Below are 46726 nucleotides of genomic sequence, written 5' to 3'. Positions count from 1 at the left end.
GAGATCGCAGCATGAGCGCTCCCGACGTTGTCACGGTCCGAGTGCCGTTCCGGACTGTGCGCCGCGGCGGACGTAAGATCATTGTCCTGCCCGAGTGTGCGATGGGGCCGCAAACGCGTCCGACCGAGCCGGAAGTAGATGCCGTGCTCCTGAGGGCGATCGTTCGCGCGTGGCGTTGGCGACGTGATATCGAGGAGGGCCGAGCGCACTCGATCATCGAGATCGCGGAGCGAGAGAGGTTGACCGACAGCTTCGTAGTTCGGGTGCTCGCTCTGACCACTCTGGCCCCAGATATCTTGCAGGCGGTGCTCGACGGTCGGCTGCCGCAAGGGCTCACGCTGGAGAAGGTGATCGGATCGGTTTCGCTATCGTGGAGCGAACAGCGGGGAGTCATCAGCTTTGAAATTGGATAAAGTCAACAACGTTTCGCGACGGCATCTCCTGGTATATGAAGGCTCCCACAACGGTCGCACCCGTTCTGGGAGCCGAGCGCATAGATCCGCTCCTTGAGCGAACTCGCCGAGTAGCCGCATCGAGGGCGGTCTCGGTCATGAAGGCGTTAGCCAAGCTGTGCAGGAGCACGTAAGGCGTCGTCGGATACTATGGCGCCCCGCTACGCCCTCATTCCGTCGCATGGTCGACGCAACGCGAGCGCCTCTCAGGTTAGTGACAACCCATCTTCAGCGCTTCCTCTGGCATACTCTGGCAACTTCTGGCACTCTTTGCCATCCTTTCCAGGAGGGACCGGTGTCATGCCGGACGAAATTCTAACGCTGCCGGAGGTGGCCCAATTGCTGAAGGTCGCCGACAAGACCGTTTACACCATGGCTCAAAAGAGCCAGCTACCGGCCTTCAAGGTGCGAGGGCAGTGGCGGTTCAAGCGCGTCGATATCGACCGCTGGATCGAGCAGCAGAAGGAAGCCTCCCATGATGAAGGGAGGATCTGACGTGGCCACTTCGCTTTCGACTCAGATCCAGGACGTCCTGCCCAAGACGCAGGACGCGTATTACAAGTTGATCTTGGCAGTAGGGCCGGCACGCGCCGGCAAGACCGCCGCCCTCACAGAGCTGGCAGCGCAGCACAAGTGGCCAAGGGTTAATGTCAATCTCTGTTTGTCGGAGAAGCTCCTCGAGCTGACGCATCGGCAGCGTGCTGTCCGAGTCGCGGGCATTGTTGACGACACCGTGAGGGATGAGAATTCCAAGGTCGTTTTGCTGGACAATATCGAGCTGCTCTTCGCCACAGAGCTAGCGCAGGATCCTCTCAAGCTGCTTCAATCAATCTCCCGGAACCGGACGATCGTTGCGGCATGGCCGGGAAACTTTGATGGTGTCGCTCTGACATACGCGGAGCCCGGCCATCCAGAAGCTCGCCGATATCCGGCGCCCCAAGCGGTGATTGTCAGGGCCGGCGAAGCCGATCAGCCCGCTATTGGATCGCCTGGGGAGGAGACGAAATGAAATATTCAGACCTCATTCAGTTCGAGCCAATTGAAACGGTCGTCCAGCTCCGGGAAGCCGACACTGCGGCAGACGCCCGTCGTCTGGTCGAAACATTTGTCATCTCCGACCGAATGGCCGATCTGCTCGGCGAGCTCGTGTTTCCGCAGCTGCAGTTCAGCAAGCCAGCCGACAACAAGGGCATTCTCGTCGTCGGCAATTACGGTACGGGAAAGTCGCACCTTATGGCCGTCATCTCGGCAATCGCCGAGCATGCCGATCTCGTTTCGCGGATGACGAATCCAAAGGTCGCGGAAAAGGCCGCAGAGGTCGCCGGCTGTTTCCGCGTGATCCGTGCCGAGATCGGTTCCACCACAATGTCCCTGCGGGACATTGTGTGTTCGGTGCTGGAGGATGGACTGGCGCGGCTCGGAGTCACCTACGATTTCCCGTCCACCGACGATCGCCACGAGAACAAGTCTGCTTTCCAGGAGATGATGGCCGCGTTTCAGGCTAAGCACCCCGATCGCGGTCTAATCCTCGTTCTCGACGAACTTCTCGACTATCTGCGCTCTCGCGCGGACCAAGCCCTAAGCCTCGATCTTTCCTTCCTCCGGGAGCTTGGTGAGGTCTGCAAAGGCTCTCGCTTCCGGTTCATCGCAGGCGTGCAAGAAAGTCTGTTCGACAATCCGCGCTTTCAGTTCGTCGCCGACACGCTCCGGCGCGTGAAGGATCGGTTCGAGCAGGTCCGCATTGCTCGTGACGATGTCGCCTTTGTCGTGGCCGAACGAATTCTGAAGAAGGACGCCAAGCAGCAGGGGTTTATCCGTGAACACCTAAAGCAGTTCGCGCCGCTCTACGGCTCGATGAACGAAAGAATGGAGGAATTCGTCCGTCTCTTCCCCGTTCACCCAGCCTATCTCGACACGTTCGAACGCGTATACGTGGCCGAAAAGCGCGAGGTGCTTAAGACGCTCAGCGCCGCAATTCGCCGCATCATCGATCTCGAAGTCCCGGCAAACGATACCGGACTCATTGGCTACGATTCTTACTGGAGTGTGTTGCGGGACAATCCGTCATTTCGATCCGATCCGGCCATCAAGGAGGTCATCGATCGCAGTGGCGTCCTCGATGCGCGCGTCCAGCAAGCCTTTACCCGCCCGCAGTACAAACCTGCGGCGATCCGGATCGTGCACGCGCTGTCTGTGCACCGGCTGACAACGTCCGACATCTACGCGCCGATTGGAGCAACGGCGGAGGAGCTGAGAGATGATCTCTGCCTGATGCTGCCCGTTCCCGAAAAGGACGCCGGCTTCCTCCGCACGCTCGTCGAGACAGTGCTGAAGGAGCTGCTGCGGACGGTGAGCGGTCAATTCCTCAGCTTCAACAAGGAAAACGGCCAGTACTTCCTCGACCTAAAGAAGGATATCGATTTCGAGTCTCTCATCGAGAAGCGAGCCGAGACTCTCAGCGATGCCCAGCTGGATCGCTACTACTTCGATGCGCTGCGGCGCGTGGTCCTCGAAGACCCGGATGCTGCGCCTTATGTCACCGGCTATCGCATTTGGGAACACGAGATCGAGTGGCGGGAACGGCGCGCCGGCCGAAGCGGGTACCTGTTCTTCGGCGCCCCGAACGAGCGATCGACCGCGCAGCCCGCGCGCGATTTCTATCTCTATTTCCTGCAGCCGTTCGACACGCCCTATTTCAAAGACGAGAAGAAGGCCGACGAGGTCTTCTTTAAGCTAAAGGATCGCGACGACACGTTTGATCGGGCGTTACGCCTCTATGCCGGCGCGCGTGAACAGGCCGCCGCCGCTTCTGGCAGCAACAAGAAGATCTACGAGGACAAGGCCGGGGACCATCTCCGCACCCTGACATCTTGGCTCCGCGAACATATGCCGACGGCGGCTGAGGTCGTGCATCAGGGGCGTTCGAAGACGCTGCAGGAAGTGGTGCGCGGCAAGCTCCCGCCCAACGCCACGGTGAAAGATTACGTCAACACGGCGGGCTCGGCGCTCTTGGCGCCCCACTTCGCCGATCGAAGCCCGGAATATCCGATCTTCAGCGTTCTGGTCACACGGCAGAATCGCGACCAGGCCGCGCAGGAAGCATTGCGGTGGATCGCTGGCGGCGTGAAGAGCAAGCAAGGCACAGCAATTCTCGATGCTCTGGAATTGTTGGACGGCGAGACACTCAAGCCGCGCAACTCTCGCTACGCCAAGCACGTGCTCGATGCCTTGAGCCAGAAGGGCCAGGGACAGGTCCTCAATCGATCCGAGCTGCTCGCGTCCGAAGCCGGCGTTGACTACTGGACGATGTTTCGCATCGAGCCTGAGTTTTTGAGCGTGGTGCTGGCCGCGCTGGTTCACAGCGGCGACATCGTACTCAGCCTCGCCGGCAAGAAAGTGGATGCGGCCGGCATCGATCAATTCGTAAAAATTGGAATCGCTGAGGTCACGGAGTTCAAGCACATCGATCGCCCGCGCGATCTGCCGCTCGGGCCGCTCCAGGATCTGTGCGATCTTCTCGACGTGCCAAAGGGGCTTATCGTCAATCCTGCGAACCGTGATGAGGGCGTGGTCAAGGTTCAGCAGCGCGCCGGCGAGCTTCTCGGCAAGGTCGTCGCCGCTCAAGCGCGCATTCCCGACCTGATCTTCTGGGGCCGCCCCATTCTCTCCGACCAGGAGCAGAAGGACTGGAAAGACCGACTCGGCAGTCTGAAGGGGTTCCTGGAATCGCTCCAGCCGTTCAACACCTCCGGCAAGCTCAAGAACTTCCCACACGACTCCGCGGCGGTGCTCGGCCAGAAACCGGTGATCGACCTCTCCCGCGAAGTCGATAAGCTCGGCACAGTGCTCCAGCAGACCAACCCGCTGACGTCATATCTCGGCAAGGCGGAGGCGCTGCTCGACGTCAGCCATTCGTGGCAGGACGCCGTCCGAACCGCACGTGCCGATCTTATGGCCAGGATCGCAAGCCCCAAGCAACGCTCGGAAGCCGATTTCAAGCGGCTTCTGACCCAGACGCTGGGCGATCTGAAGACCAAGTATCAAGACGCCTATCTGGCCGCGCACGAGCGCGCCCGCCTTGGCGCGAACGACGACAAGCGCAAGGCGACCCTTGCCAAGGATTCACGTCTCGCCCAGATCCAGAAGATCGCCAACGTCGAAATGATGCCGACGTCTCAGCTGCGCGATTTCGAGAACAAGCTGTTTGCGCTGAAACCCTGTTTCCAGCTTGGGCGCCCAGACCTGGAGAGCGACCCTCTCTGTCCGCATTGCGGTTTTCGACCGGCAGAGGAGCCGGCTGGTAGCGCAGCCGCAAAGAAGACCCTCGCTGACCTCGACGAGACGCTGGACGCTATCGTGCGCGGATGGACAGACACACTGCGCACCAATCTCGAAGATCCGACCGTGTCGGGCAACATTGAGCTTGTCAGCGATCCTGTCGGCAAGCGGGAGCTGCACGGCTTCCTGAAGAACAAACAGCTTCCGGATCCGGTGAGTCCCGCCTTCGTCAAGGCCCTGCAGGACGTGTTGAGCGGATTGCAAAAGGTGACGCTGGGTAGGGCCGCGTTGCAGGCCGCGATCTCCGATGGTGGGCTACCATGCACTATTGGCGATTTGAGAGAGCGCTTCGACGGTTATGTCGCAAGCCTTGTTAAAGGTAAGGATGTTTCCAAGATCCGAATTGTAATCGAGTAAGAACGTATCATGCCTGCAGGGAGCACAGTTCCAGTTTCTTCAGCCCTGAAAAGGGCTTCTCTGATTTATCCACAACCAGTTGCAATCGCATGCGGCCGGGTACTGCGAGCGCGCTCTCCAGCGGAACGGTTGGATGCATGCTTGCGAGCTGCAGAAGTGTTGGCCCGATACATCTGTGCGGTAGCATTGTCCTCGTTTGCTGCCAGAGACGGAGGGGCTGAACTGACTATCTCGGCCCTCGATGGAAACCTATCGTTCGGGCACTTTCTCTCATCGGCCCAGCAAGTGGCCAACGTCGAGGTTGCGCATCCCGGGGCTACGTACTTGCAGTCAGGCTTCCGGCCAAAGAAAGGGCAAGTATCCGGAGTCACCTACGCTGCCTTGGAGACGTTGCTGGGCCGGAGGAACGATCTCGGTCATCAGCTCCAAGCGATGACCGGCCCTCAGGCTCAGGCCATATTTGATGATCGCAAGCCGGACGTTCAGCTCGTCAATGCCGTTGATGGCGTAAAAGGCCTTTTATCGTTGCCGCTATTCATCGTTGAAGAGCAGCAGTTGATTCAGCGCATCATCCGGGGCCGTAGGCTCCTTCTAATGGGCGAGTCCGCAGATCCAACACCTGATGAGATAGAGCTGGCTGGAGCCCTGGACGATCCCGGAGTTCCATACGTCGCGGTTGGCGCTACAGTCCTGAAGCTGCCACCTATCCTAGTTTGGGAGCTTGTTCAGCAGCGGGCTAACACGCGTTTGCTCTTCCTCGACAAGGTAGCGGCTCGAGGGTGCTGGTATAAGACCGTGGAAGGAGACGAAGCGCCGGGGCCACCTGAGCGTGCCGGGGAAATCGCTGCCCTCTGTGGTGGCACGCAGCGTTCGAGCGAGCAGGTCAAGCTTCGCGATGGCCGCCACCTTGCACAGGAGTGGGGGGAGCGGCGGCGCCTCATTGAAGAAACAGGTGCCAGGGGTGAGGGCCTGATCCCCTGGGATCTCTTGAATTCGGACACGATAAGCTGGTTCGTAACTCGCCTCAAACCGGAAGCTGAGCCGCCACATACCGAGTTCGTCTGCGGGCAGCTTCTTGATGGCCGAACATCCATCGATGCTCATGAACGGCGCCAAATCTTGTTGCTCTTCGGGACCGAAGTGGCGACACGCGAAGAACTTCGACGCGACATAATGGATCTTCAGGTCATTTCGGACCCTACTAAACGCTGGGACGACAGACTCCTCATAGATCGGGGAAATATGTTCGGTGCACTTCGCCAAACTTTGGAGTTTCTTGCAAGGCATCTTCGCCACGGCGATTTGACGCTGGATGGCATGAGTCGGACCGACGGATCACCAGATTATTTGGCAATCCGCGAGGCCTTGATGAACATGTTCATTCATCAGGATTATGCGGACCAAAGGACGTGCTCGCGAATCATTCTCCGGCCGGACTACGCCGTCTTGTCAAACGCAGGCCACTCGTTGGTGGCCGTGGAAAGGCTTGAAGAAGGTGGAGCCCATCAAGCGCGAAATCCTCTGATTGCCAGGGCTCTCCGCCTCCTGGGATTTGCCGAAATTGCGGGTTCCGGGCTACGCACGCTCAGCGCTGCCTGGCGAGGAGCCCATCGTTCTTCGCCTGCGATATCCTCCGATCGAGGCACAAACACATTCGAGCTGCAATTGGACTGGCGGCCGATCGCAACCGACTACGACGAGAAGTGGCTTCGAAGAGGCATCAAGCTCACCCCAGTCGAGGTCGCGATCGTCGATCTGGCACGAAAAACCGGAGGGGTAAGTCTGCAGGACTTGTCCAACGTGATTGGTAAGGACTCCAAATCTCTCGAAACAATCACTCATCGTTTGGTAGTCCAGGCGCTCGTAGAGCGATCCGGTGACCGGTTTGTGATCGCGCAGCATTGGAGTGAAATCTCATGAACCGGCGATCCAAAAAATCTGGTGATCTCTTCATCGAGGGAGCGGGGCAACTCCGCTTGGTCGACAAGTCAGTTGAGCAGCAGGCTCTGGAGAAGAGCAGGGTCGAATGTCTCGGAATGACATTCGACAGCGAGGACGCGCGCCGGGCCTATTTCACGGATCGGCTGCGGGAGAAGCTGGCCGATTCCGAGTTCCGCAAGACCCCGGGATTCCCCAAAGGGACTGACGAGGACATCGTCCGGATGTCCGACGCTCCTTGGTACACCGCATGTCCCAATCCCTTCCTGGCCGACTTCGTGCGCGTGTACGGCAAGCCTTACGATCCGAAGGAGCGCTATGAGCGGGACCCCTTCGCAATCGACACGAGCGTCGGCAAGACTGATGCGCTCTACAAGGCGCATGGCTACCACACGAAGGTGCCGCATCTCGCGATCGTCCCCTCGATCCTCCACTACACGGAGCCGGGCGACATCGTGCTCGATGGGTTCGCAGGCTCGGGCATGACGGGCGTCGCCGCCCAGTGGTGCGGTTCGGCGCCTGCGGCGTATCGCAAACAGCTCGAGGCGGGGTGGTTGAAACAGGGGCTGCCGAAGCCGAAATGGGGCGCTCGTCGAGCGATCCTGAGCGACCTTGGGGCGGCGGCCACCTTCATCGCTGCGAACTACACGCTGCCCTTCGACGTCAGAGCGTTCTCAAAGGGGGCGGAGCACATTCTTGCCGAGGTTCAGAAAGAGGTCGGCTGGATGCACGAGACCCTTCACACCGACGGAAAATCGAAGGGAGCTATCAATTTCACCGTATGGAGTGAGATATTCAGCTGCCCACATTGCGGCGGCGAAGTAAGTTTCGTCAAAGAAGCTCTCGAACCCGTAACCAAGAAAGTCCGCGCAAACTTTCTTTGCCCCCTCTGTTCGGCGGAATTGACGAAAGACACGCTGGATCGCGTCTTCGAATCCGCTCTGGACCCAGCTACGAACCAGCACTGGCAAAAGATTCGTCTTCGTCCGGCATTCATAAACTACAGTGTTGGAAGAGTAGCCTACGAGAAGGCACCTACCTTAGGGGATCTAGAATTACTTGAGCAAATTGCTGCGCTTCCCGTGCCGGCAGATTTGCCCATCGTCCCGTTCCCAATCGAGGAGATGTACCACGGATCGCGAATCGCGCCCAAGGGGTTCACATATGTGCATCATCTCTTCTTGCCGCGCATCGCACACACTCTCGCGCTATTTTGGGGTAAGGCGCGAGACTTCGAGGATCCATCTCTTAGGTTAATTCTCCGATTTTGGGTCGATAGTCATATTCTAAATCTCTCGATTCAAAACAGGTATCGGCCCGAGGTAAGCTTTCCGTATAATCCGCTAAGTGGTGTCTACTACGTTTCTTCGATGATAAGTGAGGCATCACCATTCACCGCCTATCGGAACAAAGCCAAGAGGATCACCACCGCATTCGTTCAACAGGGCGCTACACGGGCAAACGCAATGACGAGCACTGGTACTGCCAGCACGCTTGCCATTCCGAGTGATTCGGTAGACTACATTTTTACGGACCCACCGTTTGGGTCCAACATATTTTACGCTGATCTAAATTTTCTGGTCGAGTCGTGGCATCGAGTTTTAACGAACGCGAGTGCTGAAGCAATCATCGACTCGTTCAAAGGAAAGAACATTGTAGAGTACCAAGCTCTAATGCGCGCTTGCTTTGAGGAATATACCCGCGTCCTTAAGCCTGGCCGCTGGATGACGGTCGTCTTCAGCAATTCGGCAAATGCCGTTTGGCGGGCGATACAGGAAGCGCTCGGGACTGCTGGATTCGTTGTCGCGGACGTCAGGACGCTCGACAAGCAGCAAGGCTCATACCGGCAAGTTACGAGCTCCGCGGTCAAGCAGGACCTCGTGATCTCAGCTTACAAGCCAACCGAGGCTTTGGCTGAGCGCTTTGCGCTACGGACGTCGTCGCCAGAGAACGGTTGGGCCTTCGTGACCGAGCATCTCGGCCACGTCCCCATTTTCTCCAGCGTTGACGGCGTCGCCGATGTGATTGCTGAACGCACGGCACAGGTGCTCCATGACCGGATGGTGGCCTTCCATGTGCAGCGCCAACTCTCGGTGCCGCTTTCGACCGCGGAGTTTCTGGGTGGCCTGAACCAGCGCTATCCCGAGCGTGACGGCATGTACTTCCTGCCGACGCAGGTCGTCGAGTACGACCGCAAACGTAACACGGCCGCCGAGCTACGCCAGCTGAGCCTCTTCGTCATCGATGAGGCGAGCGCCATTCAGTGGGTGCGACGAGAGCTTCAGGACAAGCCGCGCAGCTTCCAGGACCTCCAGCCCACGTTCATGCGCGAAATCCAGAACTGGGCGAAGCACGAGCAGACGGTTGAGCTCAAGGAAATCCTGCGGCAAAACTGCATTTTTTACGACGGCAATGGACCGGTCCCGAGCCAGATACACTCGTACCTGTCCACGAACTTCAAAGAACTTCGTAATATTGCCAAGGATGATCCGGTACTGACCGCCAAGGCGGCGGATCGCTGGTATGTGCCCGATCCAGGAAAGCAGGGTGATTTGGACAAGCTGCGCGAGAAGGCGCTGCTGACGGAGTTCGAAACCTACAAGCACGCCAAGGAACGCAAGCTGAAGCTGTTCCGCACCGAAGCGGTGCGCGCCGGCTTTAAGACCGCCTATGAGGGGCAGGACTACAAGACCATTGTCAGCGTCGCGGCGAAGCTGCCGGAGAACGTCCTCCAGGAGGACGAGAAGCTGTTGATGTACTACGACGTCGCGAGCATGCGTCTCGGTGATGCGTGAGGTGACGCATGCAGGCGGGCGAGTGGTGGCACAGCATCGATCATGATGAACCCTGCCGCGTCGTCGATACCGACACGCTGTGGGGACAAGCGACCTGCCTGGTCTTGCTGCCGCGCCGCGGGACTGCCGTCCGGGTGCTGCAGAAGCGTCTTGCCCCGCTGAAAGCGGGCGAGTCTCACCTCCTCGACCGCCTTTCCTATATCAGCGCCGCCGCGCGTATTGCCGACTCTCTGGAGCGGGACGCGTTGGTCGCCCCGCTGGAAGGCACGGTCATCCCGCTGCCCCACCAGCTGCTCGCCCTGCAGCGCGCCATCGCCGGAGACCGCATCCGTTATCTACTGGCGGACGAGGTCGGTCTCGGCAAGACGATCGAAGCTGGTCTGATCCTGCGCGAGCTGAAGATTCGCGGGCTCGTGCAGAGAATCCTTGTCGTCGCTCCTGCGGGACTGGTGCTGCAGTGGCAATCCGAAATGAAGACTCACTTCAATGAGGACTTCCGGCTCATCCTTCCCGGCAGCCTCAGCGCGCTCCGTCAGGCGGGCGCCATCGACGAGAACGAGAACCTGTGGCGCATGCACCAACAGGTCATCTGTCCGCTCGACTCGGTGAAACCGATCGACTCCCGCCGCGGCTGGAGCCAGGAACAGCTCGCCCGCTACAATCGCGAACGGTTCGAAGACTTGGTCTCGGCAGGATGGGACCTGATCATCATCGACGAGGCGCATCGCATTGGCGGCAGCACCGAGCAGGTCGCCCGCTTCAAGCTGGGTGATGCCCTTTCGCAGGCGGCGCCCTACCTACTGATGCTTTCGGCGACTCCGCACCAGGGGAAGTCGGACGCCTTTCGCAGGCTGATCGGGTTTCTCGACGCCGATGCTCTCCCTGGCGACGACGCGATTTCGCGCGAAGCGGTCGCCCCCTTCGTCATCCGTACCGAGAAGCGCCGTGCGATCGACGCCGAAGGGAACCCGCTCTTCAAGCCGCGCTTCACGCAGCTCGTGCCGATCGCATGGGGAGCGGCGCACGCTGAGCAGCGCGCACTCTATGACGCTGTGACCGAGTATGTCCGTGACGGCTACAATCGCGCCATCAAGGAAAAGCAGACCGCCGTTGGCTTCCTGATGATCCTCATGCAACGGCTGATCACATCCAGCATCGCTGCGATCCGTACATCCCTGGAACGAAGACTGGCGGTGCTCGATTTGCCCCAGGGCCAGCTTTCGCTATTCCCCGAGGATGTGGGGGAGGATTGGTCCGCGCTAGATGGTCAGCAGCAGCTCGACACCATCCTGAAGACGCGCCTGAAGGGTCTCAAGGACGAGCGCAAGGAGGTAGAGCTTCTCTTGTCGGCCGCGCGCCGGTGTGAAGCCAGCGGTCCGGACGTCAAGGCTGAAGCGCTGCTCGAACGCATTCAACACCAGCAACGCGAGGAAAACGACCCAAGCCTTAAGGTGCTGATCTTCACGGAGTTCGTACCCACCCAAGAAATGCTATCTGATTTTCTTGGGCGTCGCGGCTTTACCGTCGTATCGCTTAATGGAGCGATGGATTTGGAGGAACGGCGGCAAGCGCAGCGCCGCTTTGCGACCGACGCGCAGATCCTCATCTCCACCGATGCCGGCGGCGAGGGCCTGAACCTCCAATTTTGCCACGTGATCGTGAACTACGACCTTCCGTGGAACCCGATGAAGATCGAGCAGCGGATCGGCCGGGTCGATCGTATCGGGCAGAAGCACATCGTGCGGGCCATCAACTTCGCACTCGCGGATACGGTTGAGCTTCGCGTCCGCGAGGTGCTGGAAGAGAAGCTCGCAAGAATTCTTGAGGAGTTTGGCGTCGATAAGCTGGCCGATGTGCTCGATTCCGAGGACGGCGGCGTGCCTTTCGAGGCTCTGTTTGCGCAAGCGATGATCGCGCCCAAAGATGCAGAACAGCGAGCAGCCGGTGTCGCGGACGAGATACGCCGGCGAGCGGAGGAAGCCCGAGCCGGTTCTAGACTGCTCAGCGCAACCGAGCGGTTGGACCCTGCTGCGGCGCAGAAGATTGCCAACCATCAAATGCCATATTGGACCGAGCGGATGACCTTCGGCTATTTGCGCAGTCAGGAATCAACGGGCGCATCCATTAAGGCGGCCGCTGTCGGCTACGACCTTCGCTGGCCTAATGGCGAAACCTGCTTAGCGGCCGTGTTCAGCCGAGATGAAGCCGATCGGCCAGGCGCAAGGCTGATTTCGCTCGAAGACGAGAGAGTCCGGGGGCTCACGAACAGCTTGCCCGTCTTCGCGCCCGGCCAACCGATACCCACTATCCAGGTCCCCGACGTTTCGGACAAGACAAGCGGGTTCTGGTCATTGTGGCGGATCAGCTTGCACACGGCTGGTGGACGGGAGCAGCGATTTCTTGCTCTTTTCCTGGCGGAGGACGGCCGCGTATTTGGGCCGACAGCTCGCACAGTCTGGGAACGGTTGATCGACCTACCCAACGGTCTGAGCCAAGCGGGTGAGGAGATTTCAGGTTCTACCGCGGTGGATGCGTTCGATGCCAGCCGCGAGGCTGCCGAAGCGCAGGGTGCCACGGTGTTTGAGGAGCTGGCCGCCGCTCATCAGATGAGCATCATGCGTGAGCGCAAGAAGGGCACGCACGCCTTTTCATCGCGCCGACGTGCCATCGAGCGGCTCGGGCTGCCCCAGGTCCGGGCGCATCGTCTTCGGATTTTAGAAGACGAAGAGCAGGCATGGACCCGAGAGCTTGCGGCGCGGGAAGCCGCGCTCCCTGATCTCGCCGCCGTCCTCATGGTTCGCGTGGCGCCGATCGGAGCAAGCGGATGAGCACCTCGTTGCTCAGCGGCACATGGCGCGAGCCCATTCTGGCGCAGTTCAGCCGCGACATCGCCAGTGTCGCGCGTCTGACCGTCGTGGCGGACCCAGACGAGCTGCTGACGGAACAGGGCATCGTTGACGGTATCCGCCAGCGCGGATTCGAGATCGTCCCATTCGAGGACCACGTCGCATTTCGATACGCCTATGAGGGACGTTTCCGCGAAGTTTGGGACAACGGCAGCGACACAAATCTGGTCGTCGTGCTGCGAGCGGCGCGTTCGGATATCAGTGGCCTCCCCTTTGACCTGCTTCAGCAGGCGGAGCGTGACCGGCGGTTGCTTTCGTTCAGCCTCGCTGAGCTTTTCCCGTCGCTCGCCCCTCATGTCCTTTCCGGAATCGATCGGGGTGAGCTCGATGTCGTGTCTGCCGCCCAGCAGCTTTTCAAACCAGAGCCTATGGGCGAGAACGCGACACGGGACTTTCTTCTGCGAAACGTGTTTCGCCTCGATCCCGCACAAATCCAAAGCGATGCAGACCTGCTCCGCGCCCTTCTGCGGCGCCACTACAGCGGCCAGATAGTTCCCAAGTCACTGGATCAGCGGTTGATCCATCTGCTGCGATCCACCGGGCGATGGCACGATTGGCCGCTCGATCAGATTCTCCCTAGCCGTGCGAGCTTTCTGGAGTTTCTGCAAGAGAGATGGCCGATCTTCGTTCAGGGTCATTTGGGCTCGCAGGCAGATGGCCTGCGCGAGGAGCCCGAACCCTACGGTCTGCAGTTCTCAGGTCCAAAGCATCTTCCCTTCGACCACGACGATGTGCGGGTCTACGTCGATAATCTGTTCACGGACGGTTTGCTAACCCCGACGAGCAGCGTTTCTCGATCGCTTGTCGAAGGAACGTGGATGGCCGTCGGCGTGGCGGGATCCCAGTCCGCCGACCAAGCAACGCGCTTCCGAAGGCTCCTGGACCTATTGCACTCAAACAGCCCATCGCCGAGCAGCGATCATTATGAGTGGGTTCAGGCGGCGACTCGGTGGGCCGAGATTGTTGCGTTACGTTGGTCCCTGCAGGGAGACGTGGCGTCCGAGGATAAGGATCGCTTCAGCGCCGCACACCAAGGGATTGAGCAGAGCTTCTACGCGTGGATGGTCGCACACTACGCCTCTTTGCACAGCCTCTCGTACCTGCCTCGCCCGGTCATGGTTCATCAGATCCCAAAGTATATGGCCCATCGGCTTACAGCGGAGGGAAGCGCGGCGAAGTTGGCCGTTGTTATCATCGACGGTCTGGCCATGGACCAGTGGGCGGTTGTCCGTCAGGAAATGCCGCATCGGAAATGGGTGACCGAGGAATTCGGTGCCTTCGCCTGGGTGCCGACACTGACGTCGGTGTCGCGCCAATCGATCTTTGCGGGCGACCCTCCGTTCTTTTTTGGGCAGAGCCTCGACACGACGCGTAAGGAAGAGCAGCACTGGTCTCGCTTCTGGGAAGATCGCGGTCTCCGGAAAGGCGGCGCCGTCTATGCCTGTCAGGGCACCCTGGAAGACGACGACGCCTTCATCGCTAGGGTTAGCGGGAAGCTCGACGAGCCGCGCTGCAGGATCGCAGGCATCGTGGTCGGGACAATCGATCAGATGCTGCACGGCATTGTCACAGGCACCGATGGCATGCATGCCGGGGTCCGTCACTGGGCCAAGAGGGGTTCGCTTTGGCGCCTCATGGACGCCTTGCTTGATCGCGACTTTGAAGTTGTTGTCACCGCCGATCATGGAAACGTAGAGGGGATCGGCATAGGAAAGCCCAACGTTGGCGCGACAGCCGACGAGCGCGGAGAGAGGGTCCATGTGTTCCGAGACGCCCTGCTGCGATCCAATACCTCGGCGAAATATCCGGGAACTCTGGAGTGGCAGAGCATCGGGTTACCCGATGACTATCTCGCCTTGATAGCCCCACCGCTGCGCGCCTTCATTGGTGAAGGAAAAAGAACGGTGGCGCATGGCGGAATATGCATTGAGGAAGCCATCGTGCCCTTCGTGACGGTGGCGAGGTCGGCATGAGCACTGGAAGAAAGACCACGATCGGCTTCGATCGAACGATCCACATCGAGTGGCTCGATATTGCCGCCGCCCGGGTCTCCAGAGGCGAGCTTCCAACAGAGACACGGAAGGTCCTGTGGGACTTTCTCGAAGACCTCGTTCCGGGCAACACCAACAACAGTGGCCGTGGAAAAACACTTACGGTCCTGATCCGTATCTGGCTAATGGTGCCGGAGCAGGTCCAACCGTTGCGAGACCGTGCTCTCAAGTGCCTCTCTGCAGCAAATGGCGAGAACCGTGTGGCTGTTCATTGGGCCATGGTCGTGGCTACGCATCCTTTCTTTTTCGATGTTGCCACGCATGTCGGAAAGCTTCTCGCACTGCATGGTCAAGCCAACAGATCGCAAATCAAGCGCCGTATGACGGAATCATGGGGCGACCGCTCTACGTTGGAGCGCACAATCCAGCATGTGCTCAAATCCATGGCTCAGTGGGGTGTGCTGAAGCCTGGCTTGGAGAAGGGATCGCTGGTCGTCACTCGCAATCCGATCCGGGTCTCCGAAGAGATCGCGGAGCTATTGGTGCACGGTGTCATCCTGAGCCAAGGACGCGGCATGTCACTTTCGCAGCTAGTCAGACACCCAGCCATCTTTCCGTTCAAGCTGCAGCTGAACGCCGCAACACTCAGGAAGCACCCATGCCTTCGCGTTCAACGTCAGGGCGATCAAAGCGACTTCCTTGAGTTAGTTTAACTTATCAGTTTGGTCGGCATTGATTATCTGCCGGGACGGTGATGCTAAACCTACGGGAAAGCCAAGGCGGAAAGTCGCTAGAAACTGAGGCCCTATAGATTCGTACTCGCCCCGGTTCAGTGGTTCAGTTCAGAGGCCGGGTGAGAAACGGCGGGCCGTGCAGGGAGGCGGCATCGGCCGTCTCCAGGTCCACGTCCCTTCCGCCGCCCATCGAGATACCCACGTCCGCGGCCGCAAGTGCTGGGGCGTCGTTAACACGTCGCCGACCTTCTCGAGCGCCATGCGCTTACTCGGAGCGGGACGAGGCTTGTGAGTGGTGCTTCTCGGCAGAGTCAGGCGACCGGAATGCAAAACGCGACGTCGGCAACGACCAAGCTCTAGAGGGGCAGAGGGGCGTTCGCGCGACCGAACGGAATCAGCCAAGTTCGGTTGCACGGAGAATTGGGAGAAGGAGAGAGGGTGACGGCCCTACTTTTGGGGGAGTGCAGTTCGGACGCCAAGGCCACGTACACGGCGTCAGGTGGGTGTCTTCGCAAGACCAGAGGAAGCTTGCTAGCCAAGGCTGGCGGAGGGAGCGGGATTCGAACCCGCGATACCGTTTCCGGTATACACACTTTCCAGGCGTGCGCCTTCAACCACTCGGCCACCCCTCCGAACCCGACGCTATCCGGCGTCGCGCGGTGCGAGCGCCGGTCGCGTTCGATCGGGTGGCGTGCTGTACCCGTGGGGCCGACCGCGTGCAAGGGCGGCGGCATTGCGGCGGGCCAAGCATCGTTCCGCTCGGTGAGGCGTGGTTTGCGGAGGGGAAGGATGCGACGACAAGGCGATGTCGGCAGGCTTTCGTGGGCGAAGCCATGAAAGTCTGCTTGGTTCAGGGCCGCGTCCGGCGGGCGGCGATCGTGGTCAGCGTGACGGCGAGGAGGGCGCCGCAGGCCGCGGCACCCGCCTTGACCACGAAGTCGGCGAGGCGCCCGTGGCGGGTCTGCGTCAGCACCTGCCCGAGTTCGAGGGTGCCCGCGAGCGCGACGACGCCGACGAGGACCACGAGCCAGCGGCGCGGATAGGCGAGCGCGAACAGCAGGCCGAGGCCGCCATAGGCGCAGGCCCGTTCGACATTGGCCGGCGCCACGGACGGGCGCAGGCCGATCGGCGAAAGCGTGACGACGACGAGGATCGTCACGACGAGCCACGCCGCCACGCGGAGATAGGTCTGCATGCGCCCCTGTGGCCCCTGACGCCTGCTTCGGTCAATGCGGCGAAGGGCCGGCGCGGTCCACGACGCCTCGGAGGGCCCGCCGCCGCGCCGCGCGACGGCGCCCGGGGTCGTGGCCGGCCGGTCTTGCCTGCGCGCCGGTTTCGATCACAGATGGGCGTCGGGCCCGTGCGAACGGCCAGCCGGATGCCGACGTGGGAAGAGAGGGCTCGGGCGCGGTCATGCTTCTGAATTCGTGCTCGGAGGTTCCGGACGTTCCTTCGCGGAACCGTCCTCGGTACGTTGCGGGATGGGGGCGCCCGACGTCCCGTCGTGCCTGCCCGCCCACCGGGCACGGTCGCGGGCAGGTCGCCGAACCGCGTCGGCATCCGGCGGGATGAGGTTGTTCCGGAAGAGCCGTACGCGGCAAGTCCCCCCGGCCGCGATCGAGCTGCCGCAACGCGTCCTGGCGTCGAAGCTGTTCGATGCGGCGTGGTATCGGCAGACGTACCCGGACATCGCGGGTTTCCCCCTCGGCCCGCTGGCGCATTTCTGCGAGCACGGCGTCCACGAGCGCCGCGATCCGGGACCGAACTTCGACACGCGCCGCTACCTCGCCGCGGTTCCGGAGGCGGGCGACGGGCCGCTGCCGCCGTTCCTTCGGGCGCTCGCGGAGGGCGAGGCGGAGGAGGGACGGCCGCCCTGGCTGCGCGACGATCCGGGTCTGCTCGCCTATCTCCTGCGCGCCAGCGGCCTGTTCGACGAGGCTTGGTATCGCGCAGCCTATCCCGACGTCGCGCGGTCGGAACACGCGGCGCTGGCCCACTATCTCGATTACGGGGCGGTGGAGTTGCGCGATCCCGGCCCCGGCTTCGATTCCGAGCACTACGCCCTCCGGCACCCCGATTACCGGAAGACCTTTCCGAGCCCGATCGAGCATTATCTCAGGCTCGGCCTCCGCCGCGGACACAGCCCGACGGGCCTGTCGCGATACGGGCGGTGGCTGGCCGTCCACGACGACCTGACCGCGCCGGACCTGGAACGGATCGCCGCGGATGCCGGGCCGGCGCCGTCATCCATGCTCTGCATCCACGTCGTCGATGCGCGCACGGCGGCGCGGATCGACGCGCTCGTGGAGGCGCTGGCGCGGCAGGTCGGCGCGACGTGGCGCGCCCGCTTCCTGCGCGGCCCGGATGTCGGCGCCGCCGACTGGGCGGCGTGCGTCGCGCGCCTCGCGAACGAGCCGCGGATCGCCTGCACCGAGGACCCGGCCGGCATCCTCGCGGACTGCGCCGACGGCGGCATCGTGCTGCTCGGCGCGGAGGTCTGCCGGCTGCGGCCGCACGCGCTCCACGCCTTCGCGCTGGCCCTGTCGCACGTGCAGGCCCTGTCGCAGGCGAAGCCCGACGCGGCCTATTGCGACCACGATCGGATCGACGGGGCGGGCACGCGCCGCGCGCCCGTGTTCAAGCCGGCGATGTCGCCGCGCTTCATGCAGCGCGTGCCCTATGCCGGCCCGGTGATCGCGCTGCGGATCGGGCGGCGGACGCGCGAGAGTCTGGCGCTCGCCCTCGCGGCGTGCGCCGACCCGCGGCGGGCCTGGGCGGACCTGCTGCTCGGGCTCGACCCCGCGCGCGTGCTGCGCATCCCCCTGGTGCTCTATCACCTGCCCGACGACGGGCGGGCGCCGGCGCCGCGCACCAACCAGCCCGTGCCCGACCCGCGCCGGACCGTCCCGCCGCACCCGGACATCCCGTCCGGGCCGCCGCCCACCGTCCGGATCGTCATCCCGACGCGCGACCGCCACGCGATCCTGAAGGCCTGCATCGACAGCATCCTGACGCGGACCGACTACCCTTGCGACCGCTACGGCATCGTGATCGTCGACAACGGCTCGGTGGAGGCCGAGACCGCGGGCTACCTCGCGCAGGCGGTCCGCGACCCGCGGGTCGCCGTCCTCGCCGCGCCGGGCGCGTTCAACTTCGCCCGGATCTGCAACGACGGCGCCGCCGGCGCCGAGGCCGAGATCCTGGTGTTCCTCAACAACGACACGACGGTCCGGCAGGCGGACTGGCTCGGCACGCTCGTCGCCCATGCCCGGCAGCCGGAGGTCGGCGCGGTCGGGGCGCAACTGCTCTATCCGGACGACACGGTCCAGCACGGCGGCGTGGTGCTGGGCGTCGACGGCGTCGGCGCGCATGCCCTCGTCGAACTCCCCGTCGCGACCGCGGGCGCGCTCGACGCCACCCGCGAGATGAGCGCGGTGACGGGGGCCTGCCTCGCGATCCGCCGCACGCTGTTCGAGGAGTTGGGCGGGTTCGACCCGCTCCTGCGCATCGATTTCAACGACGTAGACCTCTGCTGCGCCGCGATCGAGGCCGGATATCGCAACCTCTACGTCGCCGAACCGCTGCTCCATCACCACGAGTCGCTGTCGCGCGGCGCGGAGGACGGGCGCGGCCGGCGCGCCCGCAACGCCCGCGAAGCGATCCTGGTCCGCCGCCGCCATGCCGGGCTGATCCGGGACGATCCGTCCTACAATCCGAACCTCTCCCTGGCGCGGATCGGCGCCCTCGCGGAGCCGCCGCGGACGATCCCGCCCTGGCGGCGTCCCACCGGGGGGAACCGGCGGATTCTTATCCTGAGCGGCGTCCACGAGGCGGGCGCCGGCATCGCCGGAACGGTCGCGGCGCAGGCCGCCGCGTTCCGGGCCCGCGGCTGGGAGGTCGTCGTCGGCGGACCCGAAGGCGCGCGCGACGCGACCTATCCGGGTTGCCGGCGGGCCGGTCTCGATGACGCGGAGGCCGCGGCGGTCTTCGCGACGCGCGAAGGCGTCGATGCCGTCGTCGCGCATACGGCGCCGTTCTTCTCGGTGTCGCGCCATTTCGGGCGCCGGCCGCTGGTGTACCTCGTCGATCACGGCGATCCGCCGCCGGGGCTGTTTCCCGATCGGGAGGCGCGCGAGGACGCGATCCTCGAGAAGCGGTTCTGCGCCGCCGCGGCCAAGCGCGTCTTCGCGACGTCGCCGACGGCACGCGACGCCCTGTTCGGGCAGGAGGCGATCCTCCTGCGCGAGCCGCAGGTTCCGCCGGAGGCGTGGTCCGAGGCCTGGGCGGCGCGCCGCCCGGCCCTGCGCCGGGACCTCGGCTTCACGGACCGGTTCGTCGTGCTGAACCTCTGCCGCATGGGCGCGGCGGAGCGGCCCTGCAACGGGTTCGACGACTATCTCGACCTCGCCGGCGAGTATCCCTTCACGAACCCGGCGCTTGCCGGCCGCGTCGTCTTCGTCGCCGCCGACCGCGGCCGTCCGGACTACCGCGCCGACATCGCCCCCCCCGACCTCACGATGCTCGGCGAGCTCGGCGGCGCCGACCTGGCGGCGTTGTGCGCGGCGAGCGATCTCTACGTGACGACGCAGCCCTGGCAGGGTCCCGGATGCGGGATCGCGCCAGCGCTCGCCATGGGCCTGCCGGTGGTCGCCTCGGACATCGCGGCGCATCGCGCCCTTCCCGTCGAGACGGCGGCGGACCTGCCGGGCCTGTGCGCGCTGGTGACGGGACACGCGGAACGCTGGCGCTCGGGCGACGTGCCCCGGCGCGCCGTGGCCGCGCAGGCCGAGGACGCCCCGCGGCTCGTGGACACGATCGCCCTGGACCTAGAGCGGGATTCGGCGGAGCACTGGCTCTGATGCGGCGGCGGCGGCGCGCCGCCTCGAATTCGACGCGCTCGGGACCCAAGGCTCGGGACCCAACGCGCGGGACCCAACGCGCGGGACCCAAGGGTCGCGGCCGATCGGGGTGTCCGCGTACGCGACGGGTGTTCGGAGGCGTCATGAAAACCGCGAACGCCACCCGCCGCGCGTCTCGCCGGTCCGGGTTCACGCTGATCGAGATGACCCTGGTGCTGGCCATCATCAGCCTCACGGCCGCCCTGGCGCTGCCGCGGGTGTCGTTCACGGGGGGCGCGACGAGCCTGCGCATCAAGGCGTTCGAGATCGCGGCGATCCTGCGCGCCGATCGCGACGCGGCGGTGCGGAGCGGGCGCCCGGTGACGAGCGTCGTCGACCTCGCCGGCGGCCGCGTTCTCTCCACCGCCGCCAACGGCGCGGTCGCCATCCCGGCGAGCCTGTTCCTGCGCGTCTCCGGCGCGGTGCTCGACGGCATCCGCTTCATGCCGGACGGCAGCGCGTCGGGCGGCGAGATTTTCCTGATGCGGGCAGATCGATCCGGCCTCCTGGCCGTCCGGGTGAATCCCCTCACCGCCGCGATCGAGATCGACCGGGGCGCCCGTCATGACGAGTGACGTGCCCGCCCGGCGCCGCCGCGATGCGTCCGCGCGCGGGCCGGCCGCCGGCTTCCTGCTCGTCGAGGCGCTGGCGACGATGGCGATCGGCGCGGTGATCCTGGTCGCCGTCGGGTCGCTGCTCGGGCTGATGTCGCGGCAGGCCGACCTGACCGCGCAGCGGACCGAGCGCATGGATGTCGCCGGCCACGGCCTCGCCGCCATCGCGCGCGAGCTCGGATCGGCCGCCCGCGCCCGCTGGGCCGGCCCCGGCCCCCGCGGCTTCGTCTTCGTCGGTCTGCCCGACCGGGTGCTGTTCTCCCTCGACCGGCCCGAGGGGGATCGCCTGTCCCGGCCGATGGCCATCCTGCTCCAGAGCACGGAGACGCAGGCGGGCGGCGTGGTGCTGCGGGCCGAGGCGGCCCTGTCGCCGCTCGATCCGGGCGAGGGCGCCCTCGATTTCGGGCCGCCGGACAGGCTCTACGCGGGGCCGGCGCTCGTGCGCTTCGCCTATGTCGGCGCCGTCGGCGCAGGGGGACCGGAGGTGCTGCTCGACGCGTGGCCCGCGGGCGAGGCCCTGCCCGTCGCGGTCCGCGTCGCCTTCACCGATCCGGCGAGCGGCGACATCCTGTCGAGCCTGCGCGTGCCGCTCCGGATCGAGGCCGAGGCCGGCTGCGCCGCGCCGCGGAAGGCGTTCTGCAGCCGCATCGACGCGCGCTCGGTGGAAGGCGAGGGCGAGCCCGGCGCCGGGCCGGCGGGCGACGTGGCCGCGCGCGGGGTCCGCTGAGATGCGCAGCGGCCCGCGGGAGGGCTTCATCCTCGTCGCCGTACTCGGCATCATGGTGCTGCTCCTGAGCCTCACCGGCGGGACGGCACTCCTGGTGCGATCCGCGCTCAACGGGGTCCGCGGCACGGCCGACGACCTGACGCTCGACGCCCTGATCCGCGCCGGCCTCGACGTGGCGGCCTACGAACTCTTCGACCTGAGGCTGCCGCCGGCCCGCATCCGCGAACAGCGGATCGACCTCGACAGCGGATCGATCACCCTGACGGCCGCCGACGAATCCGGACGGATCGACCTGAACTGGTCCGATCCCGTGCTGCTCGCCGGCGCCTACCGCGTCGCGGGCCTGACCGGCCTGAAGCCGGACGACTTCGCCGCCCGCGTCGTGCAGTGGCGCGACCGCTACGCGGACAAGCCGGCCAAGGACGCCGATCCGGCCAAGATCGACCTCGCGGCCAAGCCGGTCGGGCAGGGCAAGGACGGCTTCCGCACCGTGTCCGAGATCCGCTGGCTGCCGGGCGTCTCGGAGAAGGACGCCGCCGCCCTCGCGCCGCTGCTGACCGTCGACAACGTCCAGGGCCGGGTGAACGCGCTGGAGGCGTCGGCCGCGGTTCTCATGGCGTTGCCCGAGATGACCCCGAGCCTCGTCGCGCAGGTCGCGGCCCTGCGCACCGCACCGAGCGCGACGGTCGCCGACCGGATCAAGGTGCTCCTGCCGAAGCAGCAGATGCTGCTGACGACGAACCGCGGCCTGTCGTTCCGGGTCCGCGTGGCGGTCGCCACCGCCGCCGCGGCGCGCCGCAGCGTCGCCGTGACGCTGACCCGCGCCCCGACGCGGGACGCGCCGTACTTCGTCACCGCCTGGGAGCGGTGAGGGCCGCCGCACGACGGCGCGGCGGCTCAGATCCGATCGGTCGGCTTCACCACGAAATAGAGGTCGTCCGAGGCGACGAGGCGCGTCTCGATCGCGAGGCGCTCGATCATCATCGTGAGGTTGAGGATCGCCATGTCGCCTTCGCTGCGGAAATTGCCGGCGCGGTCGGCGAGCAGGTTGCGCAGCAGCGTGCCGCCCATCGGCAGCACCTCGACGACGTCGAAGGCCGAGAACAGCATCGAGCGGAGGTCGGCGCTGCGCGGGGCCTCGCTCGGATCGTAGCCGGCCACCGCGGGGATCGTGGGCAGCGTCAGGCGCTCGTCGACCCGGCCCGCCGGCTCCTCCCTCAGGTTCAGCCGCAGGTGCGGCGGCAGGCAGGCGAAGATCTCGTCGGCGAGGCGGCGTGCGTCGCGGTCCATCTGCAGGCGCGGCGGCCCGAAATAGTCGAGGCCGAGGATCAGCCCGTGCGGCGCCACGATCCGGTTGAGGAAGGGAAGGAACCGCTCCAGGTCGGTGCAATGGTGCAGGGCGTGACAGAAGAACACCACGTCGAAGCTGCGGTCGACCGGCGGCGGACGGTCGAAGTCGAAGGCGAGGAACTCGGATTCGAGCGGGAACGGCGCGATCTTGCGCTCGGCGTCCTGCAGCAGGGCGGCGTCGTACTCGTAGAGCGTGATCTTCGCCAGCGGCCAGCGGCCGTCGCGCAGGATCGCCTCCTCGATCCCGCCGGGCCCGCACCCGAATGAGGCGAGGCTGAGATCGCGTCCGAGCCGCTGCCGCAGGGGGGCGAGGTGGCGGTCGAGAGTCCAGTCGAGCCACGATCCGCGCTCGGCCATCGAGCGGCCGGTCATCAGGCGGGCGACGTAGTCGTGGACGGGCGGGATGCCCTTCCAGTCGAGGATGCGGCGCTTCTCGGCCCAGTCCGGGTCGAGGACCTGACGCCACGTCGTCGCGCCGTCCCTGGCAGGCCCGTCCGCCGGCGGCGCGTCCGGTGCCGGCGGCACGGGACCGGGCTTGGCGGCCGGGCCTTCCGGCACGCCGCGCACCGCCTTCGCGAAGCGCGTCAGGAATTTCTCGACGACCATCACACCGACCACGTCCTGCCCGGACCGGCGTATCGCGGCCGCGGCGGGAAGACCACGGCCGACGCGCCGCGTCGGCCTTCCCGCGGATGGCCGGACACGGCCGCGGGCGTCCTACCGCGCCGGCGCATCGGCCGAGGGGATCTGTCCGAGCCGGATCGTCTCCACCGTCACCACGGTGCCGCGGCGGGTGACGACCTCGATATCCTGCCGCAACGTCTGCCAGCGCACGCGCCGCGCCGGATCGGCGGCATCGCCCGGCGGATCGCACGGGCCGACTGAGGGCGGGCACGCGCCCTCGGTGCCGCGCTCGGGCTGGGGAAGCGGAAGCGCCAGGGCCGCCAGCCGGATCGCGTAGCGGTAGCCGTCCAGGGTCCCGGTGCGCCCGCCGTTGCCGACGTCCCCTGCGCGCACCGGTTCGGCCAGCAGCGAGCGCGCGACGCGCTCGGCCGCGAGCCGGTCCTCCACCGCCGCCAGCCCGAGGCGCGACTGCACGACGCCGCGCTGGACCACCAGGGCCAGCACCGCGACGATGGCGAAGGCGGCCAGCGCCTCGACCAGCGTGAAGCCGGCCGAGCCGCCGCCGTCGCGCCGCGATGCGTCAGGCCGGTTGATCCCGGGGCTCATTCCTTGCCGATCATCCCGTTCCCGCCCTTCACGCCGTCCGCCCCGAGGGAGAGGATCGCGTAGGGCGCGGTCTTGCCCGGGGTGCGGTATTCGTAGGGGTGCCCCCACGGGTCGGCGGGCACGCTGCCCTGCTTCAGGTAGGGCCCGCTCCAGCTCTCGGAGGCGGGCGGGCGCTGCACCAGGGATTGCAGCCCCTCGCTCGTCGAGGGGTAGCGCCCGTTGTCGAGGTAGAACAGGTCGAGGGCGGAGGCGAACGACTCGATCTGCAGCTTGGCCGCCTTCTCACGCGAACTCGACAGGTAGCCGAGCACGCGCGGCCCGGCCAGCCCCATCACGAGGCCGAGGATCACCAGCACGACGAGCAGTTCGACGAGGGTGAAGCCGCCCTGCGCATCACGCGCGGGCCGCCGTCCGGCGGAACGAGGGCAGCGGGAACGCGGGGAGACGATCATCGGGACGAAACCTCAGACCAGAAGGTCGTTGATGCTCATGAGCGCGGTCATCACGGAGATGATCAGCCACGCGATCAGGACGCTTACCAGGACCATGACCGCCGGGCCGACCACCGCGATGACCCGGCCGAGCGCCGTGTCGAGCTTCGCTTCATAGAACACCGCCACGCGGCTCGCACTGTCGGCGAGGTCGCCGGATTCCTCGCCGACGCGGAGCATCTGCACCACGTGCCGCGGAAAGAGTTTTCCGCGCGACAGGGTCTCGGACAGGCGCTGGCCCTGGCGCACGTCGGCGATGACCCGGTCGATCTCGGGGCGCGCGCCCGGCAGGCGCACGACGCCGCGGATCAGGCGCAGGGCCGTGGAGATGTCGACGCGGTTGCGCACGAGGATCGCCAGCGTCCGGCAGAAGGTCACGGTGAGTTCGTTGGCGAGCACGGCGCGGCTGAACGGCAGGCGCGCCAGCAGGGCCAGCCACAGCCCGCGCTCGCGCCCGACCCGGTTGAGCAGGACCGCGCCGCCGAGCAGACCGGCGAGCGCCAGCACGACGAGGTCGAGGTTGCGGTTGAGGAAGCCCGACATCTCGAACACCACCAGCGCCGACGGATCGATCTTGTCGCGGAACCCCTGCAGCGCGACCTCGAACTTCGGGATCAGGTAGATCAGGATGAAGAACAGCACCGCGAAGGCCGCGACCACGAGGAAGCACGGATAGGCGATCGCCGAGACGAAGCGCCTGCGCAGGCGCTCGCCGCGCTGGCGCTCGACCGCGAGCCCGCTCAGCGCCTCCTCAAGCCGCCCCGAGGTCTCGGCGACCTCGACCATCTTCACGTAGATGGGCGGGAACAGCTTCGGATGCTGGCCGATCGCCTGGGACAGGCTCTTGCCGTGGCTGAGCGCGGTATGGAGGTCGCGCAGCACCCGCACCAGCCAGCTCCGGCCCTCCATCTGGGAGAGGATCTGCAACGCCTCGGTCAGCGCGACGCCGCCCTTGAGCAGCATGGCGAGGTCGAGGGTCAGGCCGGTGATGTCCTCCGGCCGCGGGTCCGGCGTCAGCCAGTCGCGCAGGGACCGGCCGGCGGGGCGCGCGCCGCCGGCCTGCGCCTTGACCGAGATCGGCGTGCAGCCGACCCGGTCGAGGTGGGCCAGGACCTCGCCGCTCGCCTCGGCCTCCATCGTCCCCTTGAGCATCCTGCCCCCGGCATCGAGGGCCATGTAGGCGAAGGTCGACATCTAGAACCGCCCCAGCGCGCCCGGCGGGACCTGCCCGACGAACCACGTCGCCCACAGGGCCGGGGCGAGGACGGCGCCGAACGCGATCCGGTCGGTCACCGGCACGGCGCGCCGGGCCGACGGCCATGCCCGCACGGCGACGACGACGCCAAGCCCGGCCAAGCTCGCACCGAGGATCGCCCAGGAGAGCCCGACGGTGCCGAGCAGCAGGCCGCCGGCGGCCGCGAGCTTCACGTCGCCGAGGCCGATGCCGTCGTGCCCGCGGCACCGGTAGTAGCCCTCGCGGAGCGCCAGCAGCGCGCCGCCGCAGATCGCGGCGTCGAGGAGCGCGAACCCGAGGCTCGCGCCGACCGGCTCGCCGAGGCGCGCGCCCTCGCCGATCCGCGCCGTTACCCCGATGAGCGCCAGCGCGAGGGTGGCCGCGTCGGGGATCGTGAAGTCGACGAGATCCTGCCAGACGATCCGGACGGCCACGAAGGCCAGCGCGAGGGCGAGGATGCAGGTCGCGACCGGCCCCGGCCCAGCCCAGGCCGCCACGCCCGAGCCCGCCGTGGCGATGCCGAGGACGAGGCCGGCGAAGTCGTTCGTGCCGATGTCCCGGACGAGCATGGCGCCGCCGCTCAGGGCTTGGTGACCGGGTGGCGCGGCGCGGCGCCGCGGCGGGCGCCAGCATCGAGCAGCTTGCCACGGTAATCCTCGGCGACCCGCTGCGCGTCGCGTCCCGAGCGCACCACCACCGGGCGGATGAAGACCACCAGTTCGGTGCGCTGGGCGCCGTTGTCGACCGAGCTGAACAGGTCGCCGACGTTCGGCAGCCGGTCGAGGAACGGGATGCCGTCGCGAGAGACCTGTCGCTTCTCGCTGATCAGGCCCGCGAGCAGCACGGTCTGCCCGCTCGCCACCGAGATGGTGCTCGCCACCCGCCGCTTCGAGATGGTCGGGGTGAGCGTGCTCGAGCCGCTGACCACGGCCGAGATCTCCTGCTCGATCTGCATGGTCACGGCGTCGTTCTGCCCGATGCGCGGGATCACGTTCAGGATGATGCCGGTATCGCGGAACTCGACCTGGCTCACCAGCGGCGCGCCCGGCACGGTGATCCCTTGCGCCTGCGTCGTGGTGATCGGCACGGAATCGCCGACCTGGAGCGAGGCCGGCTGGTTCTCGAGCACCACCAGCGAGGGCGAGGACAGGATCTTGACGTCGGTGAAGCCGTCGAGCGCCGACAGGACGATGTCCGGCCCGGAATAGCCGCCGACCAGGAAGTTGAAGCCGCCGCCGGTGGCGGGCGCGAGCAGGTTGCCGGCGCCGCCCGCCGTCGCAGCCGCCGCACTGAGCAGGCCGATCGAGCCCTTGTTCTTGCCCAGCCCGAGGTTCTTCGAGTCGAGGAAGTACTGCACCCCGTACTTGAGCTGGTCGGTCAGCGTCACCTCGGCGATCGTCACGTTGACGGCGACCTGGGCCGGCGTCGCGTCGAGCTGGCGCAGCGCCGCGTTGATCTTCCGGTAGGTCTCGCCATCGGCATAAGTGATGACCGAGTTGTTCGACGGGTCGGCGCTGATCGAGACCCGCCGCGCGCCGTTGCCGCGCCGCGTCAGGTCGAGGCTGTCGTTCCCGCCGCCGAGCGCCGTCATCGATCCGCCGTCGGCCATGCCATTGCCCGGCACGGTGTCGCCGTATGCCGAGGCGAAGCGGGCCCGCAGCAGGTCGCTGCCGGTGTTCTGCTGGCCGCCGCCCTGGTTGCCGGAATTGCCCTGGCCGACACCGCCGTAGCCGGACCCGCCGCCGTTCAGGCCGCCGCCCTGGTTGCCGCCGGAGAAGTTGCGGCCCTGGCCCTGACCGGTCCCACCGAGGCCCCCGAGCCCGGCTGCCTGCGTCCCGGGGTTGGTGTTGAGGTTGGCGTTGCCGGTGCCGAACAGGCCGTTGATGACGCGGGCCAGCTCCTTCGCGTCGCGGTAGCGCGCCTTGTAGATGAACACCGTCTCCTCGGCGGCCTCCACCGTGCCGTCGAGCTTGCGCACGAAGGTCTCGGCGCGGCGGATCAGGGCCGGGTTCTTCGACATCGCCATCACGGCGCGCAGGCGCGCGATCGGCTTGAACTGGATCAGGCCCGCACTCGCCCCGTTCTCGCCGGTGTCGAACAGTTGCGTCAGCTCGGCCACCACCGCCTCGGGGCGGGCGCGGCGCAGCTCGAACAGGCTCACCGACTGGCCGCGCATCCAATCCGCGTCGAAGGCCAGGATCGCGCTCACCGCCTCCTGACGCCGCTGGCCGGGACCCTTGACGATGATCGTGTTGCGCCCGGTGTCGAAGCGCAGGCCGTCGGCTTCCGTGACGAAGCCGGAGACGAGCTTCGACATCACGGCGGCCGAGACGTAGCGCAGCGGCACCACGGACACGCCGTAGCCCGGCGCTTGCGCGTTGCCGAAGCTGACGTTGCCGATGCTGGTGGCCGCGGCGGTGATCCGGTAGCCGGCGGCGTTGCGAGTCATCGTGTAGCCCTGGCCCGACAGCACCGTCTCCAGGGCCGACAGAAGCTCGACGCGGTTCATCGGCCGCGGCGACGAGATCGTGATCTGCCCGGCGACGTCGGCGGCCATCGTGTAGTTGAGGCCGAGCGTGTCGTTCAGGATGGCGTGGACCACGTCCTTCACCTCGGCCCGCTCGAAGTTGAGCCGGTAGCTCCCCGGCTCCGACGCCTGCGCGCCGATCTCCACCGGTTCGGCGCCCAGAGCCGCCGTCGCGTCGATGTCCTCGGGCTTGAAGTTGTAGGTGCGGCCCTCGCCGCGGTCCGGGGCCACGACGGCGTCGCGTCCGGGCTTTGCGGCGGCGAGCGGGCGCAGGGGACGCGCCGACAGGTCGATCTCGGATTCCGGGCCGGTGAGGCTCGCCCGCGGCGGTCCGGCATCGCGCCCGAGGGCGGCGGGGCCGAAAAGTCCTGCGCAGCAGACCAGAGCGAGGGAGAGCCGCGTCAAAGACATGGGAATATTTTCCGATCCCGGCGTTTCGTTAACGTAGCCTTCATTCACGTCCGTGCCCACCGGGACGGAGAGCATATACCAGCTTTCTCCCTTCGGCGTGCCTGATTGGACACACGCGGGAAAAAATCGGCGCGGTTAAGACAGTTTTAACATACCTGTCATTGTCGCGAATCGCGGTACGGCTAAGTTGCGCTCGACGCTTCACGTCGGACTTGCGCGTCTTCGGGAGAGAACGGACCATGAGTGAGAACCACACCGCAGCCGAGAGCGGTCTTTCCGGCACCGAGCCGGGAACCCGCGTCGTCAACCTCGAGAAGGGCCGCCGCGCCTTCCTTCAGACCCTCGGCCTCGGGATCGCCGGCGCCGCCATCCTCGGCGGCTCGACCGGCTCGTCGCAGGCCCAGGGCCTGCCGGCCGACGTGACCGACGCCGACATCCTGAACTTCGCGCTCAACCTCGAGTATCTCGAGGCCGAGTTCTACCTGAACGCGGTCAACGGCTCGGGGCTGAAGGCGGGCGACCTGCAGGGCGTCGGCGCCATCGGCGCAGTCAACGGCGGCGGCCGTGCGGTTCCGTTCGCCGATGCGAACGTGCGCAAGTACGCCTTCGAGATCGCGGCCGACGAGGAGGCCCACGTCCGCTTCCTGCGCGCCGCCCTCGGCAGCGCCGCCGTCAGCCGTCCGCGGCTCGACATCGACTTCGCCTTCACCGCCGCCGCGCGTGCGGCCGGCCTGATCGGCGCGAGCGACCGGTTCGATGCCTACGCCAACGACACGAATTTCCTGCTCGCGTCGTTCATCTTCGAGGATGTCGGCGTCACCGCCTACAACGGTGCGGCCGGCGCGATCCAGAACAAGACCTTCCTCAGCGCCGCGGCGAGCATCCTCGCGGTCGAGGCCTACCACGCCGGCATTATCCGCACGACGCTCTACGCCAGGGGCCTGATCACCCAGGCGAACGCGATCTCGAACGCCCGCGATTCGCTCGACGGCACCACCGACCTCGACCAGGGCATCAGCGGCGACCAGTCGGCCACCCCGGGCTTCTCCCCGAGCGACGCCAACCTCGTCCCGACCGACCGCAACGGCCTCGTCTTCGCGCGGACGCCCGGCCAGGTGCTGGACATCGTCTACCTCAACACCACCCAGAGCCCGGGCGGCTTCTTCCCCGGCGGCCTCAACGGCCGCCTGCGCTAGAGCGTTTTCCATGATCCTCGGATCACGGAAAACGCTCTAACTCCTTGTGCGGTCGCATTGTCTTCACGCGAGCCGGCATCCACCTCGCTGGAAAATGCTCTAGTCGCAAACTCCGACGCATCGCCGTCGCACGCCTCGCCCCCTCGGACCGACCGGTCCGGGGGGGCGTCTTCGTTTCCGGCGCGCGGCCCTTCGGGCGGCGGCACCGCGCGTTCCACGGCGCGGCGCCGGCCTCCGTACCCTATCGCGCGCCCGGAACGCCGAGCTGCGGCGGGTTGGTGATCCGGGACGCCGGCGCCGGGCCGGCGGGGCCGCCGACCGCGAACAGCCGGTAGGTCGTCGCGCGCTCGCCGTCGCGCAGCGTCACGCGATCGGGCGCGATCGTCTCGACGCGCCAAGCCTCCACCGTGTCGCCGACCTTCAGGTTCAGGGACGGCCCGCCCGCCGGACGGCGCAGGATCGCCACGGCCCTGTCGGCGCCCGCGACGACGCCGACGAGGCGCAGGTCGGGGGGCGGGCTCGCCACGACGACCGGCGCGAGCGGGACAATCGCGGCCGGCCGAGGCGGCGGCGGGCGCCGCGACGGGGCGAAGAGCGGCCGGCCCCTGAACGCGCCGAGCGCGGTCGGATCGAGGGCGCTCAGCGGGTTGAGGCCGCGCGCGGGCGCGGTCGCGGGCGGCGGATCGGTTCGGATCGACGGCGCCTCCGCGACCTCGGCCAGCGGCCGACCGGCCGACGATCCGAGCAGCGCCAGCGCCAGCACGGCGCTGCGGCAGCCCCGGTGCCGCGGTGCCCCGTCGCGCGGGCGGGTCACGGGGTGTCCTCCCGGCGATAGCCGCGCACCGCGAGGGCTACGCGCAGCATCGGGTCGGCGTCCTCGCCCCCCGCGTTCCGGCCCGAGGCCGGCCGGAGGTTGACAGCCTCGACGGTGAGGATCGGCAGGCCCGTCTCGATCGCGGAGAGCAGGTCGAACAGCCCGTCGTTAGCGATGTCGAGGCTGAGGCGCAGCAGGATGCTGCGCTGCGCTGCCGCCTCCGGCGCCTCGTCGCCGCGAACCTCGATCAGCCGGCCGCCGGCGCGCTCGACGAGGCCGACGAGGCGCTGCTGCAATTCGGCGTGGGCGAGGCTGCCCGCCCCGGCGGTGAGGTAGAGGGCCGACAGGTCGCCCCGCGTCGGCACGGGCCGGCCGGCCTCGGCGCGGATGCGCGCTTCGAGCTGCGCGACGTGGCCGCCGGTCGCCGCCGCCGCCGCGCCCGCCTCCGACCAGCGCGCGAGGTTGGCGATCGTGATCGCGCCGAGCAGGAGCGGCGTGCCGACGAAGAGCGCCACGGCGAGCGGCCCGAACCAGCGCGTCCCGCGGATCTCGGCCAGCGTCATCGCGCCGCCTCCGGCGCCCCGCCCCGGGTCGCGACCAGATCGAACGCGTCCCGCCTGTCCGCGTCGCGGATCACCGGGGCGGCGAAGCGCAGGTTCTTCAGGCCGGCGCCGGTCTCGAGCCGGGCGATCAGGCCGGGCGCGTCGGCGGAGCGGCCGACGAGGCGGATGCGGGCGGGATCGATGTCGAGTTCGCGCAGGACCGTGTCGTCCGGCAGCGCCGTGCTCAGCCGATCGATCAGGACGATCGTGGCGGTGTCCGGTCGCTTGCCCTCGATCAGCGCGCTTGCGCGCGAACTGCCCGGGCCCCCGCGCAGCGCGAGCCTGGTGCGCAGGGTCGCGAGGCGCCGTTCCGTCTCCTGGAGGTCTGCCGAGGCCGAGGCGGCGAGCAGGAACGAGACGAGGCAGGTGCCGGCGAGCCCGGCGAGCAGGATCGCGAGCACCCGCGCGGTCCGCGCGCGCAACCGGCCGTCGGCCGCCTGCGACCGGCCCCTGTAGAGGTCGAAGCGCAGCGGCGCGTCGAGGGGCTCGGCGGCGCTGCCCAGCGCCGTCGCGCTCAGGCCCGCGTCCTCCAGGCGCGCGAGGAACGGCGCCGCGAGATCGACGGAGGTCGCGAGCAGGTCGACGCCGATGGTGCCGTCCTCGGACACGCCCTCGACCACGCCGTACCCGTACAGCACCTTGTCCGCCCGCCACGGCGTCAGCCGTTCCAGGCGGTGGGCGATGATCGGCTGGAGGTATCCGCGCCCGGAATCGGGCAGGCGGAGCGACCGCGTCAGGAACAGCTCCGGAGGCAGGCGCAGTTGCAGGTCCCCGGTGCGGAACGCCTCCGGCGCGCGGGCGCCGTCGGCCAGCGGCAGCGGCGGGCCGAGCCGGCCCTTGTGGAGGGTATGGAGCACGAGGCCGTCGGGCCCGATCACCGCGACGTGGCGCGGACCCGCCGCGACGCGGGCGGCCAGCGGCGCGAGGCTCGCGACGAAGGCGTCGAGCAGGGCCGCGACGACCGCGCGCGCCGCGCCCGCCGCCGACCGTACCGGGACCGGTATGCTCAGCACGCGCGAACCCCTCCCCTCGGCCGGACCCCGCGCCTCATCCGGAGATCCGCATGACCTCGTCGAGGGAGGTCAGCCCGAGGCTCGCCTTCTCAATCCCGTCGTCGAGCATCGTGGTCATGCCGGCCGCGCGGGCCGCCTGCAGGATCACCCGCGGATCGGGCTGGCCGCGGATCAGCCCGCGCAGGTCGTCGTCGACGGCGAGCGCCTCGAACACCCCGACGCGGCCGCGATAGCCGCTCTCGTTGCAGTGGGCGCAGCCCGTCGCCGCGTGGAAGGCCCGGCCCGTCGCCTCGGGTCCGCCGCGGCGCGCGCGGAGCGCGCGGGCGATCTCCAAGCCCTTCGGGTCGGGCACGCGGCACCGCTCGCACAGCCGGCGGACCAGCCGCTGGCCGATCACCCCGCGCAAGGACGAGGCGATCAGGTAGGGCTCGACGCCCATGTCCACGAGCCGCACCACGGCGTCGACCGCGCTGTTGGTGTGCAGCGTCGTCAGCACGAGGTGGCCGGTCAGCGCCGCCTGGATGCCGATCGCCGCGGTCTCGCGGTCGCGCATCTCGCCGACCATGATCACGTCCGGGTCGTGGCGCAGGAACGAGCGCAGCGCGGTGGCGAAGGTGAGGCCGATCGCCGGCTTGATCTGGGTCTGGTGGATGCCGGGAAGCTGGTACTCGACCGGGTCCTCGACGGTGACGATCTTGCGGGCGGGGTCGTTGAGCAGCGAGATCGCGGTCGCGAGCGTCGTCGTCTTGCCGCTGCCGGTCGGGCCGGTGACGATGATGATGCCGTGCGGCTCGGAGAGCAGCCGGACGACCGCGTCGCGGTCGCGGTCCGACAGGCCGACGCGCTTGAAGTCGAGCAGCCGCGTGTCCTTGAGCAGGATGCGCAGCACCGCGGTCTCGCCGTAGAGCGTCGGCATGATCGCGACGCGCAGGTCGGCCTCCGTGTTGCCGACCTTGACGTTGGTGCGCCCGTCCTGCGGCAGGCGGCGCTCGGCGATGTCGAGGCCGGCGAGGATCTTCACCCGCGAGATCACCGCCGCCGCCATGTGGCGCGCGATCGTCTGCTGCGCCCGCAGGTGCCCGTCGATCCGGAACCGGATCTTCAGGTCCTCGCGCCCGGTCTCGATGTGGATGTCGGTCGCGCCGGCCTGGATCGCACGCTCCAGCAGGCCGTCGATGACGCGCACGATCGGCGCGCCGCGGGCGAGGTCCTGCAGGGTCTCGATGTCGTCGGACAGGGCGTAGTCGGAGCCCGGTCCCGGGTCCGCGTCCTCGCCGCGCGGCGCATCGACCGGGCGGCTGCGCTCGAACAGATCCTCGATCTCCTCGAAGGACAGCACCGCGAGGGGCACCGGCCCGCCGAGCGCGAGGGCGACCGCCCGGATCGGTTCGAGATGTCCCGGGTCGGCCGCGACCAGCAGCGGGCGCCCGTCCCGCTCGACCGGATAGAGGTAGGCTTCGCGCAGGAAGTCGCGCGACAGGGCGTCGAGGGCGTGGGGCAGGGCGGCGATCGCGTCCCGATCCGCCCGCGGAACGCCGTGATAGGCGGCGACCGCGTCGGCGAGATCGACCGCCGAGACCGTCCCCTCCCGCCAGATCGCTTCGGCCGCGCCGCCGCCGGCGCGGGCCGGCGGCAGTGCCGGCTTGGCCCCCACGGACACGCCGCGCCGCCGCCTCAAAAAGTCGGCGAGCGTCTCGGCCTGTCCGGCGGTCGCCTCGGCGTTGGTCTGCACTGCACGCCCTCCGAGACCGCGAACCATCCGGCGGCGGACCGCGACCGCGCCGCGGGCCCGTATCCGGCTGCGCCCCGTCATCGAGCCTATAGGTTTATCAGACCGCGCGAACGAAGCGAACCGACGGCGTCCGGCAAAACGCGTGGCTGTGTCAGCTTTACGACATCGGGGGCCGCGCAGGCCGGACCGGGTTCGGGGACGCCGGCCGGCCCCGCTCCTCCGGTGACGCATGCCGGTGCGGCCAGGGTTGCTTGCCGGGGCACGCTGGCCTACCAACCGCCGTCCCCCGCGGGACGGATGCGGCTCGGTGCGCGGTCGGACCGAACGATCGACGGTATCGGGATCGCTCGGACCGAAACGGCCGCGTCGGCATGAGGGAAGCGAGCGGATGACGGCATCGGTCGCGCGCGAAGGCCGGTCCTCAAGCCCGACCCTCGACGGCCGGACGATCCGCCTCGGCCTGGGCTGGTACCTGTGCCGCCATCGCCTGCCGACCGCGATGCCGATCCCGCTCGCCGTCGCGTCGCCGGGGGATGTCGACCTCGCGACCTGGGCTTTCGCGGGGATGAAGGCACCGTCACGCGAGCCGACCTGCCTGCTGCTGCTGCGGCCGAACGGAATTGCGGCAGAGACGGCGCTGGAGCGCGGGACGCGGCTCGTCGTCGCCACCCACTTCCACGACATCGCCGTGTCGTCCGGTCCTGCGGAGGCCCCAGAAGCACTGGCGGCGGCCGACCGCGCGGTGATCGCGCAAGCGGTGCTGTCGGCGGTGACCGCCGGGACCGTGGCGGCGCTGGCAAGCCTGTTCCCGCTGCTCGCGCCCGCGCTACGGGCGATGCCGATCCGCGAGGATGCGCCCGACCTCGCGATCGACCCGCACCGTCCGGGAACCTGCAGCCTGTCGGGGACCGCGGTGCCGGACTACCTCCTCCTCGATTCAGACGCCGGCACGCGTTGCGTGCGCGTCGCGACCGCGCGCCTCGCCGTCTCGCCCCAGCCGCGGGTGGACCTCGACCTCGAACCGCTCTGGGGCCCGGGCGGGGACGACGCGCCGGGGCATGCCGTCCTCGTCGGTGGCGGGCGATCCACCTCGGCGCGCCTGCGCGCGGCGGGTGCGTGATGGACGACCTGCCCCACGGCCATGCGCGGGCGCCGACGATCCTCGTCGTCGCGCCGATGCCCGCAGCGCCCGCGAGCGCCGGCAACCGGCGCCGGCTCGCGCTCACCTGCGCGGCGCTCGGCCGGGCGGGGTTCGCGGTCGACTTCGCGTACTTTGCCCACGAGGATCAGGTCTACCGCCGCTTCGGCCAGGTGCCGCCGACCGATTTCGCCGCCATGTCGGCGAGCTTCCAGCGCACCTTCCTGATCGAGGCGGAGGACCCGATCCCGCTCAAGTCGCGCTCGGGCGCCTTCGGCCTCGACGACTGGGCCGCGCCGGCGCTCGACCGCTTCGTGGCATGGTACGCCGCGCGGCATCCGGCGACGGTGGCGATCCTCGTCAACTACGTCTTCCTGTCGCGATGCCTCGAACACGCCCCGCCGGGCATGCTCAGGCTCATCGACACGCACGACCGCTTCGCCGACCGGCAGTTGCAGTACCGGCCGTTCCGCGCGGAGCCGAACTTCTTCTACACCGACCGGAGGAACGAGGCGGCGGGTCTCGAGCGCGCCGACGTGGTGCTGGCGATCCAGGCGGAGGAGGCGGCCTATTTCGCTACGCTGACGGGCAAGCGCGTCCTGCTGCTGCCGCCGGCCTTCCCGGTGCTGGCCCCGTTCGCGGCGCCGCGCGGGATCGCGCGGATCGGGTTCGTCGGGCACGGCAACGACCCGAACCTGTTCTCGATCGGCAAGTTCGCGCACGCCTGGGCCGCCGGCTGGACGCCCGACCGGCCCGAACTGCGCATCGCCGGCGAGATCTGCACCGCGCTCGGCGGCCTCGACCTGCCGGGCGTGCGCCTGCTCGGCTACGTCGAGAACCTGCGCGACTTCTACGCCGAGACGGACGTGGTCGTCGCGCCGATGCTGATGGGGAGCGGGCTGAAGATGAAGGTCGCCGAGGCCCTGTCCTACGGCGTGCCGGTCGTCGGCACGACGATCGCCTTCGAGGGCTTCGCGGCGCAGGCGCCGGCCCATCGCTGCACGGGCGTGGAGGACGTGAGGGCGACGATCCTGGCGCTGCAAGCGGACGCGGCCGGCCTCGCGGCCCTGACCGGGGCGTGCGAGACGCTGTTTGCGCGCTTCAACACGGAATCGCGCCGCGCCGAGGCCGAACTCGCGCACCTGCTCCGCGCCGCCGTCCGGGACGGGCCGGATGCCGGCGCGGCGCGGGAAGCCGCCCCGGAACCGGAGCCGGCCGCGGACGGCTGGCCGGCCTGCGCGCGCACCCTCGACTCAGCCGTCGTGGACGATCCCGCGCTCGGGCGCCTGCTGGCGACCGAGCGGTTCGGCGAGGACGCGGCCCGGGCGGCGGGCTACGCGCCGGCGCGCCGGCGCTGGTTCGCCAAGCCCGCGCCGCCGCCTTCGTCCCCGGCCTCGCTCGGCCCGGTCCGCGTCGCCCTCGCGCCCGAATGGGTCCGCGAGCGGCGCCTGCCGACGGCGATCCGCGAGGCCGCGGCCGTGGCGTTCCGCGACGCCTGGCCCGACTGGAGGACGCGGGCGCGGTGCGTCGGCGCGCGTGCGGACGGCTTCGCCCTCGCGCTGCTCCTGCCGAGCCACCTGCTCACCGGGCCGCGCGCGGTCGCGGCCTTCCTCGTCGCGGCGGGGGCAGGCCGCGCGCACGAACTGACCCTCGACGGGATCGCGCCGCTGGCCCTGTCGCCGGGCTTCGCCTTCGACGCGGGGCGGTCGGACCTGACGCCGGTGCCGATGGTCGCCGACTTCGCCGGCATCGCGTCCGGCCGGCTGACCGCGGAGGGGACGGTGCTGTTCCTCACCGACGACCTGATCGGCCGCATCGACATCGTCGCCGACGGCCGGGGCGACGGGGGCCGGGCATGAGCGAGCCCGGCATGAGGGACACCGGCATCGGCGAGCCCTTCGACGCCGTCGATGCCGGGCTCGGCCGCCGGGTGGTGGTCGCCGACGCGCGGCTCGTCTGGGACGCGCTGTTCCTCAACGACGTGCGAATCGGCTTCCGGCGTGAGGACGCGCCGCTCGTCTCGATCGTGATCGTCGCGCGCGACGCGCGCCACATCCTGGCGCTGACGCTCTGGCGGCTCGCCGCGCAGCAGACGCTCGCGGGCATCGCCTTCGAGACGATCGTCGTCGACAACGCCTCCGCGCCCGCGACGCGGGCGCTGTTCGACCGGATCGACGGAGCGACGATCGTCCTGAACGACGACAACCTCGGGTTCGGGCCGGCCTGCAACGCCGGCGCGCGGCTCGCGCGCGGGCGCTACCTGCTGTTCCTGAACCCCGACGTCGACCTGATGCCCGGCGCGCTGCGGGCGATGGCGCACACCTTCACCGACCTCGACACCGTCGGCATCGTCGGCGCCCGCCTCGTCTTCCCCGGCGGCATCCTCCAGGAAGCGGGCGCGTCGTTCCAGGAGGACGCGCAGATCACCCATCCCTATCTCCGGGGGGTGCCCGACCCGTTCGCGCCGGAGGCCGGCTTCACCCGCGAGGTCGGCTATGTCTCCGGCGCCGTGCTGATGATCGAGGCCGACCTGTTCCGATCCCTCGGCGGGTTCGACGACGCCTTTGCGCCGGCCTATTTCGAGGACACCGACCTCTGCGTGCGCTGCCATCAGGCCGGCCGGCGGGTGATCTATCAGGCGCGCGCCACGGCGGTGCATTTCGAGAACGCCACCAGCGCGACGCGCGCCGACGTGGAGACCCTGCTCGACCGCAACCGGGCGCTGTTCCTGGCGCGCCACCGCACCTGGCTCCGCCACGGCCCGCGCCGGGAGGGCTTCGCCGCCCGCGACCACGACCCGTGGGCGTTGCGCATCCTGTTCATCGACGACACCGTCCCGCATCGCGACATGGGCGCGGGCTATCCGCGCGCCAACCACATCGTGAACACGATGGCCGGGCTTGGCTACGGCGTGACGCTCTACCCGCTCTACCGCTCGGATGCGGAGCAGGCTCAGCGTTGCCGCGACATCGACCAGCGGGTCGAGATCCTCGCCGCCGCCCGGACGGAAGGGCTCGTGCGCCTCATCGCGGAGCGGCCCGGCTACTTCGACGTGCTCTGGGTGAGCCGGCCGCACAACATCGACCTCGTGACCCGGACCCTTCAGGAGCGCGGATCGAGCCCGCGCGCCTTCGTCAAGTCGCGGGTGGTGTTCGATTCCGAGGCCCTGTTCGCCTCCCGCGCCTTCGTCGCCGCGGTGGCGCGGGACGGCTCCGGCACCGCGGCCGACCTCGCGCGGACCGCCATCGCCGAGACCCGCAACTACGGGCAGGCCGACCAAGTCGTCTGCGTCTCCGACGCGGAGGCGCGGCTGCTCGCGCGCTACGTCCGCGTCAACGCGACGGTCCTCGGCCACGCGATGGCGCCGCCGGACACCGCCCCGCCGGATTTCTCGGAACGCCGCGGCTTCCTGTTCATCGGCGCGCTCTCCGAGGAGGGCCAACCGAACGTCGACTCCCTCGACTGGTTCTTCGAGGGCGTCTGGCCGCGGCTGCGGACGCTGATGCCGGACGCGTCCCTGCGGATCGTCGGCACCGTCGCGCCGGCGATCCGCGCCCGCTACGCCCGGCCCGGTGTCGCGGTCATGGGCCGGGTTCCCGAGGCGGGCCCGTTCTTCGACGCGGCGCGGGTCTGCCTCGCGCCGACGCGGTTCGCCGCCGGCATCCCGCACAAGGTCCACGAGGCGATCCGGCACGGGTTGCCGTGCTTCCTCACGCCGATCCTCGCCGCGCAGGTCGGCTGGGAGGAGGGGGAGGGCTACGCGAGCTGCGACTGGCTCGACGCGGACGCCTTCGCCGAGGGCCTCGCCCGGCTCCACGACGCGCCCGACCGGTGGCGGAGCGTCCAGACCGCGGGCCTCGCGCGCATCCGCACCGCCTGCGCGCCGGACGCCTATCGCGCGCGCCTACGGCGGATCTGCGAGGCCTCGACCTTCGCATGAGCGACGCCCGCGCCAGACCGAGCCGCACGATCACCGGGTTCCTGCGCCGCCTCGCGCTCGGCCGCGTGCCGAGCCTGTTCGACGCCGCCTACTACCAGCGCACCTACCCCGATGCGGCGGCCTCGCGCCTCGATCCGTTCCTGCACTACGTCCTCGTCGGCGCGCGCCGGGACTACGACCCGAACGCGGATTTCGACGCGGCGTTCTATCGTTCGCAGGGTCCGCGCACGCGCCTCGACCCGTTGCGCCACTACCTGCGCGTCGGCGCGGCGGAGGGGCTCGACCCGCACCCGCGCTTCAGCACCCGCGGCTATCTCGGCCGCTATCCCGACGTCGCCGCCGTCAAGGCCAACCCGCTCCAGCACTACCGCGCCCACGGGCGGCCGGAACGGCGCCTCGCCGACCCGTCCGGGCTCCTGCCGCGCGCCCTGGTCCCGCTGGCCGGCGTCGCCTCCGCCCATCACTGGACCCTGCCGGGCCGTGACGGAACGGGCTTCCGCCTCGCCCTGTTGCGCGCCGCCCCCGATGTGCCGGACGCGGTGCGGGTCGATCGCCTCTGCCTGTCGCTGTGCCTCGATTTCGGCGCGGTCGACGGCGTGGCCGATGCCGTCGCGCGCTTCCCCATGGGGGTGCAGGACGCGCTCCACCTCGATGTCGGCGCCGACCGCCGGCGGGGCGGCGGGCGCCCGAGCCTGCTCGTGGCCCTCGACCACTGCCATCTGCAACCCGTCGCCGCCGACGGCACGCGCACGGTCCGCTACGCGCAGGCCGTCCTGTGGGATCTGCGTTCGGAGGAGCCCGGCGTGATCGCCAACGTGCGCGAGGGCGCGATCCGCGTGTCGGCGACGGCCTGAGCGGATCGTCTCCGCGCCTCGGACGCGTTCGTCCGCGCTCAGAACCACGACCGCGTCGTGAAGGAATAATCGACCTTCAATCCGAACTGGAACTGATCCGGGCTGCCGAAGGGACGCCGCACCAGCGGGCTGTCGCCGGACGCGCCGAGGATGCGGGCATAGCCGGCATAGCCGGTATAGGCCCAGGTCTCGTCCTGGGTGTAGGTCACGGCGCCGAGCATCCCCGCGGAGACGAAGCTGCCGGGGTCGTAGGCGGTCAGGCGTCCGTTCGCGGCGGCCTCGTCGGCCATCACCCCGAAATACTTGCGCGCGAAGCGCCCGTCGCCGACGTTCAGCCGCGGGCCGATCGAGACCTGGAACCTGGCGACCGGCACGATGTAATCGGCGCCGACCGAACCGACCGTACCGTGGTGCCCGTAGACGCCCTGGCGGACCTCGAGGCGGGTCCGGATCGCGGGAACCGGATAGAACTCCACGAACAGGCCGGGCTCGACGGCGAAGCGCGCGTCGCGCAAGCCGACGAGATGGCGGCGGTCGTCGCCGAAGTACCGTCCCGGCACGAAGCGCGCGGTCGGCCCGATGCGGAAGGCGGCGTCGTCGTACAGGGAGACGCTGAAGCCGTCGTCGGGTGCGGCGAACCGGCGCGGCTCGCCGGCGCGGCGGATGTCGACCGCCGGATATCCGATGAGGGTGTCGTCCCTCGATCCGGGATAGCGCGGCGCAAGCTGCAGATTTGCCGACAGCGTCACGATCCAGGTGTCCGGATCGACCTGAGTGAACGTCGGCACCGCGCGCGGCATAATCGCGCCGAGATCCGAGGCCATCGCGCAGCCGCACGACGCGAAGGCCAGCGGCAGCGCGACGAGGGCCGCATGCGGGGTGTGGGATGGGCGGACCGCATGGCTCATGGCTGATCTTATAGCCCGATCCTGCGCGATCGCGGCGGGCCTCGATCCGGCCGCGCCTGCAAAAAATCGAATTGTGTCCGTGCGGCAACGGCGCATCCAGGCGCTCCGGCCGGGCCACGATCCGTCCCGACCGCACGGGTTCGAGCGGGCGCGGGACCGGCCGCTGTCCATCGGGACAGGCTGCGCCAGCGATGGAATCCGCCCGCCGCGGGCGCATCGCCGGACCCGACGCTCCTGAGCGCGCGTCCTCCCTCTCACCTCTGCGGGCGAGGGGGCCCGCGCGTAAGCGGAGCGCCGTATCCGGCACCCGCGCTTCCCTCCGCCGATCCGGTTCGCGGATCGGGACCGTCCTCCGCTTCGCGGCATGCCGGATCGCGACGAGGCCGACGCGTCGCGAGCCGGCCCCCGCGCCTGGGAAGCGGTTCCCAGGCCGGGGGCCTCAGAAGATCGCCACGAGGGCGACGCCGCCGATCATCAGGATGCCGCCGAGCACCCGCCAGACCGTCGCGGGGTGGACGTCGAAGCCGGCCCATCCGAAGTGATCGAGCAGGATCGAGGTGACGACGCCGGCCGTCACCAGCAGCCCGAGGAAGGCGCCCGCACCGATCTGGCGCGCGATCAGCAGTTGCGTGACGACGACCCCGCCGCCGAGAAACCCGCCGCCCCACGCCCACCACGGGACCTGGGCGATCTCCGCGTAGGAGGGCCACGCCAGGCGCCGCGACACCAGCCCGACGACGAGGATGCTGAAGGCCGCCCCGATCCCGACCACCAAGCCCGCGGTGAGCGGCTGGGAGAAGCCCTTGGCGAGCGTCCCGTTCTGTCCCGGCTGGACGGCGTTGGCGATTCCGGCGAGCAGCACGCAGGCGTAGAGGTACCACATGGGCGAGATCCTGAAGCATCGGTACCCGAGAGGTAGGGCGCGAGACCGCCGCGCCACCGGGGAGCCGATGTTCCGGATCGGCGCCGGCCCTCAGCGACGGCGAAGCAGCGGCGCGCGCAACCGGCCGGCCGCGTCGCGCGGCCAGCAACCGAGCAGCACCGCGCCGACGAGGAAGGCGGCCAGCGCGGACCACATTCCGCCGGCCAGAACCTTCTCGACGGCCGATCCCGCAAGATCCGGCACGCTCGCCCAGACCACGAGCCCGCCCGCCGTCAGGAGAAGGGCGCAGACGATCTGGAACGGGTTCGGCATGCACCGCAGCCTAAAGCATTTTCCGGCGCGGTGGATACCGGTTCGCGCGAAGACGACGCGGTCCCGCGCGGGGATGGAGCATCCTCCACGGTTCGTTGCTTGGGTTCGTCCCCTGGTCCCTCCCTCGAGCCCGTGTCCGGCGCCCCGCCGACACGGGCCGCCTCGGGCGTCGTACCCGAAGACGTCCCGGCGCCGGAACGCGCCGCTCCCGGCTTCGCGGTTGCGCACCATCTCGTGGACCGCGTCCGCCCCGTCCACGAGCCGGGCCGGCCGGGCGCGGCGGTGGACCCGGTTCAGCACCGCGTCCCCGGCCTCGCCGCGCACGAAGTTCGGCCTCGGGGCCGGACCCGATCGTCGAATGGTCTCAGGCGAGGCACGTTAGACTCGGAAAACCGGCCTAAATTGCTTCGTTTCATGATCGGGTGCTTGCCTTCCAAGATGAATTGAAGGACGGATCATATCCTGCGCTTGAGGGACGATTGCGATATGACCGAAACCGAAGACATGCCGACGCACGACACCCTCACGATGGCGGCCGAGATCGTCTCCGCCTACGTCTCGCGCAACCACCTCCAGCCCTCCGAGCTGCCCGCGCTGATCGCCAGCGTGCACGCGGCCCTGGCCGGTCTCGGCAGCCCCGCGACGGCGCAGCCGTCAGGCCCGGAGAAGCCGACCGCGGCGCAGATCCGGAAATCGATCAGCCCCGACGCGCTCCTCAGCTTCGAGGACGGCAAGAGCTACAAGACGCTGAAGCGCCATCTCGGCCTGCACGGCCTGACCGCCGAGACCTACCGTGCGAAGTGGGGCCTGCCCGTCGACTACCCGATGACGGCGGCGAGCTACTCGGCGCAGCGTTCGGCGCTGGCGCTCTCGCTCGGTCTCGGTCAGCAGCGCCGGAAGACCGCGGCGCAGCCCGCCGAGCCGACCCAAGAGGCCGACCGTGCCGCGGAGAAGCCGAAGCGCGTCGGTCGGCCGCGGAAGGTCAAGGAGTCGGCCTGAGACCGCGGACGACCTCAGCCTGTCGTCTCGGCCGAGGCGACGGACCGGAGATACGCCAGGCAGCGCCTGCGCGACGCCGGGTCCGTCACCCGGCCGAACGCCTCCATCAGATCTGCGCCCTGACGCGCCGCAACCCAGTGAGCGGACGCGGTCCCTTCGGGCGCGCATCGATCCGTGCGGAAGGCGGACGCGGTCGTGCCGAGCGCCGCCGCGAGGCGTTCGAGAACGTCGCCCCGCGAACGGTCTGGCTGCATCGTCTCGGGGCCGGCTTCGGGAGTGATCACGGTCGTTTGGTTCCCTTGCCGGTCCGGTGCCGTCCGGATTGCCGGACGGTGCAGCCAGGACGGCCAAGCTCTGGCGATGAATTTGTATGCAATGGGGATGGATACAATCGCGGCCGGCTACGCAGCTTCCCGCCTTGGTTGCATGGCAGGCCCGAACCCGTAACGCACGATGCGTGCGGCGTGGGAGACCCTGAACGGGGCGGCACGGACGGATTCGCACGGCCGACGAGGTCTCCCGCGTCGCACCGGACGGGACCGTGTCGGCACGCCCCGATCCTGCAGGGACACGACGTGCACGGCCTGCACGACGAGACCGGCCACGCTTTCATCAAGGTCATGACCCGGATGCCAAGGTCGGCGAGGCGTCGGTGATCCGCTCCCTGTTTTTCGAAATCTGATAAGGACGGTCGAGGAGCCGAAGACGACCTGCTGTGCGAAGGCTCACGGCAGCGCGTGGCGCGCCTCGCGGAACGCCCGTTCGGTGACCGTTCTCGCCGGGGTGGCGGCGGCGCATCGGACGCCTTGCGCGGAACTCTCGATTCCGATGCCCGCGACGATGGCCGATGGCCGAGATTGTCTCTGCGCTGATGGGGATCGCGTGCATCCATGGAACGACCGAACGAAGCCGGCGCCGTCGAACCGTCCGTGCCTCCGAGCCCCGAGCGCGGGCAGGACGGAACGGTCGAGGCCGCGGGCGAGGTGGTGCTGGCGCCGCTCGCCGATTATCCGCACATCGATCTGCGCGGAAGCGGCGAGCCCTGGGACAGGCGCCGCGCCGCCGGCAAGCGCCTGCGCGATGCGGTGCCGCACGCCGCCCACGCCGCGCTCGAACTGCCGGAGGATCGTCCCGACCCGGTCGGCCTGATCGAGGGTGCGCATGAGGGACGCCAGCCTGCGCTGATTCCCCTGCGGGTCGCCCGCATGGCCAGTTCGCCCTTCGCGTTCCTGCGCGGCGCGGCGCACGTCATGGCCTGGGATCTCGCGCGGGGCCCGCGCAGCGAGATCATGGTCATGATGAACGGCGACGCGCATATCGCGAACTTCGGCCTGTTCGGCACGCCGCAGCGCGATGTCGTGCTCGACCTCAACGACTTCGACGAGGTCACCGTCGGCCCGTGGGAATGGGACCTGAAGCGGCTCGTCGCCAGCATCGAGGTCGCGGCCCGCGGTGATGCGGTGCCCTTGCGCGAACGGCGGCAGGCGGTGATGGCCGCGGTCGGCGGCTACCAGCACACGATGACCGACCTGGCGCCCCAGGGCTCCCTCGACGTCTGGCAGCAGGCCGCCCGCGCCGACCAGCTCGACTTCTCCGGGATTCGGATCGACGCGCAATCGCAGGCGGTGGTCCGCAAGGCGGTGGAGAAGGCGCGCAGGAAGAACAACCGGAGCCTGCTGGCCCGCGTCGGCGAGCGCCGCGTCGACGGCGGCTGGCGGTTTCGCGAAGACCCGCCGATCCTCACCCGCGTCGACGACGAGACCCGCGAGGCGGCGATCACCGGGCTCGAACACTATGCCGAGACGCTTCCGCGCGAGCGCCGGTTCATGCTCAACCGCTACCACGTCGTCGATGTGGCGCACCGCGTCGTCGGGGTCGGCAGCGTCGGAACCCGTGCCTACGTCGCGCTGCTCTGCGGCAACTCGGATCAGGACGTGCTCTTCCTACAGGTGAAGGAGGCGGTGCGCCCGGCCCATGCGCCGTATCTGCCTGGGATGCCGGAGCCGTATGCCAGCCATGAGGGCGAGCGGGTGATCTACGGGCAGCGCCTGTTGCAGGGCGTCGGCGACCCGCTGCTGGGCTGGACCACGATCGCCGATCGGCCGTTCTACGTGCGGCAGATGAAGAACATGAAGGGCGAGATCCCGGTCTCGTGCATGACCGGGCCGCCGCTGCTGTTCTTCGCCTGGGCCTATGGGGCGCTGCTCGCCCGGGCGCATGCCCGCACGGGCGACGCGGCCGCGATCGCCGGGTACTGCGGCAAGGACCGTCTCGCCGACCTGCGCGAGGCGCTCGCGGACTGGGCGCACGCCTACGGCGAGCGGAACGAGGCCGATTATCGGACCTTCCTCACCGCGATCGAGAGCGGTCGCCTCGAGGCGGCGGACGATCCCTGCCTGTGAGGCGCCCGCGCGCGCCAAGCCGCGATGCGTCAGCCGCATCGCGGCTCGACGTTACAGGCCCGCGAGGCGCGCGGCCTCGCGGGCGATCGCTCCGTCCGGCCGGATCAGCGCATCGAGGACGGTGAAGTGGTTCAGGCCCGGCAGCGCCATCAGGGGGTCGGCGAGGCCGGCCGCTCGGCGGGCGGCGTGGTAGGCCTCCGATTGCCGGCGCAGTTCAGGCAGTTCCTCTGCGCCGTAGATCACAGCGACGGGCGGCGCGCCCGGCCCGACGTGACGGATCGGCGAAAGCGCGTCGATCTCGGCCTCGGTGAGGCAGAGCGCGTCGTTCAGCGCGGTGCCAGCGATCGGTGCGAGATCGAAGATGCCGCTGATCGCCAGGCCGGCGTCGGCCTCGGCGGCGGCGAGCGCGGCCAAGTGCCCGCCCGCCGACCAGCCGGCGACGACGATCCGGCGGTCGCCGCAATCGGCGCGCAGCAGCCGGAGCGCCGCGCGGGTCTCGTCGGCGATCGCGGTGAGGCTGGCCTCCGGCGCCAGCGTGTAGCCGATCAGCGCCACGTCGAGGCCGAGCGCCAGCGGCCCCTCGGCCATGCAGGAGAAGCCCTCGCGGCCGTTGCGCTGCCAGTAGCCGCCGTGGAGGAAGGCGAGCATCGGCGCGCTCGGCTGACGTGAGCGGAACAGGTCGATGCGCTGGCGCTCGCCCGGCCCGTAGGCGAGGTCCAACGCCTCGGGACGGCCTTCGCGGAAGGCGGCGCTGCGCGCGCGCCAGCCGGCGACGATGTCGGCGCTGCCGGCGACCGCGCCGGAATTGTCGTAGGCCCGGCTCAAGCCCGCGCGGTCGAGGGTGCGCCAGTCGGTCGCGTCAGGCATCGTCTTCGCTCCCGAGATACCAGTCGAGCAGGTCGCCGCCCTGCATGAACGCCACGTCCGGCCGCGCGAGCAG

35 protein-coding genes, 1 tRNA gene and 1 pseudogene are annotated in these 46726 nt (G+C 68.4%); 20 read left to right on the top strand and 17 right to left on the bottom strand.

Features of this window, described 5'->3' with window-relative positions; translation table 11 throughout:
* From ACFE86_RS03960 to ACFE86_RS03920, 9 genes are all read left to right on the top strand, one after another.
* The coding region (locus tag ACFE86_RS03960) for a hypothetical protein (protein ID WP_375454033.1) at window positions 1-413 on the top strand (413 nt) is incomplete at its 5' end.
* 339 nt (window positions 414-752) lie between these two features.
* Window positions 753-947, top strand: a complete 195-nt coding sequence (locus ACFE86_RS03955) for a helix-turn-helix domain-containing protein (RefSeq protein ID WP_375454032.1) — start codon at window positions 753-755, stop codon at window positions 945-947.
* Window position 948: 1 nt separating this feature from the next.
* The gene (brxF, locus tag ACFE86_RS03950; protein WP_375454031.1) at window positions 949-1461 is read left to right on the top strand and encodes a BREX-3 system P-loop-containing protein BrxF; all 513 of its coding nucleotides are present in this window, start codon (window positions 949-951) and stop codon (window positions 1459-1461) included.
* Window positions 1458-5147, top strand: a complete 3690-nt coding sequence (locus tag ACFE86_RS03945) for a DUF6079 family protein (protein ID WP_375454030.1) — start codon at window positions 1458-1460, stop codon at window positions 5145-5147. The genes brxF and ACFE86_RS03945 overlap by 4 nt, the downstream gene beginning before the upstream one ends.
* A 285-nt stretch (window positions 5148-5432) precedes the next feature.
* Window positions 5433-7067 carry an ATP-binding protein gene (locus ACFE86_RS03940; RefSeq protein WP_375454029.1) on the top strand — a complete coding sequence of 545 codons (1635 nt, stop codon included), beginning with the start codon at window positions 5433-5435 and terminating at the stop codon, window positions 7065-7067.
* The gene (locus ACFE86_RS03935) at window positions 7064-9880 is read left to right on the top strand and encodes a DNA methyltransferase (protein ID WP_375454028.1); all 2817 of its coding nucleotides are present in this window, start codon (window positions 7064-7066) and stop codon (window positions 9878-9880) included. Before ACFE86_RS03940 ends, ACFE86_RS03935 begins: the two co-directional genes overlap by 4 nt.
* 8 nt (window positions 9881-9888) lie before the next feature.
* Window positions 9889-12708: a DEAD/DEAH box helicase gene (locus ACFE86_RS03930; RefSeq protein WP_375454027.1), complete on the top strand. Its 2820-nt coding sequence runs from the start codon at window positions 9889-9891 to the stop codon at window positions 12706-12708.
* Window positions 12705-14759, top strand: a complete 2055-nt coding sequence (pglZ, locus tag ACFE86_RS03925; RefSeq protein WP_375454026.1) for a BREX-3 system phosphatase PglZ — start codon at window positions 12705-12707, stop codon at window positions 14757-14759. Before ACFE86_RS03930 ends, pglZ begins: the two co-directional genes overlap by 4 nt.
* Window positions 14756-15490, top strand: a complete 735-nt coding sequence (locus ACFE86_RS03920) for a hypothetical protein (protein ID WP_375454025.1) — start codon at window positions 14756-14758, stop codon at window positions 15488-15490. Before pglZ ends, ACFE86_RS03920 begins: the two co-directional genes overlap by 4 nt.
* Window positions 15491-15644: 154 nt before the next feature.
* Here ACFE86_RS03920 and ACFE86_RS03915 read toward each other — a convergent pair.
* From ACFE86_RS03915 to ACFE86_RS03905, 3 genes and pseudogenes are all read right to left on the bottom strand, one after another.
* A pseudogene (locus ACFE86_RS03915) lies at window positions 15645-15746 on the bottom strand (haloacid dehalogenase); the annotation flags it as partial.
* A gap of 307 nt (window positions 15747-16053) precedes the next feature.
* Window positions 16054-16143, bottom strand: a tRNA-Ser gene (locus tag ACFE86_RS03910).
* A 218-nt stretch (window positions 16144-16361) separates the two neighbouring features.
* A complete protein-coding gene (locus ACFE86_RS03905; RefSeq protein ID WP_375454024.1) occupies window positions 16362-16706 on the bottom strand; it encodes a hypothetical protein in 345 nt (114 codons plus the stop codon).
* Between the two features lie 379 nt (window positions 16707-17085).
* On the opposite strand from ACFE86_RS03905, the gene ACFE86_RS03900 reads away from it, so the two are divergent.
* The 4 genes from ACFE86_RS03900 to ACFE86_RS03885 all read left to right on the top strand — a co-directional run bounded on the left by ACFE86_RS03900 (window position 17086) and on the right by ACFE86_RS03885 (window position 22621).
* A complete protein-coding gene (locus ACFE86_RS03900; protein WP_375454023.1) occupies window positions 17086-20370 on the top strand; it encodes a glycosyltransferase in 3285 nt (1094 codons plus the stop codon).
* Window positions 20371-20513: 143 nt separating this feature from the next.
* Window positions 20514-20984: a GspH/FimT family pseudopilin gene (locus ACFE86_RS03895; RefSeq protein ID WP_375454022.1), complete on the top strand. Its 471-nt coding sequence runs from the start codon at window positions 20514-20516 to the stop codon at window positions 20982-20984.
* A complete protein-coding gene (locus tag ACFE86_RS03890) occupies window positions 20974-21750 on the top strand; it encodes a type II secretion system protein J (protein ID WP_375454021.1) in 777 nt (258 codons plus the stop codon). Before ACFE86_RS03895 ends, ACFE86_RS03890 begins: the two co-directional genes overlap by 11 nt.
* Window position 21751: 1 nt before the next feature.
* Window positions 21752-22621: a general secretion pathway protein GspK gene (locus ACFE86_RS03885; RefSeq protein WP_375454020.1), complete on the top strand. Its 870-nt coding sequence runs from the start codon at window positions 21752-21754 to the stop codon at window positions 22619-22621.
* A 26-nt stretch (window positions 22622-22647) separates the two neighbouring features.
* Here the strand turns inward: ACFE86_RS03885 and ACFE86_RS03880 are convergent, their stop codons facing one another.
* The 6 genes from ACFE86_RS03880 to gspD all read right to left on the bottom strand — a co-directional run bounded on the left by ACFE86_RS03880 (window position 22648) and on the right by gspD (window position 28993).
* Window positions 22648-23706 carry a class I SAM-dependent methyltransferase gene (locus ACFE86_RS03880; RefSeq protein ID WP_375454019.1) on the bottom strand — a complete coding sequence of 353 codons (1059 nt, stop codon included), beginning with the start codon at window positions 23704-23706 and terminating at the stop codon, window positions 22648-22650.
* Window positions 23707-23817: 111 nt separating this feature from the next.
* Window positions 23818-24330, bottom strand: a complete 513-nt coding sequence (locus tag ACFE86_RS03875) for a prepilin-type N-terminal cleavage/methylation domain-containing protein (RefSeq protein WP_375454018.1) — start codon at window positions 24328-24330, stop codon at window positions 23818-23820.
* Entirely contained in the window at window positions 24327-24782 is a 456-nt protein-coding gene (gene gspG, locus ACFE86_RS03870) for a type II secretion system major pseudopilin GspG (RefSeq protein WP_375454017.1), read from the bottom strand. The genes ACFE86_RS03875 and gspG overlap by 4 nt, the downstream gene beginning before the upstream one ends.
* Before the next feature lie 12 nt (window positions 24783-24794).
* The gene (locus ACFE86_RS03865; RefSeq protein ID WP_375454016.1) at window positions 24795-26015 is read right to left on the bottom strand and encodes a type II secretion system F family protein; all 1221 of its coding nucleotides are present in this window, start codon (window positions 26013-26015) and stop codon (window positions 24795-24797) included.
* Window positions 26016-26624 (bottom strand): prepilin peptidase, encoded by a 609-nt coding sequence (locus ACFE86_RS03860; protein WP_375454015.1) that lies wholly within the window; start codon window positions 26622-26624, stop codon window positions 26016-26018. It abuts the gene before it with no gap.
* A gap of 11 nt (window positions 26625-26635) precedes the next feature.
* Window positions 26636-28993, bottom strand: coding sequence for a type II secretion system secretin GspD (gspD, locus tag ACFE86_RS03855; RefSeq protein WP_375454014.1), 2358 nt, complete (start codon window positions 28991-28993; stop codon window positions 26636-26638).
* Window positions 28994-29232: 239 nt separating this feature from the next.
* On the opposite strand from gspD, the gene ACFE86_RS03850 reads away from it, so the two are divergent.
* The gene (locus ACFE86_RS03850) at window positions 29233-30189 is read left to right on the top strand and encodes a ferritin-like domain-containing protein (protein ID WP_375454013.1); all 957 of its coding nucleotides are present in this window, start codon (window positions 29233-29235) and stop codon (window positions 30187-30189) included.
* 241 nt (window positions 30190-30430) lie between these two features.
* On the opposite strand, the gene ACFE86_RS03845 is transcribed toward ACFE86_RS03850, so the two are convergent.
* From ACFE86_RS03845 to ACFE86_RS03830, 4 genes are read right to left on the bottom strand one after another with little or no spacing between them, the layout of a single operon-like run.
* Complete coding sequence (locus ACFE86_RS03845) at window positions 30431-31003, bottom strand: hypothetical protein (protein ID WP_375454012.1); 573 nt, start codon at window positions 31001-31003, stop codon at window positions 30431-30433.
* Complete coding sequence (gspM, locus tag ACFE86_RS03840; protein WP_375454011.1) at window positions 31000-31566, bottom strand: type II secretion system protein GspM; 567 nt, start codon at window positions 31564-31566, stop codon at window positions 31000-31002. The genes ACFE86_RS03845 and gspM overlap by 4 nt, the downstream gene beginning before the upstream one ends.
* The gene (locus tag ACFE86_RS03835) at window positions 31563-32618 is read right to left on the bottom strand and encodes a PilN domain-containing protein (protein WP_375454010.1); all 1056 of its coding nucleotides are present in this window, start codon (window positions 32616-32618) and stop codon (window positions 31563-31565) included. The genes gspM and ACFE86_RS03835 overlap by 4 nt, the downstream gene beginning before the upstream one ends.
* Before the next feature lie 34 nt (window positions 32619-32652).
* On the bottom strand, window positions 32653-34350 hold the full coding sequence (locus ACFE86_RS03830; RefSeq protein WP_375454009.1) for a GspE/PulE family protein: 1698 nt from the start codon (window positions 34348-34350) through the stop codon (window positions 32653-32655).
* A gap of 388 nt (window positions 34351-34738) precedes the next feature.
* Here ACFE86_RS03830 and ACFE86_RS03825 point away from each other — a divergent pair, with 388 nt between their 5' ends.
* From ACFE86_RS03825 to ACFE86_RS03810, 4 genes are read left to right on the top strand one after another with little or no spacing between them, the layout of a single operon-like run.
* The gene (locus ACFE86_RS03825) at window positions 34739-35470 is read left to right on the top strand and encodes a hypothetical protein (protein WP_375454008.1); all 732 of its coding nucleotides are present in this window, start codon (window positions 34739-34741) and stop codon (window positions 35468-35470) included.
* The gene (locus ACFE86_RS03820; protein ID WP_375454007.1) at window positions 35470-37347 is read left to right on the top strand and encodes a glycosyltransferase; all 1878 of its coding nucleotides are present in this window, start codon (window positions 35470-35472) and stop codon (window positions 37345-37347) included. Before ACFE86_RS03825 ends, ACFE86_RS03820 begins: the two co-directional genes overlap by 1 nt.
* A gap of 11 nt (window positions 37348-37358) precedes the next feature.
* Window positions 37359-39428: a glycosyltransferase gene (locus ACFE86_RS03815; RefSeq protein ID WP_375454006.1), complete on the top strand. Its 2070-nt coding sequence runs from the start codon at window positions 37359-37361 to the stop codon at window positions 39426-39428.
* Complete coding sequence (locus tag ACFE86_RS03810; RefSeq protein WP_375454005.1) at window positions 39425-40282, top strand: hypothetical protein; 858 nt, start codon at window positions 39425-39427, stop codon at window positions 40280-40282. The genes ACFE86_RS03815 and ACFE86_RS03810 overlap by 4 nt, the downstream gene beginning before the upstream one ends.
* Before the next feature lie 38 nt (window positions 40283-40320).
* Here the strand turns inward: ACFE86_RS03810 and ACFE86_RS03805 are convergent, their stop codons facing one another.
* From ACFE86_RS03805 to ACFE86_RS03795, 3 genes are all read right to left on the bottom strand, one after another.
* A complete protein-coding gene (locus tag ACFE86_RS03805; RefSeq protein ID WP_375454004.1) occupies window positions 40321-41190 on the bottom strand; it encodes a MipA/OmpV family protein in 870 nt (289 codons plus the stop codon).
* A gap of 439 nt (window positions 41191-41629) precedes the next feature.
* A complete protein-coding gene (locus ACFE86_RS03800) occupies window positions 41630-42073 on the bottom strand; it encodes a DMT family transporter (RefSeq protein ID WP_375454003.1) in 444 nt (147 codons plus the stop codon).
* A gap of 90 nt (window positions 42074-42163) precedes the next feature.
* Window positions 42164-42385, bottom strand: a complete 222-nt coding sequence (locus ACFE86_RS03795; RefSeq protein WP_375454002.1) for a hypothetical protein — start codon at window positions 42383-42385, stop codon at window positions 42164-42166.
* 486 nt (window positions 42386-42871) lie between these two features.
* Here ACFE86_RS03795 and ACFE86_RS03790 point away from each other — a divergent pair, with 486 nt between their 5' ends.
* On the top strand, window positions 42872-43384 hold the full coding sequence (locus ACFE86_RS03790; RefSeq protein WP_375454001.1) for a MucR family transcriptional regulator: 513 nt from the start codon (window positions 42872-42874) through the stop codon (window positions 43382-43384).
* An 890-nt stretch (window positions 43385-44274) separates the two neighbouring features.
* Window positions 44275-45786 carry a DUF2252 domain-containing protein gene (locus ACFE86_RS03785; RefSeq protein WP_375454000.1) on the top strand — a complete coding sequence of 504 codons (1512 nt, stop codon included), beginning with the start codon at window positions 44275-44277 and terminating at the stop codon, window positions 45784-45786.
* A gap of 51 nt (window positions 45787-45837) precedes the next feature.
* On the opposite strand, the gene ACFE86_RS03780 is transcribed toward ACFE86_RS03785, so the two are convergent.
* Window positions 45838-46653 carry an alpha/beta hydrolase gene (locus tag ACFE86_RS03780; protein ID WP_375453999.1) on the bottom strand — a complete coding sequence of 272 codons (816 nt, stop codon included), beginning with the start codon at window positions 46651-46653 and terminating at the stop codon, window positions 45838-45840.
* Window positions 46654-46726: the final 73 nt, after the last annotated feature.

Source organism: uncultured Methylobacterium sp., from assembly GCF_964244095.1.
Classification (GTDB): domain Bacteria; phylum Pseudomonadota; class Alphaproteobacteria; order Rhizobiales; family Beijerinckiaceae; genus Methylobacterium.
The sequence above is the reverse complement of the archived record's forward strand: the minus strand, read 5'-3'. Positions and strand labels throughout refer to the sequence as shown.

What these genes read in the sequence shown, in the direction of transcription:
- ACFE86_RS03820 (WP_375454007.1), top strand. Translation starts at nt 35,470, where the DNA reads ATGGACGACCTGCCCCACGGCCATGCGCGGGCGCCGACGATCCTCGTC.
- ACFE86_RS03875 (WP_375454018.1), bottom strand. Translation starts at nt 24,330, where the DNA reads ATGAGCCCCGGGATCAACCGGCCTGACGCATCGCGGCGCGACGGCGGC.
- ACFE86_RS03930 (WP_375454027.1), top strand. Translation starts at nt 9,889, where the DNA reads ATGCAGGCGGGCGAGTGGTGGCACAGCATCGATCATGATGAACCCTGC.
- ACFE86_RS03780 (WP_375453999.1), bottom strand. Translation starts at nt 46,653, where the DNA reads ATGCCTGACGCGACCGACTGGCGCACCCTCGACCGCGCGGGCTTGAGC.
- ACFE86_RS03805 (WP_375454004.1), bottom strand. Translation starts at nt 41,190, where the DNA reads ATGAGCCATGCGGTCCGCCCATCCCACACCCCGCATGCGGCCCTCGTC.
- ACFE86_RS03895 (WP_375454022.1), top strand. Translation starts at nt 20,514, where the DNA reads ATGAAAACCGCGAACGCCACCCGCCGCGCGTCTCGCCGGTCCGGGTTC.
- ACFE86_RS03905 (WP_375454024.1), bottom strand. Translation starts at nt 16,706, where the DNA reads ATGCAGACCTATCTCCGCGTGGCGGCGTGGCTCGTCGTGACGATCCTC.
- pglZ (WP_375454026.1), top strand. Translation starts at nt 12,705, where the DNA reads ATGAGCACCTCGTTGCTCAGCGGCACATGGCGCGAGCCCATTCTGGCG.
- ACFE86_RS03785 (WP_375454000.1), top strand. Translation starts at nt 44,275, where the DNA reads ATGGAACGACCGAACGAAGCCGGCGCCGTCGAACCGTCCGTGCCTCCG.
- ACFE86_RS03890 (WP_375454021.1), top strand. Translation starts at nt 20,974, where the DNA reads ATGACGAGTGACGTGCCCGCCCGGCGCCGCCGCGATGCGTCCGCGCGC.
- ACFE86_RS03880 (WP_375454019.1), bottom strand. Translation starts at nt 23,706, where the DNA reads ATGGTCGTCGAGAAATTCCTGACGCGCTTCGCGAAGGCGGTGCGCGGC.
- ACFE86_RS03810 (WP_375454005.1), top strand. Translation starts at nt 39,425, where the DNA reads ATGAGCGACGCCCGCGCCAGACCGAGCCGCACGATCACCGGGTTCCTG.
- ACFE86_RS03860 (WP_375454015.1), bottom strand. Translation starts at nt 26,624, where the DNA reads ATGCTCGTCCGGGACATCGGCACGAACGACTTCGCCGGCCTCGTCCTC.
- ACFE86_RS03815 (WP_375454006.1), top strand. Translation starts at nt 37,359, where the DNA reads ATGAGGGACACCGGCATCGGCGAGCCCTTCGACGCCGTCGATGCCGGG.
- ACFE86_RS03945 (WP_375454030.1), top strand. Translation starts at nt 1,458, where the DNA reads ATGAAATATTCAGACCTCATTCAGTTCGAGCCAATTGAAACGGTCGTC.
- ACFE86_RS03935 (WP_375454028.1), top strand. Translation starts at nt 7,064, where the DNA reads ATGAACCGGCGATCCAAAAAATCTGGTGATCTCTTCATCGAGGGAGCG.
- ACFE86_RS03955 (WP_375454032.1), top strand. Translation starts at nt 753, where the DNA reads ATGCCGGACGAAATTCTAACGCTGCCGGAGGTGGCCCAATTGCTGAAG.
- gspM (WP_375454011.1), bottom strand. Translation starts at nt 31,566, where the DNA reads ATGACGCTGGCCGAGATCCGCGGGACGCGCTGGTTCGGGCCGCTCGCC.
- ACFE86_RS03800 (WP_375454003.1), bottom strand. Translation starts at nt 42,073, where the DNA reads ATGTGGTACCTCTACGCCTGCGTGCTGCTCGCCGGAATCGCCAACGCC.
- ACFE86_RS03850 (WP_375454013.1), top strand. Translation starts at nt 29,233, where the DNA reads ATGAGTGAGAACCACACCGCAGCCGAGAGCGGTCTTTCCGGCACCGAG.
- gspG (WP_375454017.1), bottom strand. Translation starts at nt 24,782, where the DNA reads ATGATCGTCTCCCCGCGTTCCCGCTGCCCTCGTTCCGCCGGACGGCGG.
- ACFE86_RS03865 (WP_375454016.1), bottom strand. Translation starts at nt 26,015, where the DNA reads ATGTCGACCTTCGCCTACATGGCCCTCGATGCCGGGGGCAGGATGCTC.
- ACFE86_RS03795 (WP_375454002.1), bottom strand. Translation starts at nt 42,385, where the DNA reads ATGCCGAACCCGTTCCAGATCGTCTGCGCCCTTCTCCTGACGGCGGGC.
- gspD (WP_375454014.1), bottom strand. Translation starts at nt 28,993, where the DNA reads ATGTCTTTGACGCGGCTCTCCCTCGCTCTGGTCTGCTGCGCAGGACTT.
- ACFE86_RS03885 (WP_375454020.1), top strand. Translation starts at nt 21,752, where the DNA reads ATGCGCAGCGGCCCGCGGGAGGGCTTCATCCTCGTCGCCGTACTCGGC.
- ACFE86_RS03790 (WP_375454001.1), top strand. Translation starts at nt 42,872, where the DNA reads ATGACCGAAACCGAAGACATGCCGACGCACGACACCCTCACGATGGCG.
- ACFE86_RS03920 (WP_375454025.1), top strand. Translation starts at nt 14,756, where the DNA reads ATGAGCACTGGAAGAAAGACCACGATCGGCTTCGATCGAACGATCCAC.
- ACFE86_RS03825 (WP_375454008.1), top strand. Translation starts at nt 34,739, where the DNA reads ATGACGGCATCGGTCGCGCGCGAAGGCCGGTCCTCAAGCCCGACCCTC.